The 57,671-nt window shown below is 33.9% G+C and carries 47 protein-coding genes (1 of these 47 running past the window's edge); 28 read left to right on the top strand and 19 right to left on the bottom strand.

What is annotated here, in order from left to right; translation table 11 throughout:
• The 7 genes in view from J3U00_RS07555 to J3U00_RS07525 are tightly spaced (at most 58 nt apart) and all read left to right on the top strand, a layout consistent with a single transcriptional unit that may run on beyond the window.
• Nucleotides 1-156 carry the end of an ABC transporter ATP-binding protein gene (locus tag J3U00_RS07555; protein WP_267332065.1) on the top strand. It extends 558 nt beyond the left edge of the window, so the window shows 156 of its 714 coding nt (coding positions 559-714); its start codon lies beyond the left edge, outside the window; it ends in the stop codon at nt 154-156.
• 10 nt (nt 157-166) lie between these two features.
• Nucleotides 167-1,390, top strand: a complete 1,224-nt coding sequence (locus J3U00_RS07550) for an ABC transporter permease (protein ID WP_267332064.1) — start codon at nt 167-169, stop codon at nt 1,388-1,390.
• Nucleotides 1,347-2,954, top strand: a complete 1,608-nt coding sequence (locus tag J3U00_RS07545) for an SUMF1/EgtB/PvdO family nonheme iron enzyme (protein ID WP_267332063.1) — start codon at nt 1,347-1,349, stop codon at nt 2,952-2,954. Before J3U00_RS07550 ends, J3U00_RS07545 begins: the two co-directional genes overlap by 44 nt.
• Complete coding sequence (locus J3U00_RS07540; RefSeq protein ID WP_065562892.1) at nt 2,954-3,643, top strand: hypothetical protein; 690 nt, start codon at nt 2,954-2,956, stop codon at nt 3,641-3,643. Before J3U00_RS07545 ends, J3U00_RS07540 begins: the two co-directional genes overlap by 1 nt.
• Nucleotide 3,644: 1 nt before the next feature.
• A complete protein-coding gene (locus J3U00_RS07535) occupies nt 3,645-4,130 on the top strand; it encodes a hypothetical protein (RefSeq protein ID WP_267332062.1) in 486 nt (161 codons plus the stop codon).
• A 58-nt stretch (nt 4,131-4,188) separates the two neighbouring features.
• The gene (locus J3U00_RS07530; RefSeq protein ID WP_267332061.1) at nt 4,189-5,625 is read left to right on the top strand and encodes a VWA domain-containing protein; all 1,437 of its coding nucleotides are present in this window, start codon (nt 4,189-4,191) and stop codon (nt 5,623-5,625) included.
• Nucleotides 5,626-5,678: 53 nt separating this feature from the next.
• Complete coding sequence (locus J3U00_RS07525) at nt 5,679-7,256, top strand: VWA domain-containing protein (RefSeq protein WP_267332060.1); 1,578 nt, start codon at nt 5,679-5,681, stop codon at nt 7,254-7,256.
• Between the two features lie 104 nt (nt 7,257-7,360).
• On the opposite strand, the gene gyrB is transcribed toward J3U00_RS07525, so the two are convergent.
• The 7 genes from gyrB to J3U00_RS07490 form a co-directional block, all read right to left on the bottom strand.
• Nucleotides 7,361-9,772, bottom strand: coding sequence for a DNA topoisomerase (ATP-hydrolyzing) subunit B (gyrB, locus tag J3U00_RS07520; RefSeq protein WP_220225268.1), 2,412 nt, complete (start codon nt 9,770-9,772; stop codon nt 7,361-7,363).
• A 42-nt stretch (nt 9,773-9,814) separates the two neighbouring features.
• Nucleotides 9,815-10,885 (bottom strand): DNA replication/repair protein RecF, encoded by a 1,071-nt coding sequence (gene recF / locus J3U00_RS07515; RefSeq protein WP_267332059.1) that lies wholly within the window; start codon nt 10,883-10,885, stop codon nt 9,815-9,817.
• A gap of 46 nt (nt 10,886-10,931) precedes the next feature.
• On the bottom strand, nt 10,932-12,035 hold the full coding sequence (dnaN, locus tag J3U00_RS07510; RefSeq protein WP_065734935.1) for a DNA polymerase III subunit beta: 1,104 nt from the start codon (nt 12,033-12,035) through the stop codon (nt 10,932-10,934).
• A 15-nt stretch (nt 12,036-12,050) separates the two neighbouring features.
• Entirely contained in the window at nt 12,051-13,403 is a 1,353-nt protein-coding gene (gene dnaA, locus J3U00_RS07505; protein WP_267332058.1) for a chromosomal replication initiator protein DnaA, read from the bottom strand.
• A 157-nt stretch (nt 13,404-13,560) separates the two neighbouring features.
• On the bottom strand, nt 13,561-14,661 hold the full coding sequence (gene ompA, locus J3U00_RS07500; protein ID WP_267332057.1) for a porin OmpA: 1,101 nt from the start codon (nt 14,659-14,661) through the stop codon (nt 13,561-13,563).
• A gap of 180 nt (nt 14,662-14,841) precedes the next feature.
• On the bottom strand, nt 14,842-15,750 hold the full coding sequence (locus J3U00_RS07495; RefSeq protein WP_267332056.1) for a recombination-associated protein RdgC: 909 nt from the start codon (nt 15,748-15,750) through the stop codon (nt 14,842-14,844).
• Between the two features lie 97 nt (nt 15,751-15,847).
• Nucleotides 15,848-16,597: a MipA/OmpV family protein gene (locus tag J3U00_RS07490; RefSeq protein WP_081299519.1), complete on the bottom strand. Its 750-nt coding sequence runs from the start codon at nt 16,595-16,597 to the stop codon at nt 15,848-15,850.
• 170 nt (nt 16,598-16,767) lie between these two features.
• On the opposite strand from J3U00_RS07490, the gene J3U00_RS07485 reads away from it, so the two are divergent.
• The 3 genes from J3U00_RS07485 to J3U00_RS07475 all read left to right on the top strand — a co-directional run bounded on the left by J3U00_RS07485 (nt 16,768) and on the right by J3U00_RS07475 (nt 20,161).
• Nucleotides 16,768-18,177, top strand: a complete 1,410-nt coding sequence (locus J3U00_RS07485; RefSeq protein WP_110422514.1) for an aspartate aminotransferase family protein — start codon at nt 16,768-16,770, stop codon at nt 18,175-18,177.
• A gap of 65 nt (nt 18,178-18,242) precedes the next feature.
• On the top strand, nt 18,243-19,292 hold the full coding sequence (locus J3U00_RS07480) for a GNAT family N-acetyltransferase (protein WP_267332055.1): 1,050 nt from the start codon (nt 18,243-18,245) through the stop codon (nt 19,290-19,292).
• Nucleotides 19,289-20,161 carry an arginase family protein gene (locus J3U00_RS07475; RefSeq protein WP_267332054.1) on the top strand — a complete coding sequence of 291 codons (873 nt, stop codon included), beginning with the start codon at nt 19,289-19,291 and terminating at the stop codon, nt 20,159-20,161. Before J3U00_RS07480 ends, J3U00_RS07475 begins: the two co-directional genes overlap by 4 nt.
• Nucleotides 20,162-20,210: 49 nt before the next feature.
• On the opposite strand, the gene J3U00_RS07470 is transcribed toward J3U00_RS07475, so the two are convergent.
• From J3U00_RS07470 to J3U00_RS07455, 4 genes are read right to left on the bottom strand one after another with little or no spacing between them, the layout of a single operon-like run.
• Nucleotides 20,211-20,612, bottom strand: a complete 402-nt coding sequence (locus J3U00_RS07470) for a DMT family transporter (RefSeq protein ID WP_220225264.1) — start codon at nt 20,610-20,612, stop codon at nt 20,211-20,213.
• 1 nt (nt 20,613) lies between these two features.
• Nucleotides 20,614-20,970 carry an EamA family transporter gene (locus tag J3U00_RS07465; protein WP_065562879.1) on the bottom strand — a complete coding sequence of 119 codons (357 nt, stop codon included), beginning with the start codon at nt 20,968-20,970 and terminating at the stop codon, nt 20,614-20,616.
• Nucleotides 20,971-20,975: 5 nt separating this feature from the next.
• Nucleotides 20,976-21,803 carry an alpha/beta hydrolase gene (locus J3U00_RS07460; protein WP_065562878.1) on the bottom strand — a complete coding sequence of 276 codons (828 nt, stop codon included), beginning with the start codon at nt 21,801-21,803 and terminating at the stop codon, nt 20,976-20,978.
• Nucleotides 21,804-21,813: 10 nt separating this feature from the next.
• The gene (locus J3U00_RS07455) at nt 21,814-22,542 is read right to left on the bottom strand and encodes an MtnX-like HAD-IB family phosphatase (protein WP_065562877.1); all 729 of its coding nucleotides are present in this window, start codon (nt 22,540-22,542) and stop codon (nt 21,814-21,816) included.
• 158 nt (nt 22,543-22,700) lie between these two features.
• On the opposite strand from J3U00_RS07455, the gene J3U00_RS07450 reads away from it, so the two are divergent.
• From J3U00_RS07450 to glnS, 3 genes are all read left to right on the top strand, one after another.
• Nucleotides 22,701-23,429 carry a winged helix-turn-helix domain-containing protein gene (locus J3U00_RS07450; protein WP_065734928.1) on the top strand — a complete coding sequence of 243 codons (729 nt, stop codon included), beginning with the start codon at nt 22,701-22,703 and terminating at the stop codon, nt 23,427-23,429.
• Nucleotides 23,426-24,769, top strand: a complete 1,344-nt coding sequence (locus tag J3U00_RS07445; protein ID WP_267332053.1) for an ATP-binding protein — start codon at nt 23,426-23,428, stop codon at nt 24,767-24,769. The genes J3U00_RS07450 and J3U00_RS07445 overlap by 4 nt, the downstream gene beginning before the upstream one ends.
• A 200-nt stretch (nt 24,770-24,969) precedes the next feature.
• A complete protein-coding gene (gene glnS / locus J3U00_RS07440) occupies nt 24,970-26,646 on the top strand; it encodes a glutamine--tRNA ligase (protein WP_267332052.1) in 1,677 nt (558 codons plus the stop codon).
• Between the two features lie 74 nt (nt 26,647-26,720).
• Here glnS and J3U00_RS07435 read toward each other — a convergent pair whose 3' ends face one another.
• Together J3U00_RS07435 and J3U00_RS07430 are read right to left on the bottom strand one after the other, a co-directional pair.
• Nucleotides 26,721-28,127 carry a DUF3999 family protein gene (locus J3U00_RS07435; RefSeq protein WP_267332051.1) on the bottom strand — a complete coding sequence of 469 codons (1,407 nt, stop codon included), beginning with the start codon at nt 28,125-28,127 and terminating at the stop codon, nt 26,721-26,723.
• A 131-nt stretch (nt 28,128-28,258) separates the two neighbouring features.
• On the bottom strand, nt 28,259-31,270 hold the full coding sequence (locus tag J3U00_RS07430) for a DUF2339 domain-containing protein (RefSeq protein ID WP_267332050.1): 3,012 nt from the start codon (nt 31,268-31,270) through the stop codon (nt 28,259-28,261).
• Nucleotides 31,271-31,564: 294 nt separating this feature from the next.
• Between J3U00_RS07430 and purL the strand changes: the two genes are divergently transcribed.
• Nucleotides 31,565-35,467, top strand: coding sequence for a phosphoribosylformylglycinamidine synthase (purL, locus tag J3U00_RS07425; protein WP_267332049.1), 3,903 nt, complete (start codon nt 31,565-31,567; stop codon nt 35,465-35,467).
• A gap of 61 nt (nt 35,468-35,528) precedes the next feature.
• Here the strand turns inward: purL and J3U00_RS07420 are convergent, their stop codons facing one another.
• Nucleotides 35,529-36,599 carry a 3-deoxy-7-phosphoheptulonate synthase gene (locus tag J3U00_RS07420; protein ID WP_267332048.1) on the bottom strand — a complete coding sequence of 357 codons (1,071 nt, stop codon included), beginning with the start codon at nt 36,597-36,599 and terminating at the stop codon, nt 35,529-35,531.
• Nucleotides 36,600-36,847: 248 nt separating this feature from the next.
• Entirely contained in the window at nt 36,848-37,927 is a 1,080-nt protein-coding gene (aroB, locus tag J3U00_RS07415; RefSeq protein WP_267332047.1) for a 3-dehydroquinate synthase, read from the bottom strand.
• Nucleotides 37,928-38,040: 113 nt separating this feature from the next.
• Here aroB and J3U00_RS07410 point away from each other — a divergent pair, with 113 nt between their 5' ends.
• A complete protein-coding gene (locus J3U00_RS07410) occupies nt 38,041-39,648 on the top strand; it encodes an NAD+ synthase (RefSeq protein ID WP_416379904.1) in 1,608 nt (535 codons plus the stop codon).
• 23 nt (nt 39,649-39,671) lie between these two features.
• On the top strand, nt 39,672-40,010 hold the full coding sequence (gene glnB / locus J3U00_RS07405; RefSeq protein ID WP_034883030.1) for a nitrogen regulatory protein P-II: 339 nt from the start codon (nt 39,672-39,674) through the stop codon (nt 40,008-40,010).
• Here the strand turns inward: glnB and J3U00_RS07400 are convergent.
• A complete protein-coding gene (locus J3U00_RS07400; protein ID WP_141673941.1) occupies nt 40,003-40,659 on the bottom strand; it encodes a hypothetical protein in 657 nt (218 codons plus the stop codon). The two genes, glnB and J3U00_RS07400, sit on opposite strands and share 8 nt — an antisense overlap.
• Nucleotides 40,660-40,978: 319 nt before the next feature.
• On the opposite strand from J3U00_RS07400, the gene J3U00_RS07395 reads away from it, so the two are divergent.
• Complete coding sequence (locus tag J3U00_RS07395) at nt 40,979-41,596, top strand: TfoX/Sxy family protein (RefSeq protein ID WP_065562868.1); 618 nt, start codon at nt 40,979-40,981, stop codon at nt 41,594-41,596.
• Between the two features lie 95 nt (nt 41,597-41,691).
• On the opposite strand, the gene rhlB is transcribed toward J3U00_RS07395, so the two are convergent.
• Nucleotides 41,692-42,918 (bottom strand): ATP-dependent RNA helicase RhlB, encoded by a 1,227-nt coding sequence (gene rhlB / locus J3U00_RS07390; RefSeq protein ID WP_267332045.1) that lies wholly within the window; start codon nt 42,916-42,918, stop codon nt 41,692-41,694.
• Between the two features lie 153 nt (nt 42,919-43,071).
• Here rhlB and trxA point away from each other — a divergent pair, with 153 nt between their 5' ends.
• The 5 genes from trxA to nrdG all read left to right on the top strand — a co-directional run bounded on the left by trxA (nt 43,072) and on the right by nrdG (nt 49,560).
• Nucleotides 43,072-43,398: a thioredoxin TrxA gene (gene trxA, locus J3U00_RS07385; protein WP_065734920.1), complete on the top strand. Its 327-nt coding sequence runs from the start codon at nt 43,072-43,074 to the stop codon at nt 43,396-43,398.
• Nucleotides 43,399-43,722: 324 nt separating this feature from the next.
• A complete protein-coding gene (gene rho / locus J3U00_RS07380; RefSeq protein ID WP_034883026.1) occupies nt 43,723-44,985 on the top strand; it encodes a transcription termination factor Rho in 1,263 nt (420 codons plus the stop codon).
• Between the two features lie 164 nt (nt 44,986-45,149).
• Nucleotides 45,150-46,565, top strand: coding sequence for an NADP-dependent phosphogluconate dehydrogenase (gndA, locus tag J3U00_RS07375; protein ID WP_267332044.1), 1,416 nt, complete (start codon nt 45,150-45,152; stop codon nt 46,563-46,565).
• 376 nt (nt 46,566-46,941) lie between these two features.
• Complete coding sequence (nrdD, locus tag J3U00_RS07370) at nt 46,942-49,077, top strand: anaerobic ribonucleoside-triphosphate reductase (protein ID WP_065562864.1); 2,136 nt, start codon at nt 46,942-46,944, stop codon at nt 49,075-49,077.
• 18 nt (nt 49,078-49,095) lie between these two features.
• Entirely contained in the window at nt 49,096-49,560 is a 465-nt protein-coding gene (gene nrdG, locus J3U00_RS07365) for an anaerobic ribonucleoside-triphosphate reductase-activating protein (RefSeq protein WP_065562863.1), read from the top strand.
• Nucleotides 49,561-49,562: 2 nt separating this feature from the next.
• Here nrdG and can read toward each other — a convergent pair whose 3' ends face one another.
• Together can and J3U00_RS07355 are read right to left on the bottom strand one after the other, a co-directional pair.
• Nucleotides 49,563-50,222 (bottom strand): carbonate dehydratase, encoded by a 660-nt coding sequence (can, locus tag J3U00_RS07360; protein WP_065562862.1) that lies wholly within the window; start codon nt 50,220-50,222, stop codon nt 49,563-49,565.
• Between the two features lie 44 nt (nt 50,223-50,266).
• The gene (locus J3U00_RS07355; protein ID WP_267332043.1) at nt 50,267-51,325 is read right to left on the bottom strand and encodes an FAD-binding protein; all 1,059 of its coding nucleotides are present in this window, start codon (nt 51,323-51,325) and stop codon (nt 50,267-50,269) included.
• Between the two features lie 363 nt (nt 51,326-51,688).
• Between J3U00_RS07355 and murA the strand changes: the two genes are divergently transcribed.
• From murA to J3U00_RS07325, 6 genes are all read left to right on the top strand, one after another.
• Entirely contained in the window at nt 51,689-52,942 is a 1,254-nt protein-coding gene (gene murA, locus J3U00_RS07350) for a UDP-N-acetylglucosamine 1-carboxyvinyltransferase (RefSeq protein WP_267332042.1), read from the top strand.
• A 52-nt stretch (nt 52,943-52,994) separates the two neighbouring features.
• Entirely contained in the window at nt 52,995-53,570 is a 576-nt protein-coding gene (locus tag J3U00_RS07345; protein ID WP_267332041.1) for a DJ-1 family glyoxalase III, read from the top strand.
• Nucleotides 53,571-53,581: 11 nt separating this feature from the next.
• Nucleotides 53,582-54,496: a cation diffusion facilitator family transporter gene (locus J3U00_RS07340; protein WP_267332040.1), complete on the top strand. Its 915-nt coding sequence runs from the start codon at nt 53,582-53,584 to the stop codon at nt 54,494-54,496.
• A gap of 76 nt (nt 54,497-54,572) precedes the next feature.
• Nucleotides 54,573-55,535: a 6-phosphofructokinase gene (pfkA, locus tag J3U00_RS07335; protein ID WP_065562788.1), complete on the top strand. Its 963-nt coding sequence runs from the start codon at nt 54,573-54,575 to the stop codon at nt 55,533-55,535.
• A gap of 175 nt (nt 55,536-55,710) precedes the next feature.
• Nucleotides 55,711-55,962 (top strand): GNAT family N-acetyltransferase, encoded by a 252-nt coding sequence (locus J3U00_RS07330; RefSeq protein WP_065734913.1) that lies wholly within the window; start codon nt 55,711-55,713, stop codon nt 55,960-55,962.
• A 147-nt stretch (nt 55,963-56,109) separates the two neighbouring features.
• Nucleotides 56,110-57,180, top strand: a complete 1,071-nt coding sequence (locus J3U00_RS07325; protein ID WP_267332039.1) for an acyltransferase family protein — start codon at nt 56,110-56,112, stop codon at nt 57,178-57,180.
• Nucleotides 57,181-57,671: the final 491 nt, after the last annotated feature.

The following is a 57,671-nucleotide window of genomic DNA, read 5'->3' as shown; positions in this document are numbered from 1 at the left end:
TTTGATTTAATAATAGAACAAGCTCAACAAGATAATATTGCTGCAATGATTGTTACACATGATTGGCAACGTATTGAAAATAAAGGGTTGTTCACTTTATCGGCAAAATTAACATCTATGCAATCGTCAGAATTTTTACCGACCGTTATAAAGTAAGGTGTAAAATATGGATAAAGTAACATCAAAGTGGCGGTTTATTTCTCGATTATCATTGGCCGATTTATGGTATGACAAGAAAGTATCATTTTGTATTATTGCTTCAATAATATCAGTTATTACACCCTTGTTACTTTTGTTTAGTTTAAAATATGGTGTTGTTGCACAGCTACGTCATCAATTACTTAATGATCCACAAAATTTAGAAGTAAAAATTGTTGGTAATTTACAATTTGATCAGTCAATGTTTGATTGGATTAAAAACCAACCTGAAACTGCATTTGTTATTCCTCTTACACGTTCATTGAATACCCAAGCAGATATGTTTAAAGATTCTGGACATTTTGTTAATAATGTTGAAGTTCTTCCAACAGCAAAAGGTGATCCGATAACCCAAAATATGCCATTGATTAGTCAAGAAAATCAAGTTTTATTGAGCGCTCTAGCTGCTGAAAAAATGCAAGCAAAAATAGGAAGCCGAGTAAAAATGGTAATCACAAGGCAACTGGATGGCAAAATTGAAAAAGGTATGACGGAATTGGATGTTATTGGCATTGTGCCTGAAACTTATTATGGACGTGCAGCCGGTTTTGTAAATTTAGACCTTTTAATTGAAATTGAACATTTTTACGACGGTTTTCAAAGTGAAATTTTTTCAACCGGAACCGGTTTAGCTAATTCTACTTATCCTGATTCATTTGCCAGAGCGCGAATTTATGCCAATTCTCTTGATAATGTTGCGCCTTTATCATTGAAATTACGTGAAAAAAATATAGAAACTCGAACACAAGCAAATGCAATTGAAAATATGCAAGCAATTGATAAGGTACTTAGTTTTATTTTTAGCGTGATTGCTATTACCGCAATTTTTGGTTGTATATTATCCTTTAGTGGTTCATTTTTATCTAATATTGAGCGAAAGCGTAAAGATATTGCTTTTATGAGACTTATCGGATTTAAGTCTAAGGAAGTGATGTTTTATTTGCTTACTCAAGCGATGGCATTAAGTTGTTTAGCTTTTATTGTTTCATGTGTACTTTTTTTATTAGGGAATTGTACATTTAATCTGGTCTTAGGTAAAAATTTAGTTTCACAACCAATTGTAAGTCAATTACAATTTTATCATTTTATTATCGCATTTGTATTAACGTTATTTATATCATTTGTTGTTGTTGCGATAGGAGGACAAGGTGCTATTAGTATTCAACCAGCAGAAAGCCTACGCGAAGCGTAATTTTAGACCAGTTTTCTTGGCAATTGGATTAGGTTTAATTTCGAGTATAAGTTATGCTGAACCATGGGATAGTAAATTTTATAATCCCAAACCTTCAAATGATGACGTTATTTTACCTATGCCATGTGAAGGCAGTTTGGTGATGAAAAAAGTTTTTACACCAACACGTAAACTACTAGATGATGTCAAAATTGTTTTAGGTAGTAATAATAAAGAATTAGGTTTTGCTGAGTATGCGACTCCTAATTATATATCTGGTAGTTTTTCCGATGCTGGTAAGGAAAGGTATTTTCTTATTGGTAAATATGAAATTACTGCACTTCAATATCAAGCTGTTATGAATGATACTTGTCCAACCGCTAAACCTAATCTTATTTTCCCAATTACTGAAGTTAGTTGGTTTGATGCCGTTGCTTTTACTGATAAATATAATCAATGGTTACTTAATCAATCTACAGTTAAATCAATTGATGTACCTAAAGGTTATGTTCGATTACCGAGTAATACTGAATGGGAATATGCAGCACGAGGTGGATCTAAAGTTACGGAATCGGAATTTAGAGAATCAAGATTTCCTATGACTAATAACTTAGAAAATTATGCTTGGTTCTCAGGTGCTAAATCAGCAAATGGTAAATTGCAGCTTATTGGGCGATTAGAACCTAACCCTCTTGATATCTATGATATTTTGGGTAATGCAAGTGAAATGATGTTTGATTCATTCCGTATGAATAAGCTTGATCGTTACCATGGACAACAAGGCGGTGTGATTGTTCGAGGAGGCAGTTATTTAACCCCTGAATCCTCAATGACAACAGCTATTAGAACGGAAAAACCTTATTATGATGCTCAAAGTGCATATAAAAGCAAAGATGTTGGTTTTCGTTTAGTTTATACAAGTGAAGTTATTCAGTCGAATGATCTGGTAAAACAGCTCGATCAAGAATGGAATGAATTAGGTAATGGTGCTGGCATTTCGAAGAATGATAATGTTGTCAATGAACTTGAAAAAATCACTAAACAAGTTGATGATGAAAAAACTAAAAAGGAATTGAATCAACTAAATACCCTATTACGAAGCGCTAATCAAGCGCGAGATGAACAAAGAGATCGCTCGATTCAATCAGCACTACAATTAGGTGCTTTCCTCTGTGCTAATGTATCAGATTTGAATGATAAATTTGAATATAATAATAATCTGTATGAAACAATGACTGAAGAAATCTGTGATCCAAACGAAATAGATTCTTTAGATGATGAAAATATGTGCTCGAAAGTGAAATTAAATAATTTAAAAAATGTCTTAGATGAATCTAAAAAGGCGCGTGATTTTATACTAAAATATTATTCTGATACGATTGTAAATACTGCTACAAATTATGAAATAGACACGATTAATAATCAATCTAAACCCACACAATTTATTTTAGAAAATAGTGGTAAGGCTAATATGAGTGATTATTTAAAACTCTATTTCAAACATATTAATCAATATATTGAATCAGGGAAGATCGAGCGTTCCACTTGGCTTCAAACATGTAATGAAATAAAAGGGAAAAAATAATGAATAAACTAATAGTAACGATAACCTTATGTATCTCAATGGTTTTAACTGGTTGTCAGAATTCGGGTGGGGCAAGAACTAAAGGTGTAGATCCTACCTTAACTAAAAGTAATAGTGCTAAGTTCTTTAGTAAATCAGCATGGCAGTCTTGCGCTGTAGGTGCAGGTGTAGCTGGTGTTGGATGTTTTTTATTAGGTGGTAAAGCAGGTACTTGTATTGCGTCAGCTGCAGTGGGTTGTGGTGTAATGATGGGTGCAAATTACTATCTTGATACTAAACGTGCAGAATACGCTGATGCCGAAATGCGACTTGATGTTTATATTCAAGATGTTCAGCAAAATACTTATGAAGTTCAAGCTGTAACAGAAACAGCTAAAACTGTATTAGATAAAAATTTAGCAACACTTAAAACATTAAATAATCAAATTAAGTCACAAACAGTGAATAAAACCGAAGCTAAACGTGATTTAACTCAAATTGATGCTAACATTGCTTATTTAACAGATAAATTATCTCGTATGAAAAAAGTTGAAAGAGATTGGATATCAATTTCTGCTCAAGAACGACGATCAGGCGTAAACGTTTCAAAACTTGATAAACAAATTAACCAATTACATAAACAAATTGCTGTGCTTGAAAAGCAAGTCAACCTTGTTACTCAGCAACGCTCAGCAGTGAAGGTAAGCTAATATGAAAAAGATTTCACTTATTTTATTACTAAGCTCGCTCATTTTTTTGAGTGGTTGTTCAACAACGCCAGAACAGTGCGATCCAACCAATACAAACATTGGTATTTTGGACAAAATTAGCTGTAATTATTCTGGTAATTATCAAGCTCGTATTGATAAGAAAGAACAAATATTAGAAAACGAGAAAAGAGCTAATGCGCAGTTTAGAGAAATTTACGCAACTATTGAGAGACAGAAAAACTCTACATCACTGAGTGTTAAACAAAAACAAGCTCAATTACAAAAATTAAAAACTGAGTTAACTCAGTTAACCAATGAGGTCAAAGCAAAAGCTAAAAATCGTAATGATCTTCAAGCTCAAGTTAAAGACATTGAACAGCAGATGAATAAAGTTAATAATTCAAATGCATCTGACATTGAAAAACAAGTTGAGTTAGATAAGTTAAATAAAAAGCTTCAAAGATTACAAAAAGCGTTAAATATTTAACAATGATTTGATATTGATTAACTAAAAAATTTGTTGAACATAGGGAAATAAAGAAACAATGCAGCGAATAACAAGAATTATATTTGATAATGGTGATCCTAATAAAGCGTCTTTGTTAGAACAATATAATTCTTTGTTAGCATTGTTAAAAAGAAATTTAACAGAGCGGACGTTTTCAATTTTAGGTATTCCTAAGTTAATTGATAATAATCAATATGTTGGTTGGTATAGTAATCTTGAAGGTCAACCTGTTTTACTTAGTAATATTGAAAACGAGGAACATAAAAAGCAGATTGAAAAAACGCTATATACTCGGATTAATGACATTGAATTAGCGATTAAAACGATGTCATTAACAATCGAAGAACAAACTTTAATATCAACCTGGTTGCCGAGAATTAAAAGTTTGGGTAATACAATTTATGTTATCAACGATGATCCGGTTATAGTTAATACTTTTGAAGAACCTATTTTACCTAAATCTCCTATAACACCACCGGTAGTTCCACCAAAATCATTTTGGCGGTGGTGGTATTTCTTGTTGCTTGCCTTATTTTTAATTGGATTGCTTGGTTTACTTTGGTACTTCTTCTGTCCATATGGAAAAGAAAAAATACCTGAGCAAATAATTGCTCAAAATGTAGAAGAACATAAAACGGAACCAACTCCAATAGTTGAACCACCAAAAGAGCCTGAAATAAAATCGGTACCAGAAGATGTTAAACCTGTTGTTAAACCAGAACCTATTCCTGAACCTATTCCTGAACCTGCACCTGCACCAGTAGAAAAAGCAAAAGATTGTGTACCTAAAGAAGAAGTGCTCAATAATAAAGACGCACCTAAAATGGTTTTGATTTTCGATAATTCAGCTTCCATGACAATTACCTTAATGGAGTCACAAGCAAGTATTAATAAGTTTTTAAAAGCTAATTTTTATTCAATGACTCGGAAAGAAGCTGAAGCTTATGAAAAGCGGATGACCCGTTTACCTAATCGTTTATCAAAAAGCAAAGAAGTTGCAGTAACAAGTATTGATAAAATACAACAAAATATCGATATTTCACTTGTGACATTAACAAGCTGTCCGGCAGCACAAACAACACCATTTTATTCTTATCAAAATAGAGAAAAACTAAAAAATAAAATTAAACGATTGCGTCCTTTAGACTATAACAGTGCAACACCATTATACAGTGGTGTTAAACAGGCGAGTAAACTCCTTGATGGCGTTAATCGTGATGATTATATTTTAATTATCAGCGATGGTGAGGATAATTGTACTCGTGCTAATATTTGTACCCTTGCTACTAAAATTGCAGCAGAAAAACCACGTTTAAAAATAAATATTGTTGATATAGCTGGGCAACATAAAATAGATTGTGTTGCAAAAAGAACGGGGGGAAATGTTTATATAGCTAAAAGTCCAACAGAGCTTATTAATCAAATGAATAATGCAGTTTCAAACATGAATATTAGTAAGCCTATTTGCGAATAAAATACCGAGTAATTTTTCAAATTACCGGCTAGTGATGAGGATTAAGTTAAGAAATGCAAAGAATAACTCGCATAGCTTTTGAACAAAGTAATTTAAACAAGATGCAGTTACTGGAACAGTATGGCTCTTTACTTTCAATACTTAAACCACATCTAACCGCTAGAACATATTCAATTTTTGCTACACCAAAATTAATTGAAGACAATCAATATATAGGTTGGTATACAAATCTTGAAGGGCAACCCACCTTACTTAATGACATAATTGACGAATCTCATAAATCTGAAATTAAACAAACTCTAGCTACTAGAATCAATGATATTGAAACAGCAGCAAAATTAATTTCTTTAACTAATGAACAAAAAACTCTAGTTTCTTCATGGTTACTGAGAATTAAAAACCTAAAGAATAATATTTATGTAATCAATAATGAGCCGGTTATTGTCGATACATTTGAACCTATCGAACTACCAATTGCTCCAGTAATAGTACCAAAACCTTTCTGGAAATGGTGGTATACTTTGATTTTAGCCTTACTTTTATTAGCAGCTTTAGGATTATTATGGTACTTTTTTAATCCTTTTAAAGAATCTAAAAACGTCGAGCCTATAACTGTCAAGGAAGAAAAAAAAGTAGAGCCAACTGTTGAACAACCAAAAGAACCAGTTATTAAGCCTCAACCAGAGCCTGAAGTAAAGCAAGAACCTAACGTTCCTGAACCCCAACCTGTTGTTAAACCAAAACCGGTTCCAGATCCGATTACTAATCCTGAGTCTAAGCCTGAAGTAAAACAAGAGCCTAAAGCTCCTGAACCTCAACCTGTTGTTAAACCAAAACCGGTTCCAGATCCGATTACTAATCCTGAGCCTAAGCCTGAACCTAAACCTGAACCAAAGCCAAAAGTAAAAAATCCACCAAATTGTATTACTAAAGAAGAATTAGCCAAAAATAGTAATCCATCTAAAATGGCATTAATATTCGATAATTCATTATCGATGACTGTAACTTTAGCTGAATCACCAATGGAAGTCGGGCAATATTTCAATTATTTAAGCTATGGTTATCCGAGAGGTATGTCTCAGCAAGATAAAATAGATTATGACAAACGAATGACGCGTTTACCCACTCGTTTATCAACCAGTAAAAAAGTTGCATTAACAAGTATTGATAAAATACAGCAAAATATTAATATTTCATTGGTGGCACTTAATGGTTGCCCAGTAGCCGATATTACGCCTTTTTATAATTATTCAAGTAGAGGTGCTTTGAAAAGTAAAATTAATAGATTAACACCAAGTGCTGCTGGTGGTGGAGGAACACCACTTTATAGCGGATTAGAAAAAGCCAGCCAAATGCTTGACGGTGTAAAACGTGATGATTATATTCTTATAATTAGTGATGGTGAGGATAATTGTACGCGTGCAAATATTTGTACTCTTGCTAATCATATAGCTACCCAAAAACCTCGTTTGAAGATAAATATAGTAGATATTGCAGGTGAACATAAAATAGACTGTATCGCAAATGCGACAGGTGGCAAAGTGTATATTGCACAAAGTCCTAAAGATATGATTAGGCAGATGAATAAAGCTGTTTCAGACTTAAAAATCAATAGGTCTGTTTGTCAGTAATTAAAGTTAATAGATGGAATTTATCACATAAAATTACTTTTTAATTTTTAATAAATTTGCAAAAAAAACCAGACACAATGTCTGGTTTTTTATTAGATAATTAATTAGAAATCCAAATTAGCTGCTTTCAAGGCATTTTCTTCAATGAATAATCTACGAGGTTCAACCTCATCACCCATTAATGTAGTAAACAATTGATCTGCTTCAATGGCATCTTTAATGGTTACTTGTAACATTCTTCGGCTTGTTGGATCCATGGTTGTTTCCCATAATTGTTCTGGGTTCATTTCACCTAAACCTTTATAACGTTGGATAGTTAATCCACGACGAGATTCACGAATTAACCAATCAACTGCATCTTCAAATGAGCTAACTGGTTGTTTTCTCTCACCACGTTGTATAAATGCGCTTTCCTCAAGTAAATCTTTCAATTGTGATCCTAAATGGCAGATATTTCGATATTCATTACTATGAATAAACACTTGATCTAACGCATAATTAGTATCCACACCATGTGTTCTTACTTTAATAACAGGTATATACAATTCTGCTTTTTCGTTGTAATCCGCACTATAAAGGTAGGTACTACCGTGTTGTTCTTTATTAGATAGCTTTTCAACAATAGATTTTGCCCAATTTTCAGCTTTGTGTTGATCTTTCAAGATATTTTCATCTAATACTTCTTGATAAACTAATTCTGATAATAAGGCTTTAGGGTAGCGACGTTCCATTTTAGTAATTAATTTTTCGACTTTTTGATATTCGGCAATTAATTTTTCTAAAGCTTCGCCAGCTAAAGCTGGAGCATGGTCATTAACATGTAATGATGCATCTTCTAATGCCAAAGCGATTTGGAATTGAGTCATTGCATCGTCATCTTTAATATATTGCTCTTGTTTCCCTTTTTTGACCTTATATAGTGGTGGTTGAGCAATATAGACATAACCTCGTTCAATGATCTCAGGCATTTGACGGTAGAAGAATGTTAGCAATAATGTTCTAATATGCGATCCATCAACATCGGCATCGGTCATAATAATAATGCTATGGTAACGCATTTTATCTGGATTATATTCATCACGGCCAATGCCACAACCTAAAGCAGTAATTAACGTAGCTACTTCTTGTGAAGAAAGCATTTTGTCAAAACGAGCTTTTTCAACATTTAGAATTTTACCTTTTAACGGTAAAATTGCTTGGTTTCTACGATTTCGTCCTTGTTTTGCAGAGCCACCTGCAGAGTCCCCTTCCACTAGGTATAGTTCAGATAAAGCTGGATCTTTTTCTTGGCAATCAGCAAGTTTTCCAGGCAAACCACCTAAATCTAAAGCGCCTTTACGGCGTGTCATTTCGCGAGCTTTTCTTGCTGCCTCACGAGCTCTCGCTGCATCGATAATTTTACCTACTACAATTTTTGCATCTGAAGGATTTTCAAGTAAATATTCAGCTAGTTTTTCGCCCATTACAGACTCAACTGCTGATTTAACTTCAGATGACACCAATTTATCTTTAGTTTGTGATGAGAATTTAGGATCAGGCACTTTTACTGATACAACAGCAATTAACCCTTCTCTAGCATCATCACCTGTAGCACTAATTTTTGCTTTTTTGCTATAGCCTTCGGTTTCCATGTAGTTATTTAATGTACGTGTCATAGCGCCACGGAAGCCAGCCAAGTGAGTACCACCATCACGTTGAGGAATGTTATTTGTAAAACAATAGATATTTTCTTGGTAACCGTCATTCCATTGTAGTGCAACTTCGACACCAATATTATCTTTCTCTGTACTAAAATAAAAAATCTTTGGATGAATTGGGTTTTTATTTTTATTTAGATATTCTACGAAAGCTTGAATACCACCTTCATAATGGTAATGTTCACTTTTACCTGTACGTTCATCGGTGAGTTTGATTGAAACACCTGAATTTAAGAATGATAGTTCGCGTAATCTTTTTGCCAGATGATCATACACAAATTCAATGTTAGAAAAAGTTTCTGGACTTGGCCAAAAACGAACATATGTACCTGATTCAGTTGTTTCACCAATGATTTTTAGCGGTTCTTCAGGAACGCCTAAATGATAAATTTGTTTATGTATTTTACCTTCACGATAAATCACTAATTCTAACTTATCTGATAAAGCATTGACGACTGAAACACCAACACCATGTAAACCACCAGACACTTTGTATGAATTATCATCAAATTTACCACCGGCATGCAAAACAGTCATAATAACTTCTGCTGCGGAAATACCTTCTTCTTCATGGATGCCAGTAGGTATACCTCGACCATCATCTCGTACAGAAACGGAATTATCAGGATGGATTGTAACTTCAATATGGTGACAATAACCAGCTAATGCTTCATCAATGGCATTATCTACCACTTCAAAAACCATATGGTGAAGCCCTGTTCCATCATCAGTATCACCAATATACATACCTGGGCGTTTTCGGACAGCATCAAGTCCTTTAAGTACTTTAATGCTGGAAGAATCATAAGAGTTAGACATGGATTTCTCGACTTATTTGATTATTTATATCATTTTGTATATTTAAGAAATTATACCAGAATTTATGTGAAAAATCTTATCATTTTCATCGATCATATGGCTAATTTGCTCTTGATTAACCGCTGTAATGAAAACTTGAGATTGTGCTGATTTTAATCGTTTTGCTAATAAGTTACGTTTATTTTTATCAAGCTCTGAAGCAAAGTCATCAATTAAGTAAATACAGGATTGGCCTGTTGTTTCTGAGAAATATTCACCTTGAGACAAACGTAATGCACACATGAGTAATTTTAATTGTCCCCGAGATAATAAATCTTCAACAGGAATATTATCTATTCGTAATTTTAAATCTGCTTTATGAGGACCTAGCGAAGTATAATTAATGAACTTATCTCTTTCAAATTGTCTATATAATATATCTGAATAACTGATTCCATGCTCCCAGCCCTGATAATATTGGCAATTAAGTTGATATTCTGGTAGAAAATCATGACAGGTTTGCATAATTTGAGGAAATATATTTTGGCTATAACTAGCCCTAATCTGGCTGATTTTTTCTGCAATCGGTGCTAACTCTTTATCCCAAGGTAATAATTGATTATAGTTTGATGACTGTTTTAATAAAGCATTACGCTGTTTAAAAAGGCGTTTTAAGTTATTCCAAAGTGATACAAATTCAGGATAGTGATGAAAACACCCCCAGTCTATAAAAGCACGGCGATATTTTGGTCCTCCGGTAAGTAGATCAAATCCTTCAGGCGTAATAAGTTGAATTGGTAATAATTTAGCTAAATCCGTCAACCGAAACCCTTCGTCACCATCAATTTTTATCGTATTATCGTTATGGCGTGTTTTTGATAAACCTATTGTTCGAGTTTTTTGTGCAGATTCAATTTGACTAAATAATACTAACTCTTGTTTTTCATGTTGTATTATTCGATTGGATTGAATATGTCTAAAAGCTCGACCATGTCCGAGCATATAAATCGCCTCGAGTAGGCTGGTTTTTCCGCTACCATTATCACCAACTATATAATTAAAATGTTTGGATAATGATAATTCAGCATAATCAATATTTCGAAAGTGATAAATTTTGATTTGAGAAAGTGTCATGTCGGTAAAGTTTCCGGCCGAGGCCGGAAGTTTAAATGATCGTTAATTATAAGCGCATTGGCATAACAACATAAGTTGCAGACTGGTTGTTGATATCTTCAATTTGCACACTTGATGTTGCATCGGTTAATAATAATTGGACGCTATCGCATTTTAATGTATTTAATATGTCCAATAAATAAGTTACATTAAAACCAATTTCAAGCTCTTGAGATTCGTATTTTACATCAATAACTTCTTCTGCTTCTTCTTGTTCAGGATTGTTTGCAGTAATTTTGATCTGATTGCTATGTACATATAATCTTATGCCGCGAAATTTTTCATTTGAAAGAATCGCAACACGAGATAAAGCATTTCTTAGTTCTTCACATGATACTTCAAGTGGTTTATCAGGATTACGAGGCATTACACGTTTATAATCAGGAAATTTTCCATCAATAAGTTTTGAAGTAAAAGTAAAATCGCCAAGACTAATACGTAAATTATTGTTACCAATTTGCATATTAACTAGCTCATCATTATCACCAACTAGTTTTGCCAGTTCAATTACGCCTTTTCTTGGTAAAATGACTGAACAGGATTCAGAGATCTCATGACCAACAGGTTGAGCACACACAGCTAATCGATGACCATCAGTTGCAACGGTTTTTAATAGACCATCTTCAATTTCAAATAGCATACCATTTAAATAATATCTTACGTCTTGGTTAGCCATTGAGAATTGGACTGCGTCTATAAGTCGTTTGATAGTCTTTTGAGGTATAGAAAGTTCAACATCACTTTGCCAATTTTCTAGATTAGGAAAATCTGATGCAGGTAGTGTAGATAAAGAAAATTTACTTCGACCTGACTGAATAATCAATCGATTATCGTCAACGCTTATCGATATTTGAGCATCACTAGGAAGATTTCGACAGATATCAAGAAACTTTCTAGCTGGAACAGTTGTAGCACCCGCTTCACTAGGCTCTGTTAGGGGAATATGAGATATCATCTCAATTTCTAAATCTGTTCCCGTCATGGATAGCGTGTTTTCACTCACCTGCAATAATAAATTACCTAAAATGGGGAGGGTAGGTCGGCTACCTAATGGTGCACTAACAAGTTGCAATGGTTTGATAAGTTTTTCACGATCTATAATAAATTTCATAGTGTTAATTCTTTTTTAAGTTGATAATGTTCGAATTAAATTGGAATAATCCTCTTTAATGTCATTGCTTTCTTCTTTTAACTCTGCGATCTTCCGACATGCATGTAATACTGTTGTATGATCTCTTCCACCAAAACCATCACCTATTTCTGGAAGGCTTTTGTTGGTTAGCTCTTTCGCTAACGCCATTGCTACTTGTCTTGGTCTTGCAACAGAACGAGAGCGGCGTTTAGATAATAAGTCAGAAACTTTAATTTTATAATATTCAGCAACCGTTTTTTGAATATTTTCAATAGTAATCAATTTTTCTTGTAAGGCAAGTAAATCTTTTAAAGCATCTTTGACAAAATCAATGGTGATAGATTTGCCTGTAAAATTAGCATTGGCAATAACTCGATTAAGTGCACCTTCTAATTCTCGTACGTTTGATCGTAATCGTTTAGCAATGAAAAAAGCGACCTCTTCAGGTAATTTTATTTTGTTTTCGTCTGCTTTTTTCATCAAAATAGCAACTCGAGTCTCAAGTTCCGGTGGTTCAATAGCGATGGTTAATCCCCAACCGAACCTTGACTTCAAACGATCTTCTACACCATCAATTTCTTTAGGATAACGATCTGATGTTAAGATAATTTGTTGGTTGCCTTCTAACAATGAATTAAATGTATGAAAGAACTCCTCTTGTGAACGCTCTTTATTAGCAAAAAATTGAATATCATCAATAAGGAGAGCGTCAACAGATCGATAATAATTTTTAAACTCTTCAATAGCATTATTTTGTAAAGCTTTGACCATGTCTTGAACAAAACGTTCTGAATGCATATAAACAACTTTAGCGCTAGCTTTACCTGCCATAATTTCATTACCAACAGCATGTAACAAGTGAGTTTTACCTAAACCTGTTGAACCATATAAAAAAAGAGGATTGTAAGCTTTTCCTGGATTTTCAGCTACTTGTTTAGCTGCTGCAACAGCAAGTTGATTAGATTTACCTTCAACAAAGCTATTGAAAGTATGCTTATGGTTAATACCTGAATAATAAGTGTGATTATTGTTATTCTCTTTTGTTGTTTTCCAAGAAGGTACAACATCAGATTTATTAATTTTAGATTTTTTTTCTACAGATAAAGTTGAACCAACTTCCAAATATAATTTTAGTGAATCATTACCTAATAGATTATTCAATAATTGCGAAATAGTCGTTAAATATTTATTCTTAACCCAATCTAATACAAATCTGTTTGGAGCATAAATATAGAGTTTATCCTCAACCATTTCCACTTGTAACGGTCGAATCCATAAATTGAATTCTGTTGTAGGAAGCGCTTCTTGTAATTGAGAAAGACAATCTTGCCAAATCGAGGTAGACATGGCTACTCCTTTAATTGGGATACTAACAATACTAGAATAATTATAATCTTTTTTGTGGATAATTTGTAGGGTTTAAGCAAGATATAATTTAATTATTAACATATAAATGAAAAAACCCAGCCGAAGCTGGGTTCAAAGGTGTAATTAATAACAAAAACTATTTTGTTTGATTAATTACTTGGACCTCTTGCACGTTACGTGCTTTAACTTCAATTTCAACACGGCGATCTGGTGCTAAACATGCTTTTAAGTCAGCGCCACGAAGTGCATTACATTTATTACCAGTAACTGGTTGTGCTTTACCCATACCGCGTGAAGTGATGATTTCAGCTGGAACACCTTTTTGAACTAAATAGTTCAATACACTGTGTGCGCGACGTTCTGATAGTTTTTGGTTATAGCTATCTGAACCAATACGGTCAGTATGACCAATTACTACGATAGCACTTTGAGTTGGGTTAATTTTAACAAGAGTTGTTAATAAATTATCAAGTGCTTGACGACCTTCTGCTTTTAAGTCAGATTTTGCATAAGCAAATAACACATCTTCATTTAAAACATAACGGTTTACTTCAGTTTTGATTTCAACTGGAGCTGCAACAGATGGAGAACCTAAACGGTAAGTAATACCTAAGCTTACAGTTCCTGCATCTGGAGATGCATGAGTTTTAGTATGAATATGTTGAACATACTGGTATTCTAAACGAGTAGAGAAATCTTCGTTAAGACGATAATCAAGACCTAAAGCATAAACTGGTGACAAATCAGTTTTTGATCCTCCACGGCCGTAAGCTTCTTTGATATCACCACTGTTTTTCCACTTAGCAATAGTTACCATTCCACCTGCACGACCATAAATATCTAAATCGTCAGAAATGAATGATAGAGGGTAACTTAATTTACCAGTTAAAGAAACACCTTGTGCTGAAACTTTACTATTACCAGCGTTAGAATGATCTCCTAGGTAAGTTCTTTTATATTTTGCAGAACCTAACCAATCATAACCTAATTCAAAAGCTAAGTAAGGGTTAGCTTGGAAACCTAGAAAAGCTCCGCCAGCAACATTACTTCTGTTAGAAGTTTTAATACCAGCTTCATCTTTATCATAACCACGAACTTTATTTGCGTCTAAATTATAAAGTTCTGACCAACCTAATTTAGCACCTACATAAAAAGTATTGTCTTCATATGCAGCATTAGCGGCAGTAGCGGTTAAACTTGCAACAGCCATTGCTAGAGCTAGAGTTGTTTTTTTCATTTTTTTGCCTCAACTTATTTGTTGTAATAGACGTTGTTTAATTTGCTTTTATTGTTTAATTTTACTTAATTTTTACGGTATTTTATACTAATTGACCAATTATGTTACACATAATTTATTACATATTATAGCACAATTATTATTCTGATCTAGAATAATTGATAATATATTGTAAAAAAATTAAACAATCTTATTTATAATAATATATAAATCGTTAATTGAGCTTGATAATGTGTTAGCCATAATATAAAAATCAGCTTCTAAACGTTTATTAAATTCATCAGATCCAATATCTTCATTTTCATCTAAAATAACAGAATCAAATTTAATTCTTTTCAATGTTAAATCAGGATTAATAATAAAATTGATTCCACGTTCATCGATGATTTTAAGTTTGGTGACCCATTTACCAGAATCTAAATGAACTAACATTTCATCACTTGTAATATCTTGATTTTTACAACTGATAATCCCATTACCCTCAAGTGGATCTTTTAATTCTGCTTCATCACCCAATATAAAAGGAGGAAAACTAAGTTTTTCTCTAACCCAAGTTGTCATAATCTTTTCAAGCGGTTTTTCGATGGAAAGAGGCGTTAATGCTAATGCTCCAAGTTCTTTCCGCAAAATCGCTAGAATATCTTCAGCAAGTTTAAAACTACTGCAATCGATAATAATCCTTTTATTTTCAATGTCGATCCATAACCAATAATAGTTATATTTGCTAAATGCTCTAGGCATTAAATCGATCATCACTTCATCTTTTAATGTCGCTTTTTCATTTTTACTAAGTTTACGGCTTAATGCCTTCTCTTGCTTGTCAATCTTCTCATTTAAGGCTTGTTTGATGACAGGTGCAGGTAAAATTTTAGTTTCTTTCTTTATTCTTAATAATAAATGCCCTGGCATATCAATAATAAAATCATCCAAATTGTTATCATCGTAAGGGGATACCCAACCCATTTTGGTGGTATCTAAATTACCACAAGGAGAAAATAAAGCAGATTTGAGTGCATTTTCAATAGTCTGTTTATCCAGTAAATTATCATTATTAAGTTGATAGATAATTGCGTTTTTAAACCAAAGCATAGTGTAATTTTTCCAAAAATTAATTCATGAAAATTATTTAATTAAAATAAGATTTTCACAGAAAATAAAGTATTATTAATAAGATTTAATAAAAGTATTAAAATTTATAAGATAAGCCCATATAAATGGATGTTATCGTACTATCATCAACCATAGGGCTGTCAGCTGCATCACCAGTCAGTTTATCAATATGAATTCCGCCAAAAGTAGCGATATTATCTGTTAAAGAATATTGCGCACCGATTTCAAAGTAAGGTGTAAAAGAACTATCTGCATTGAAATAGCGTAATCCTGAACGTGAAGATTCTTTATGAGATACACCATAATAATAGTCATTATGTTTACCATCAGCCCAGTTAATACCAATAGTAGGTGCGATAATTAAATTACCTTGTATATAAGGAACAGTATAGTCGGCATTAACTAAGATTCCATTACTATTATTGAGCATATCAGCGCCAATACTACTTGAAAAAATACCCCAATTAGTGGTGATATCATAATCAATTTCAGCTAACACAGTGGAATGACGACTATTAAGTTGTCTTAATTTATGATTGTCAGAATCATGAGGTTTAAATTCATTAGCAAGATAACGAACGCCAAATGATAAACTTTGATTATCGTTGTTAAAAGCGTAAATACCAGCTGATAGATCATCAATAAAAAAATAGCCGTTATCATAATCAATATGAGGAACCGGATAGTAACTTGAACTATAATTTTTATATGGTGAGTTAGACCAACCCAAACCGACGCCTAATGAAGTAGGATCTGCTGACGCAATATGAGTATACCCTAAAGGAAACATTGATAATAGTGAGATTATGCAGCTTAATTTTTTCATTTTGATAACCACTCATACTGATATGATTTAAGACAATTATTGTAGTTATTTTGTCACTCAAAGCTTGTTGTCACAAAATCTATACATTAAATGTACATTGTTACAATCCATTTTCTCTGATAATAATGCCACATTTTGTCATATTTGAATATGGATTAGTGAGATAAATTATGAGTAAACCAACTTTAGAAATGATTAATAGTCGTCCCGACGATGCAACGTTATTAGCGGATGAAGCAAAATACTGTTCATTTGGTGATACCGTGCATTATGTTGAACCACCAAAGATTTTTGATGGTTGTGAAGGTAGTTACATGTATGATAAAGAAGGTAAAGCCTTCCTTGATTTACAAATGTGGTACTCTGCTTGTAACTTTGGTTATGCTAATGAGCGTTTAAATAACGTACTTAAAAAGCAAATCGATACTTTACCGCAATGTGCTAGCCAGTATTTACATCCAACTAAAATCGAATTAGCAAAAACAATTGCTCAAGGTATGGAACAGCGATTTGGTTACCAAGGACGAGTTCATTTTAATGTTGGTGGTTCACAATGTATTGAAGATTCATTAAAAGTCGTTCGTAATGCTACTGGTGGTAAATCTCTGATGTTTGCATTTCAAGGTGGTTACCATGGTCGTACTTTGGGTGCATCTTCAATTACTTCGAGCTACCGTTACCGTCGTCGTTATGGTCATTTTGGTGATCGTGCAATGTTTGTACCATTCCCATATCCGTTCCGTCGTCCAAAAGGAATGACAGCAGAAGAATATGGTGAACACTTAGTTGCTGAGTTTGCACGTTTATTTGAAACTGAATATCACGGTGTATGGGATCCAAAAGTCGGACAAGCAGAATATGCTGCATTTTATGCCGAACCATTACAAGCAACGGGTGGTTATATTGTTCCTCCTCGTAATTACTTTAAAGGTCTGAAAAAAGTTTTAGATCAATATGGTATTTTATTAGTTGTTGATGAAATTCAAATGGGCTTTTATCGTACTGGTAAATTATGGTCAATTGAACATTTTGATGTTAAACCTGATGTGGTGGTATTTGCGAAAGCATTAACTAATGGTTTAAATCCATTAGGTGGTTTATGGGCTCGTGAAGAGTTAATCAATCCAGAAGTATTCCCAGTTGGCTCAACCCACTCTACGTTTGCTTCAAATCCTTTAGGTACCGCAGTTGGCCTAGAAGTATTAAAAATGACTTCTGAAACAGATTACGAAAAAATGGTAATGGATAGCGGTGCATATTTCCTTGAAGGATTAAAAACACTTGAGAAGAAACATAAAGAAATAGGCGAAGTTGATGGCCTAGGTCTTGCACTTCGTGCTGAAATTTGTACCGAAGATGGATTTACAGCTAACAAAGCATTAGTTGATAAAATGGTAGATATTGGTATGTCAGGTGATCTTGATTGGAAAGGTAACAAAATGGGCTTAGTGCTTGATATTGGGGGTTATTACAAAAATGTTATCACTTTTGCACCTTCATTACATATTACTCGTCAAGAGATTGATCAAGGTATTGAACTACTTGATCAATTAATTACTCGAGCTAAAAAAGAACTTTAAGTCTTAAATCAAAATAATCCCGCTAATATCAATTAGCGGGAATTTCAGATCATTTATAGAAAGTTATGCGATATATCAATCAATTAGAACCTAATGAATTAATCAACAATTTTCTTTCTCATCCTCCGCGAGAGTTTACTAGCTGGATGAGTGAAGACGGTATACCTGCTTTTTCCGCTAAGTTTGATTTGCTCATAACTGCTGATGATGATTTTAAACATAAAGTTCATAAATTGCCTTTTTATAAAAAATGGAGGCATTGGTTACAACCAAAAACATGCTTTGTGGGTACAACCGTTTCAGAATATAGTTTATTGACTAATAAAATCGATGCGCATCAATTAGCTGACAATGTTAAGGCAGCTTATACAAAGAAATATCCATTTGTTATTGTTAAAGATTTGCCATCCGATTCACCTCTGCTTAGTAAGCAGGATAATCAATATTCTAAACAGATTATTGGTTCCTTAAAAGAACGGGGTTTTATTGAAGTTGATGGACAAGCTTTAGCTTGGGTTCCAATTGATTTTGAGTCGATCGATGATTTTTTTGCAAAATTATCATATAGTCGTCGTAAAAATTTAAGAAGAAAACTAAAATCCCGTGAAAAATTGGAGATTAACATCTTACAAACTGGTGATGATTGTTTTTTTGATGAGGCGACTCTTGATCTATATTATCAACTTTATCTGAATGTATATGAGCAGAGTGAAGTACATTTTGATTTATTAACTAAGCCATTTTTCACCCAATTACTGCAAAGCAAATCCTCAAATGGACGTATTTTTACTTATCATCATAATGGACAATTAATTGGTTATAACATCTGTTTTGTAGTGAACAATGTTTTAATCGATAAATACATAGGAATGGTTTATCCTCAAGCAAGAGAATTAAACCTCTATTTTGTTAGTTGGTTTGTTAATCTTGAATATGCATTACAACAAAAACTTAGTAATTATGTTGCAGGTTGGACTGATCCAGAAGTTAAAGCTTCTTTAGGTGCTAGTTTTACCTTAACTAAACACTTAGTTTACATACGAAATCCTTTATTAAGGGCAGTTTTGCGTAGATTAATTGGCCATTTCGAAACTGATAAGGAGAAAGTAGCATGACATCGCTAGTTATCCTTAACTTTGATCAAAGTGTAGGTGAAATTGATAATGCTAAAACGATTGATTTTACTCAGTGGCAAGATGTCATTCGCTTTGGTTGTAGTACAAAAAAATTCCAAAACTTTAAAAAGGTATTACAACAATCATTACCAGAAAGCTATGGTACGGTATTAATGGGTAGCGGTGATTACCACCATATTTCGTTATTACTTATTGAGCAGCTAGCTAAGCAATATACAGAAGAAAATCCCATTGAAGTAGTTATTTTCGACAACCATCCAGATAACATGCGTTATCTGTTTGGCATTCACTGTGGATCATGGGTTAGCTATGTGGCTAGTTTACCTTTTGTTAGCCATGTACATGTATTAGGAATTACATCACATGATATTGGCTTATGGCATTGTTGGGAAAATAGATGGTCACCATTGTTTCATAAAAAACTGACTTATTGGAGCATGGATGTTAATGTCTCTTGGGCTAAGAAAATTGGTTTAAGTCATGCTTTTCGCTATTTTGATACGCCGGATGATCTTATTACTCAGTTTCTATCTGAACAATACCGTAACTCTAAACCAATATATCTATCGATAGATAAAGATGCCTTAAGTGAAGAAGTTATTCATACCAATTGGGACCAAGGAAAACTACAAACCTATCATTTATTAGATACTATTACATCTATTAAGCCCAGGATTATCGGTAGTGATATCACGGGCGAATTATCGATATGGCAGCCTAAAAATTGGTTTAAGAGATTACTAAGTTCACTGGACAAACAGCCCGAAATATCATTAGAAAAGTTAAATGATTGGCAACAAGAACAACATCAACTTAATTTAATATTATTAAAAGCTTTAAAAACCTAGCATTCAAGAACTGATATAGTTTGCCAGGTTTTTAATCCTTATCTTGAAGTTATTTAGAACGATGATGAGTATCTTTCTTCGCAAGTTTACTTTCTGCTAGTGCTAAAAACAAAATCCCTGAAACAATCAATATAGTTCCAATTAACTTAAATAAAGTGATAGGTTCATTAAATAGCCAAACTGAAGCAATCATTACGGTAACAACTTCAAAATGTGAAGCTGCAAAAGCAGGTCCTACAGGCGCTTTTTTTAATAAAGTCATCCAAGTAAAGAAAGTAAAAATGTAGCCAGCTATTGATACATAGATCCAATGACCGGAAAATACCCTAACTATCCATTCAACGCTCATCGAAAGTGGCTGGGCATGTTCGGCAGCCAATTTAAAGCTACATTGTGCAATCGTATCAAACATTAATAATACGGTAAAACCAATTAAATAGAACTTAGCCATATTAAGATAACCCCACAAAGATCACACCAGCAGTAATTAAAGACATGCCAATAACACGATATACCGTCAGTAATTCTTTAAATAGAATCCGACCTACTAACATGATAGTAATGATATTAAATGAGGCGAGCAATACACCTTGGGAAAGTGGAACTAAAGTTAAAAAAGCTAACCACAGTAAAAATTCGGCAATGTAAGATGATATTCCTATCCAAATCCAATGATTTTTGGCGAGATCTAACCAATAGTACCATCCATCTCTATTGGTAGGTGATATTGCAGCATATTTAAAAGCAACTTGTCCTAAGGTATCAAAACAAATATTACTAACCCAAAGAAAAATAACTAAGGATGACATTATGCTTAAGTTCCTTCTGCCAGATTATTAAAAAACGAAGCGCACTCTTTAATTACTTCACGGCGTTGGCTATCAATAGTAATTAAATGATAACTATCATTTAATACAACTAATCGTTTTGGACCAGAAACATGCTTCTCAACTAATTTTGCATTAGTTTCAATATTGGCAATATCGTCATTACCTGAATGCATAATTAAACAAGGTGACGTAACTTTTGGTAATTCTTGGCGAACATGTTTTGCCAATAATTGCATTTCTGCTAATGCAGGAAATGGATTTCCAGCAAGTCCAGCGGATGCAGCATCGCCACTTAACATGCTTTCTGATACCACCGCTCGGATACGCTCATCTTTAAGACCATAAGGCGGTTTTTCAATAAAAGAGACTTTTTGAAAAATACCAAGTTTTTTAAAATAGACCAATAAAAAGAAAAACTTTTTAGCCCAAAATGGCATACTCCAACCATCATAATAAAATGTAGGTGCTAGAACACCAACACCTTTAACTTGATTTGGACGATCTGCAGCAAGTTTCAACGCCAAAAGGGCGCCCATTGATAAACCTGCGACAAAAAGGTTGTCTACATGTTTAGCTAAATAATCAGCACCATCTTGAACGCTTTTATACCAATCTTGCCAAGTTGTTTTACATAGATCTGCTTCAGTACCACAGTGACCTGCCAATTGTATTGCATAAACAGTAAATCCTGCTTTATGTAAACCATTGGCTAAAATACGCATTTCATTTGGTGTGCCAGTTAAACCATGAATTAATAGCACTCCATTTTTATTTCCTGGTAAAAAATAAGATAAATCTTCAATTGTACTCATTATTGTTCCTTTATTTCACCATCATGACTGGAATTAGTGATTGCTCTGCTTGTTTTAAAGCCTCTGTTACATCAGCAAAATTAACAATAGCAGTGTGCTTAATGTTATTTTTTTCACAGTAATTGATCAGCTTATCTTTAGCAAAAACCAGATCGACATGATGTGAAACGCAAAAATCAGAAGTACCATCACCAACATACAATATTTGAGGAAAATGTTGCTGTTGTTTTACATGATTGCATTTGCAATTACCACTTTGTTTTATACAATCCTTATTAGCGTAAGGAAACTCAAGGCGCCAACTTCTGTGATTATCATGCAATAGTTTATTAGCATAAATAGGTAAATGTTCAATACCATGACGCTTTAATACAAATTGGATAGCATAATCTAAACCATCACTAACTACATGAACTGGTATATGTTTTTTTTCGGTATACTTAATGAATGATTTAAAGCTAGAATCAATTTCAATTTTTGCCAATGCTTGATTAAGCTCCTCTAAGCTTGCGTCCATTAAGGCAATCTGTTTACTCATACACTCTTGAGAACCAATTTTACCACTAACCCACAACTCTTCGAGCTCATCACAGCCATCTTGGCCGAACTGACTAAGTAAAGTATCAGTTACATCTTTAACACTAATTGTGCCATCAAAATCACACAAAATAATAGGGTTGTGATAGCGAGTGTAAGATGGTTGAAAAAGATGATTAGTAATTGATGAAAAAGTATTCATATTCCAAGTAAAAATTGCTAGTTATAGATATTGGCGACAATTTTCTCACAAAGTGGTAGCTAACTTTGTTGGCTCTTTGTATATATTTTGTAACGAGGCTCTATTTGCCTGTATAATGAAGCATCTCGAAGTCCACTTTACGGTAAAGAGAATCAGAAATGAGTGAACGCATATTAATTATCGAAGATGATGAAAGATTAGCCAATTTAATACAAGTCTACCTAATCCGTCAAGGATATAGGGTCGATTGGCATAATAGTGGTGAAGGAGCAGAAGAAAAAATACAACAAATCAACCCTGATTTGGTTATTTTAGATGTAATGTTACCTGAAAAAACTGGATTTGATATCTGTCGAGATATACGTTCATGGTTCAGTAACTATATTCTTATAATGACGGCTAGCGAAGATAATATTGATGAAATCGTGGGATTAGAGTTAGGCGCTGATGATTATTTAGCTAAACCGGTTGAACCACGATTATTACTAGCTCGGATTCGAGCATTGCTACGCCGAAAACAAAATGAAACAGAAAAAGAAGGCCTAAAAGAGCAAATTGCTTTATTTAACAATAATACTTTAGCCTTTGAAAATTTAGTGATTGATGGTGAAAATCGTAAAGTGTTATTAGACGGGCATGAAATAGATTTAACGACTGCCGAATTTGACTTACTCTGGTTGTTAGCTAATAACGCAGGTAAGATTCTATCTCGAGACGATATATTTTCCCAAGTTAGAGGGATTGATTTTGACGGTAGCGATCGCTCAATTGATGCCCGAATTTCTCGGTTAAGACGTAAACTCCTTGATGATCCTGATAATCCTTCAAGAATTAAAACGGTTCGAGGAAAGGGGTATTTATTCATGCGCGAAGGGGAAAACCATTGAGACAGTTATTAGCTAAACCGCTATTTTTTAACCGCCGCATCGTCTTTTATCTAGTTATTTTACTTTCATTGCAATGTATTATCGCCTATGGTGCATTATTAGTGTTTGATTCACTACCTTCATCATTAACTGATATGCCAGATGATCATATCGTTTTTCGTGAATCACAACGAGGAACAGTCAACTTAATTCGCAAACATATTGATGAAAACAAACAGCGTCCACTGCAAACAGTAGTTGACGAGTTACAACCATATTTTGGTTATCCAATCAAAGTATTACCTGCAAATACAGAATTATCTCATTCTGTAAAAAAAGAACTTGAAAAACTTGATTTTGCTTATGATGGTGATGACGAAGTTGTCTATATCAATCTCAATGATGGTCATTTATTACAATTGGGGCCGATTCTAATGCGAGATATATTAGAATCAAATACCATGTCGTTGAGCGTTTTCCTTATTATTTGGGCATTATTTAGTGCCATAATCTTTTTTATATTAATCTATTTCGCGTTTAGTGCTGTATGGAAAGATCTGGTTAACATACGTCAAACCGCAGAACAACTTGGACAGGGCAATTTGAAAGCTCGAACGGAAAATGTGAAAGGCTGGTTATTCAAACCATTAGCCAATGTTTTAAATAATATGGGAACTCACATTGAACATCTTGTCAGTACTAACCAAACGATTTCGCATGCGATGGCACATGAACTACGAACCCCTCTTGCACGAATGCGATTTGAGTTAAGTATGCTTGAAGAATCAACAGACGAAGTAGAAAGATCTGATTTACAAAAAGGAATGAGTGATGATATAGATGAACTTGAAACTCTCATTAATGCTAGTTTGAATTATTTTAAAATGCAGCAAAGTAATATTGAATTAAACTTTACTACTGTATCGTTAAAACAATGGGGTGAAAAAGTTTGTCAGTCATTAGCACTATTTAAACCTAAGGGCTTTGAGCTCATTTGCCATAGCCAAGATGCTAAAGCTAAAATTGATATCAATTTGGCAGAAACTATTGTCAAAAATCTGCTACTTAATGCGTTTAAATATGCAGCCCATAAAGCAGTATTAAATATAACCAAACAAGATAACCGAGTTATTTTGGAAATTGATGATGATGGTGCAGGCATTCCTTTCGATTCTCGTGAAAAAATTTTTATGCCTTTTGCTCGCCTTGATACCAGTCGTACACGATCAACTGGTGGATATGGGTTAGGCTTAGCTTATGTAAAATTAATGGCAGAATTTCATGACGGTAAAGCATTCGTGGTTACTAGCCCACTAGGTGGTGCACGATTTGTTGTTTCGATAAAATCGGGTGAGGAATAAATTAAAGTTAAAATATCTGTTAAAATTATTTAGGAGTGTTATCCGTTTCAGGGTAATTATTTTTTTGGTAACTGAAATCTCATGTTTTAACGTTTCGAAAAAACAAAAAATTTGCTATATTCGTCGGTCAAAATGATAAAAGTGATAAATCTCATTTCTAAATTGGTCATGAGTAAACATATATAATCAGAGGTTTTTTTATGAGCGGTGATTTACCGACAGAGAACGAAACTCGTCCAAATAACTTTATTCGTCAAATTATTGATGCGGATCTTGCTGCGGGAAAATATAAAACAACGCATACTCGTTTTCCGCCTGAACCTAATGGCTACTTACATATTGGTCATGCAAAATCTATCTGTTTGAACTTCGGTATTGCCCAAGATTATCACGGTAAATGTAATTTACGGTTTGATGATACCAATCCAGCCAAAGAAGATATTGAATATGTTGAATCAATTAAAGAAGATGTCCGCTGGTTAGGATTCGAATGGGATGGTGAGATTTGCTATTCATCTGACTATTTTGACCGTTTGTATGAATATGCCATAGAGCTTATCAATAAAGGGTTAGCTTATGTAGACGAATTATCTCCTGAAGAAATTCGAGAGTATCGAGGCACCTTAACACAACCAGGTAAAAATAGCCCTTATCGTGATCGAAGCATAGAGGAAAATTTAGCATTATTCATCCAAATGAAAGAAGGTAAATTTGCTGAAGGTAAAGCTTGCTTAAGAGCGAAAATTGACATGGCTTCCCCTTTTATTGTTATGCGTGATCCAGTTTTATACCGTATTAAATTTGCCGAGCATCACCAAACTGGTAATAAATGGTGCATCTATCCGATGTATGATTTTACTCACTGTATTTCGGATGCTATTGAAAATATAACTCATTCACTTTGTACGCTTGAGTTCCAAGATAACCGTCGTTTATATGACTGGGTTTTAGATAATATTACTATTGAAGCTCGTCCTCATCAGTATGAGTTTTCTAGATTAAATCTAGAGTATGCTATTACCTCAAAACGTAAATTAACACAGCTGGTTGTTGAAAAAATTGTTGATGGTTGGAATGATCCTCGTATGCCAACTGTTTCAGGTTTACGCCGTCGAGGTTATACCCCAGCTTCAATTCGTGAATTTTGTCGTCGAATCGGGGTAACTAAACAAGAAAATACCGTTGAAATGAGTACACTTGAATTCTGTATTCGAGAAGATCTCAACGAAAATGCATCTCGAGCAATGGCGGTACTTGATCCGGTTAAAGTGGTAATTGAAAACTTTTCAGAAACACTTGATGAAGTCTTAAGTATGCCAAATCATCCTAACAGGCCAGAACTCGGGCATCGCGAAGTAACATTTACGCGTGAAATTTATATTGATCGAGCTGATTTTAGAGAAGAAGCTAATAAAAATTATAAGCGTTTAGTATTAGGTAAAGAAGTCCGTCTGCGTAATGCTTATGTGATACGCGCTGATCGTGTTGAAAAGGACACAGAAGGTAATATACAAACTATTTATTGTAGTTACGATCCGGCAACATTAAATAAAAATCCTGAAGATGGACGTAAAGTTAAAGGCGTTATTCATTGGGTATCAGCTAAGTATGGTAAACCTGCTGAAATTCGTCTTTATGATCGTTTATTTAGTACTCCAAATCCTGGTAGTGCGGAGGATTTCTTATCAACTATCAATCCAAATTCTTTAATTATTAAACAAGGATTTGTTGAGCCTAGTTTGCAAAAAGCCAAAGCCGAACAAGCTTATCAATTTGAACGTGAAGGTTATTTCTGTCTTGATAGTAAGTATGCGACAGAAGATAAATTAGTCTTTAATCGAACCGTAGGTTTAAGAGATAGCTGGAACGAAGCTTAATCATAGAGAAGCTTAATCATAGAATAAAAACGCCAACTTTAGTTGGCGTTTTTATTGTCATCTCTGGTGCGATATTATTCTACTTTTTTTACTTCTTTTAGTAATTTTATAGCTAAAAGCATTAAAAATAGTGCACCTGCTATTAAAGCCATCCAAATTAGCCATTTAGATAAATAAGATGATTTGTCTGAATTATCATCGGTTTGAGATAATACATTTTTGTTGCCTAGTTTTATTTTATCGCCTAAATGGGCCATAGGCACATCTTGTGCAGATATTGTATCAGACAGTAAAGCTTTTTCACTTAAAGATGCCGGTTTAGCATTTGCCGCCCCCCAAGCGAGAATAAAAGGTCCATTATTAGCACTGTTAAAGATAATACTCATCCGGTATAAATGAGCAGTAACATAGGGTGCTTGATCTAAAGACGCATTAATTGCTTTAATTTTTAATTGTTTAATATTTAAAGTTGAATTATTAATATTGATTGTTTGGCTTTGATTAGAGTCACTTATGCTTCGAAAAATAAAATCATCAAGTTTGTGCCATGTTTTATCATTATCATGGGTTTTATAAAAGATACTTGCAGGTAAGATTGTACGCTCATTTGGAAGTTTAACAGTAAGCTCTTTAATCGGTAGTGATGTAGGTAATTCATAAATTGCCTCTTGTTCATCAGCTGAAATTAAATTTAATTTGATCGGATAAAGTGCTCTTATTGGTGTTGCTTTTCTCGATGTGAATTCTACGCCTCTAATATTCGGCACTATTTGCTTGTCTGATTTTAATTGTAAAATCCAATAGGTAGATTTGAAATTCATACCCGAAGGTAAATCAATAGTATTAACATTTAATGATTGATTATTGTTATTATCCGTCAAAGACATTATTGGAACATTATCAATCGCAGTTTGCCATCTTTTTAAATCGCTACTATAAAGAAGGTTTGCAGTTGCCCTCCAATTTTGTGTTTTATCGAAATCGATAGATAAACGACTAAATGGTTGGCCAAGTTTAATCTCATTAGGAATTTCCAACAAGTATGTTGCCTGATACCCATCTGATTTATTGGTGCTATCAAAATTAATTTTTACATTCTTATTATTAATATTGATATTGTATTGACCAACTAGAGATTGATTTTTTTCATCTTGCCCATCTTCATTATCATTTTCATCCGTTTGAAGATTGTTATTTAACGTATAAACGGTAACTGGAAAAGTTTTATTTTCCTCATTTTCCTGATATACATTGACTAATGCAAATGGGACTGGTTGGCCTTTTTGATTGAAAACTCGAACATCATCTAATGTGCTAGATAATGCTTGAATATATACATCACGGGTTAGCTCAATTCGGTTATACATACTGCCACTGTCATTAAGTTCTATCATAGCGCCATAGGCATATTGATTTGTTTGATCAGCCGCATGACTTAATCCACTTATTAGCAAAAGCGAGCTTAATAAGATTTTTTTCATAACTTTTTATCCATTAGTTGAAATACTATTCAGCAATTCGTGGTTATTTCTGTTGTAAATAATTTAATTCTGTTCTTCCTGAATTTGCGAAATATTCGCTTAATATTTTAAATTGTTTTTTATCTTGATTGTTATTCATTTTCGACCAAGCTTTCATCATTCTGTTTTGGTGGTAAAGGTGCTAAATAACCAATTAATAACATTAACAACGCTACACCAATAAACGCAAAAGCTCTCAATAAACCGTCTATTTCTCGAATATCGACAAAAATCAGCTTAATAACAACAATGATTTGAATTAATTGGCCAGTAAACCATATTTTTCGGAGTGAAGCTCTGTGTCCAATCATAATCAAAATGACGGCGGTTAACATCCAAAGGAGTGATGCGGTCATTTGAACAATATTATTGTGCCATAAGATATATGAACTCCAGGTGATATCAAATGCTTGACTCAGGCAACGTAAAACAATACTGTTAAACCAAAGGAATGTTAATGTCATTAACAAGACTACAATCAAATTAGGTAGTGGTATTTTAAAGTTAGTAAAATTGGTTGTTTTATTTTCAATTTGCAAATAACCCATAGACAGTTTTAACCATACGCAGAGCATGATTAAACTAAAAATTGCACTTTCTTCAAGCGGGTTAATAATTGGGATATAAGGCCAATAGATAATTTGTCCATTCATACCAATACCCATAATCAAATAGTATACCATGTAACCAACAAGTGGTAGCAAACCGACTAACCAATAACTTTTTATTAATAAAAATGAAGTAATATATTGGCGTTTAATAAGAATATAGAATAGCAAAGTGATTCCACTTGCAATAGTAGCCCAAAGACTCCATTTTATTACCTCATACCCCCAAGGCAATTCATTAAATATATGTAGTATTTCGCGGGCCAGCCAAAGCAATATTAGCCAAAATAAACAAATATGTAATAAAATAAATAGATGCTTTATGTCAGTGTTACAATTTATTTGGTTTGTCTGTAATTTATATAGATAAGCATAACCACTGATGAAGGCTATAATCCAAGCTAAACTGAAATAGACATAGTTAGATAAATAATAACATGAGAGAGCTTCACTTCTTAGCAAACATGTTGCTAACACCACCCAAAGTAATATCATTCCATGACAAATAATATTCCAATTAATCTTTTTACCAATGAAGTACCATAACCAAAACGAAACAGTAAAACATAATACAATTAATGATGTTTCTAAACTGATTTGATTTAAGAATAACGGAATACTTAATAAAATCCAAAACATCCATATAACAACAGACATAGATACGCAAGATAATTTGATTAATCTTGTGATGTCATTTTTTTGCCCATAGTGGTGCCATAAACAAGCATTAACAAATAAAGTAATACTAGTAGTTCCTAAAAGTGAAGAGTACAGGATTGGCGTTAATTGATTGTGCTCCAAAGATATTAGTGAAGAAATAATACCTAACAACATGATTAATGTACCAAATAAAGCAGTACGGTAGTGTTTTTGTGAGAACATAATCCATGTAATAGCCGTTCCTTCAAACATCCACAATGAAGCTGTCCAATTGGCGCTAAGAGCAAGCGGAATTGATAATGTAATAAATGAAACACCAATAGCCAGCCAATATAACGATATTGTTTTAGCTAATGATTTCCATAAATGGAGAATAATATAGGCACCGACAAGATAGAATAATCCAAAACCAAGCGATGAAAATGCTGGGCCAAATTCCCATTGTTGGGTAATAGCATATTGCAATCCGAATCCGCATAAGGGAGCACCAAACAGTAATAGCAAATCAATAGTATTCTGGTTTTTTTCTTGATTATTGATGCTTCGGATTGATAACAATACCGCTAAAACACCGTAAATTACTAAATTGATAAGAATGAAGATTTGGCATTCAGTATAGAATTCTGGCGTAAAACTTTTTATTCCCCAAACTAGCGATACAACAAAAGTAAATATAAATCCCAATAGATTAAGAATTCTCCAAGATTGCGTAATACTGATTACCAAAATTGCTGTTGAAATCATTAAATAATAACTAAATAACGCAATATGATTACCGGAACCGTCGGATAGTAAAATTGGTGTTAGGTAACCACCAACACAGGCAATGATTGCCAAGCTCATTGCTCTTTGCAAGATGGCAAATATGATGCTGGTAGAACAAATCACAACTAAAACGGCAAAGGTGATTAAAGCAGGGACTAAGTCATATAACTTGAAGGCAGCAAAAATAGTCAGATATAAAATTGCAATAGCCCCACCTTGTAAAATAAGCGCGTAAATCTGGCGTTTAAGGCGCAATTTCCAGCCAATAGCCAATAAACCAATACCTAAAATCAGTGAACCTAAAACTCTAATTTCAGGTTTAAGATAATGATGATGATGTTCAATGCCGTATTTGAATAGATAAGACAGTCCCAAAAATAGAATTATAATCGCAATTTTAGTGATAATGTTGACTCTAATTAACCAATTAAACAATGCATAAGCAATACTTGGTTCATTATTACGAGAACGTTTATGGTATGATTCAAACGGATCGTATTTAGGTTGTGAAATCTCTAGTTGGTTATCAATTTGTTGATATTGTTCTGTGATTGGTTGTGTTTTGACTTCTGGCTGATCATGTTCAACACTCAAGGTATTTTCATCGGTTGTTGTTGAATCTGATTGCAGAGTAGTATCAACTAAAACGAGTTCATTTTTCTCATTAAGCACCAAACTTGAGAATGTTTCTTTTTGGTGAAGAAAAGGCTTTAATGGCTGTATTATTTCTGAAGTTAATGATTCTACATTGTTTTCTGTTATTTCTTCATTAGGTATGTTTTGTGTTGATTGAACCATGTCAGTTTTTTGTTCAATCTCTGTTTGGATAGCTTCGTCCTTAATTTCATGAGGATTATCTGTTACTAATTCTTCAGTTACTTTTGTTGTATTGCTTTCTTCTTCTACATATGTTTTATCTGATTGATAAAGTTGCTGTGTAAGAGATAAAAGATTTTTATGTAATTCTGTTATCTGGGTCTGTAAGACCGTAATTTGTTCCTTCAAATTAGCAAAATTGACAAATACCGCAATAAACAGCGCAATAATGAGGAAATAAAAAATGAATTCCACTCCACTTTCCTTATACTAAAAAATACTTACTACTTCAATATTTTTAAAAGTTGATAATACATATATATTTTTGTGAGTTGCAGTAAATCAATAATTATTCAATAAATCAACTATTTTTTTATTTAGCATATCATTGTTGATGACATTAAAGATTAGTCAATAAGCTTTCAAAAACCCCGTTCCTCAACTTTTTTATTAAATCATATAATGATTTTTAAGATAGCCTTTTTAGCTACTTACTTTTATAATGTTGTTCTATTTTTTCCCTTTTTTTGCTTAACAAGAGTACTTAGCATGAAAATTTTAGCTGGTTCTTCTGCTCTATCGACATTTCGTATTAATAAAATTCTATCCTCATGTCGTGAACGATCTATCCCCATTGTCAATATCGAAGCTCAATATATTCACTTTATCGATCTGATTGATGAACTGACTTCCGAACAGAGTTTAACCTTGGATAAGCTGTTACAATATGGTCCTAAAAGTGCGCAGATAAAGATAGAAAATCCAGCAAATAAAATACTCTTTTTAGTTACCCCACGCGAAGGCACTATCTCACCATGGTCATCTAAAGCCACCGATATAGCACATAATTGTGGACTATCACAAATCCATCGAATAGAGCGTGGAATTGCTTATTATGTACAAGTTAGTTCATCCTTAACGGCAATACAACAAAATACTTTTCTTTCATTAATTCATGACCGAATGATGGAAACGGTATTAAGTAGCTTTGAGCAAGCTCAGCAATTATTTAAGACTGAACAGCCCAAACCAGTAACCATTGTTGATTTATTAGGAAAAGGGCGCAATGCTTTAGAAGAGGCTAATGTAAAATTAGGTTTAGCTTTAGCGCCGGATGAAATTGACTATTTAGTTGAAAGTTTCCAAAAATTAAACCGTAATCCTACAGATATTGAACTTTATATGTTCGGTCAAGCGAATTCTGAACATTGTCGCCATAAGATATTCAATGCTGATTGGGTGATTGATGGTATAAAACAACCCAAATCATTGTTTAAAATGATAAAAAACACCTTTGAAAATACGCCAGATTATGTGTCATCCGCTTATAAAGATAATGCAGCGGTAATGGATGGCTCAAAAGTGGGGCGTTTTTTTGCTGATTATGAAAATCGAACTTACGATTTTCATCAGGAATATGCAGATATTCTCATGAAGGTTGAAACGCATAATCATCCAACTGCGATATCTCCTTGGCCAGGAGCAGCAACTGGTAGTGGTGGTGAGATTCGGGATGAAGGTGCGACTGGAAAAGGCGCTAAACCCAAAGCTGGTTTAGTTGGTTTTTCCGTTTCAAATTTACGAATTCCTAATTTTGAGCAACCGTGGGAACAAGATTTTGGTAAACCGGATCGAATAGTGAGCGCCTTCGATATTATGATGGATGGACCTTTAGGTGGTGCTGCATTTAATAATGAATTTGGTCGTCCAGCATTGTTAGGTTATTTTCGTACTTATGAAGAAAAAGTAAACAGCTTTAATGGCGAAGAGGTCAGAGGTTATCATAAACCAATTATGTTAGCTGGTGGTATGGGAAATATCCGTCGAGAACATATCCAGAAAGGTGAATTTCCTATTGGTTCCAAACTAATTGTTTTAGGCGGACCAGCTATGAATATTGGTTTAGGTGGTGGTGCTGCGTCCTCAATGACTTCTGGGCAATCGGATGCGGATCTCGATTTTGCTTCGGTTCAACGTGATAATCCTGAAATGGAACGTCGTTGCCAAGAGGTCATCGACCGTTGCTGGCAGCTTGGTGGTAGAAATCCTATTTTATTTATCCATGATGTGGGTGCGGGAGGCTTGTCTAATGCTATGCCTGAACTGGTTAGTGATGGTGGCTGTGGTGGCCAATTTGAATTGCGCAAAATATTAAGTGATGAGCCGGGGATGTCGCCGTTAGAAATTTGGTGTAATGAATCACAAGAGCGTTATGTACTGGCTATTCATCCGGAAAGCCTTGAGTTATTTGATGAACTTTGTAAACGTGAACGCGCACCCTATGCGGTTATCGGGGAAGCTACAATAAATAAAGCAGTAGTTTTACATGATGAGCATTTTAATAATAATCCGATAGATTTACCTTTAGATGTTTTACTTGGTAAAACCCCTAAAATGTTACGTGATGTAAAGTCAAGCCAAGCCGAAGGTGACCATTTTTCTACATCTGATATCAATTTATATGATGCAGTGAAACGGGTACTGCATTTACCAGTTGTGGCCGAAAAAACCTTTTTAATTACGATTGGTGACCGTTCGGTAACCGGAATGGTCGCTCGTGATCAAATGGTTGGACCTTGGCAAGTGCCTGTTGCCGATTGTGCAGTGACAACAGCAAGTTTAGATAGTTATTATGGTGAAGCTATGTCAATGGGGGAACGTGCCCCTGTTGCTTTGCTTAACTATGCTGCATCAGCACGATTAGCTGTTGGTGAAGCAATTACCAATATTGCGGCGACAAACATTGGCGACATTAAGCGAATTAAGCTTTCGGCTAACTGGATGGCAGCCGCAGGTCATCCGGGTGAGGATGCTGGTCTTTATCAAGCAGTTAAAGCTATTGGTGAAGAACTATGCCCAACGTTGGGTCTGGCTATTCCGGTTGGTAAAGATTCCATGTCAATGAAAACAACATGGCAACAAAATGGTGAACAAAAAACGGTAACTTCACCTTTATCATTAGTGATTTCGGCATTTGCTCGAGTTGAAGATGTACGTAAAACGGTTACGCCACAACTTTGCACCAATCAGGATAATCTATTGTTGTTTGTTGATCTCTCTAAAGGTCACCATGCATTAGGTGCAACGGCATTGGCGCAGGTTTATCGCCATCTTGGACAAAGAACTGCTGATGTTCATGACGCTAAAGAATTAGCTGATTTTTATCAAGCGATACAAATGCTAGTCGCTCAAAATTATCTACTGGCTTATCATGATCGCTCAGATGGTGGGTTATTGGTTACTTTGGCTGAAATGGCATTTGCAGGGCATTGCGGTATTGATGTTGATATTCATTCTCTCGGTAGTGATGTGATTGCCTCGTTATTTAATGAGGAGCTAGGGGCAGTTATTCAAATTCGTGGTAGTGATTTAGACGAAGTCATGACATGCTTTAAGCATTTTGGACTGTCCCATGCGATTTATAAATTAGGTTCAGCTAAGGCCGGACAGCAATTTATTGTGCGTAATAACAGTGCTGTGGTATATAGCGAATCTCGATTAACCATGAGAACTTGGTGGGCAGAAACCACTTGGCAAATGCAGCGTTTGCGAGATAATCCAGCATGTGCTGATCAGGAGCATCAAGCCAAACAAAATGATGACGATCCGGGATTAAATGTTCACCTTACTTTTGATTCAGAACAAGATATTGCTGCACCTTATATAGCCAAAGGTGTGAAGCCTAAAGTTGCAATTTTACGCGAACAGGGAGTCAACTCGCATGTTGAAATGGCTGCTGCATTTGCTCGAGCTGGATTTGAATCAATTGATGTCCATATGACGGATTTATTATCTGGGCAAGTGACATTGAATCAATTTAATACCATCGTTGCTTGTGGTGGTTTCTCTTACGGAGATGTATTAGGCGCAGGCGAAGGATGGGCTAAGTCTATTTTATTTAATGAACAAGTTCGCCATGAGTTTGAGCAATTCTTCCATCGTAATGATACTTTGTCATTAGGTGTATGTAATGGCTGCCAAATGATGTCAAATCTCAAAGATCTAATACCAGGTGCTGAGTTATGGCCTCGTTTTGTGCGAAACGTATCGGAACGCTTTGAGGCACGCTTTAGTTTGGTCAAAATCCAATCAAGTCCTTCATTACTCTTTACTGATATGGCTGGTTCGCATATGCCTATTGCGGTTTCTCATGGTGAAGGTCAAGTTGAAACTAGAGATTTAGATCATTTAACTCGTTTAGAGGCTTCAGGTTTAGTGGCAGTCAGGTATATTGACCATTTTGGAAAAGCGACAGAGCAGTACCCAGCAAATCCGAATGGATCACCAAATGGTATTACAGCTGTAACGTCAAGTGATGGTCGATCTACTATAATGATGCCACATCCAGAGCGAGTTTTTAGGACTGTAACCAATTCATGGCATCCTGATAATTGGGGCGAAGATAGTCCTTGGATGCGAATTTTCCGCAATGCACGCAAGCAACTTGGATAAAAAAAATCGCCGACTTCTGTCGGCGATTTAGTTCCATGAAAATAATATAAACTTTAATCGGTTACTTTTGCCTATTATTTAGAGGCTTTGCTAAATCATTGTTCATTTTTCGCAATAATTGCTCAGTTGTTTCAAAATTGATGCAAGCATCAGTAACTGATACACCATACTTAAAGTTTTCTTTTGGTTGTTCAGATGATTGATTTCCTTCAAATAAATTACTTTCGATCATTACACCAATAATTGAATTGTTGCCTTGCTTAATTTGCTCAATAATTGAGTCTACAACGATTGGTTGATTACGGTAATCTTTATTTGAGTTGGCGTGACTACAATCTATCATTAAATTAGGCACTAATTTAGCCTTGTTCATTTGAACTTCACATAATGCAACATTTTCGGCATTAAAGTTAGGTGTTTTTCCTCCTCTTAGGATCACGTGACCATGTGGATTACCTAAAGTTTGTAATACCGTAACTTGCCCTTGTTGATTAATACCTACAAATCGATGTGCCATTGAGGCTGATTTCATTGCATTAATCGCCACATCTAAACTACCATCTGTACCATTTTTAAAGCCAACTGGCATGGATAATCCTGACGCCATTTCTCGGTGAGTTTGTGATTCAGTGGTTCTTGCACCAATAGCTGACCAGCTAATTAAATCACCGATGTATTGAGGTGTATTTGGATCTAATGCTTCAGTTGCAATTGGTAACCCGATTTTAGTGATATCAAGAAGTAATTTACGTGCTTTTTTTAAACCATGTTCGATATCGAACGAACTATCCATATGAGGGTCATTGATCATACCTTTCCAACCAACAGTAGTTCTTGGTTTTTCAAAATAAACACGCATAACGATAAATAAGTTATCTTTAACCTCATCAGATAGTTTTTTTAGTTTATGTGCATATTCAATTGCGGCTTCAGTATCGTGAATAGAACAAGGACCACAAACAATAAGTAATCGATGGTCACGACGTTCTAAAATATTAACAATAGTTTGACGAGATGAAGCAATTTGATTTTCAAATTCTGATGATAATGGATAAAGATTCTTAATTTCTTCAGGTGTAATTAACATGTGCTCATCTCTAATTCGAACATTATTTAGTGTGTCTTTTAACATTTTATTTTCCTTGTTAAAATCATGCATATTTTTTATATGTAAAATATTGATTACATAAACACTTAATATGTAAACACAAAATTACAAAATAGTAAATTAAAATTTTACTTATTGTTAGATAAAATATAATATCAAAGTGTAAATACTTGTTTACACTTTAAAGATTTAATTCACATAAGTGGAAACAAATGTGTACGAATACTTGAATTAATTACAAGTACTCGTATATCAATGAGGTTAACTAAGATTTAAATAGAAGATATTGCTTTTAATATTAATTGTTTATCAATAACATCAATGACTTCAACAGAACCTATTTTAGCCGGTAAAACTAATCTAATTTGCCCAGATTGAACTTTCTTATCTCGTAACATGTGAGGAATATAAGATTCATTTGGCATCTGTGTAGGTCTTTTTACTGGCAATTTGGCCTTAATTAATAACTTTTTAATCCGATCAAAATCTTCATCAGTAAATTTGCCAAGTAACTTAGCTGTTTGAGCTGCCATTAGCATTCCAACACTAACTGCTTCACCATGTAACCAATTCCCATAGCCAAGCTCAGCTTCAATTGCATGGCCGTAGGTGTGGCCAAGATTTAATATAGCGCGCATATCTTGTTCTGTTTCATCAGCAGCGACAACCTGAGCTTTTAATTCACAACAACGATAAATACAGTAACTTAATGCATCGACATCTAAATTAAGTAAATCCTCTATATGCAATTCCAGCCAATTAAAAAACTCACAATCCATTATAATGCCATATTTAATCACTTCAGCTAGACCTGCTGAAAGTTCTCTTTGTGGTAAAGTTTTTAAACAATTAATATCAATTACGACTGATTGTGGCTGATAAAATGCACCAATCATATTTTTACCTAGAGGGTGATTAATTGCAGTTTTACCACCAACGGAAGAATCTACTTGAGATAATAAAGTAGTAGGAACCTGTATAAATTTTATGCCACGTTGATATGCGGAAGCTGCAAAACCTGCCACATCTCCAATAACGCCACCACCCAGTGCAATAAGTATGCTGCTGCGAGTATGATTGTTGGCAAGTAAAGCGGTCAAGATTTTATTCCAAGTTTCCATAGTTTTGTATTGCTCGCCATCAGGAACAATAATGAAATCAGTTTTGACCCCATGATCTTCAAGCATTTTAATTAATTGCTGTAAATAAATTGGAGCAATAGTGTCATTTGTAGCAATAAGGACTCTCTGGCCACTATGTAGTTTGAAATATTCAAATTGACTAAGTAAGTTTTCACCAATAGTGATGGGATAACTGCGATTATCTAACGCTACATTTAGGGTTTTTTGCATAATTATTTCCAGATAAGTTCATGCCAATTTAATCTTTAATGTTAACGATAAAAAAGTGGCAGCGCAACTTAGAATCATTTAAACTTATTGGCAATTTTTTTCTGTAATGTTGAATTTATATGACTTTATCTTTCGTGTTAGCACAAAAAAATTGGCGTGTAGGTGATATTGAAGGTAATACTCAGCAAATCATTGAACTGATACAAAACTATTCCTCTAATGATCTAATTATTTTATCTGAGCTTGCAATTTGTGGTTATCCTCCAGAAGATTTAATTTATCGCGATGATTTTAAAATTCGTTGTCAACAAGCTTTATTAACTATCAAGCAAGCTAGTCAACAATGTAGCATTATTGTTGGTCATCCTCATTGGCAAGATGGCGTGATTCATAATGCGTTATCGTTGTTTTCTGAAGGGCAACAATTGGCATGTTATCATAAACAGCAGTTACCTAATTATGATGTATTTGATGAAAAACGTTATTTTAGTGCTGGTGAGCAGACTTGTGTTATCGATTTCAAAGGTAAAAAAATTGGTTTATTGATCTGTGAAGATCTTTGGCAATGTGAGCCTATTGATCAAATTAGTGCTCAGGGGGCGGATCTGGTTATTTCTATTAATGCTTCACCTTATGCTTATGAAAAACAAAAGCATCGCGAAGAGCTTATAAAACAACATGCTTTAAGAACTGGCTTACCAATTATTTATGTGAATCAAATTGGTGGTCAAGATGAACTTATTTTTGATGGTGGCTCATTTGTATGTGATGATAAAGGCCATATCGTTCATCAGCTCAACTTTTTTGAAGAACAAATTTTTATTTTTTATCTTGGATATGATTATAAACCAGTTGTTGATTCTAAAAGAGATCCATTAGCAAATGTTTACGATGCATTAGTTTTAGCGACTCGCGATTATATTACTAAAAATGGTTTTCAAGGTGCTGTATTGGGATTATCTGGTGGAATTGATTCCGCTTTAACATTGGCAATTGCAGTTGATGCTTTGGGTAAAGATAAAGTACAAGCGGTTATGATGCCGTTCCGATATACGGCAGATATTAGTATTGCTGATGCAAAAGAAGAGGCTGAAATATTGGGTGTTGAATTTGATATTATTTCAATTGAACCGATGTTTGATGCTTTTATGTCTTCTTTAACGCCGATGTTTATGGGGACACAAAAAGATACAACTGAAGAAAATCTACAAGCGCGTTGCCGCGGTGTAATTTTAATGGCGCTTTCAAATAAACGTCGTAGATTAGTCTTAACGACAGGCAATAAAAGTGAAATGTCGGTTGGTTATGCAACACTTTATGGTGATATGGCTGGTGGTTTTGATGTACTTAAAGATGTACCTAAAACCATGGTATTTGCGTTATCTAAATATCGAAATAGTAGATCGCCTGTCATTCCTGAACGAGTCATTACACGCCCACCTTCAGCTGAACTTGCACCAGATCAAAAAGATGAAGATAGTTTGCCTCCATATGATATTTTAGATGGGATATTAAAAGGCTATGTTGAACACGATTTTTCCGTTGAACAACTGGTTGCGCAAGGTTATGATGAAACAACTGTAAGGCGAGTGATTAAATTAGTTGATATTAACGAATATAAAAGACGTCAATCAGCAGTAGGTCCTAAAATTACGACTCGTAATTTTGGTAAAGGTAGACGATATCCAATTACTTCTGCTTTTGGATTTAAGAATTGGTAATCTCGAATTAAGGGCAAAAAAATATGAAAAAAATTGAAGCAATTATTAAACCTTTTAAACTAGATGATATTCGAGAAGCTCTTGCTGATCAAGGAATTACGGGGATGACCGTTACTGAAGTGAAAGGTTTTGGTCGCCAAAAAGGGCATACTGAGCTTTATCGTGGTGCTGAATATATGGTTGATTTTTTACCAAAAGTAAAAATAGAACTTGTTGTCGCTGACGATATTTTAGAAACATGTATTGAGACTATCATGAAAACTGCTCAAACAGGTAAAATTGGTGATGGAAAGATATTTGTTTATAACGTTGAGCAAGTAATTCGTATACGTACTGGTGAAATGGATGAGTCAGCTATTTAACTTTATTGATTTGAATATCGGGACGTTCTTGCCTAAGTAGATTATTGGTGACAACGCCTTGAATCGAACAAATAAGGAGTTGCATATTATCACCTTTTTCAAGCAGTAATAACTTTTCGGTAGTATTTGGAGCTGGTATTGTTTTTACTCCAACTACTGTCCCTGTGTTTTTATGCCAAACCTGGATATCGTCAGTAATATTTCGAATTCTTGGATTGGCAATATACAGAAGATTATCTTCCATATTTTTCCACTCTAAAAAATCCAAACTTTCACGTATCTCATTCATATCATTATCAATGATGAATCCCCAGAAATAATATTTCCCCATCTTTTTCAAATCCATCGCACTATCATAATAACCGATAAGTTTTAAGTTTTTATATTGAATTGGCGTTTTGAAATAAATGAAGTTGTTGTTCGTGTCTGTGCGGTTTTCAACTGGAATATAAGCTTGATTATGATTAAAAATTTCAACATTAGTATGATTTTTTAACTCTTCTCTATGCTGATAGACATGATTAAAAAAGTCAGGGTTACAGGATGTCAATTCTTCAATCAGCGGTATTTTATCTGCTGATACGGCAAATGAACAAAACATAAAAAGTGGGACTATAACGTTTTTGAGCATGTTGATTGAAATTGACAAAAATAGATACCATTTAGTTAATTGTCTTTGATTGTATAATTATTACAACAGAATAACAATGTTAAACCGTTTTTTCTTTTTTTAAGAAATATTAAGATTTGACAAATATTTAACCACCAAAAAGGCCTTCAAATATTTTTAGAGCAAAAAAAATTTAATTAATCAAGTACAAATCAAACAAATATTCATTTATGGAAGACAGATCCCATATTTATTAATTAATGTTAATTAGTTGTTTTAATATTAATCAAATTAATATAGTTTAGCATAAACATATTAGTTAAAGTTATTTGAAAAGGTAAGTGAAAAGGGAATTTATATGCTTAAAACATTAGCAGTGAATATTAAACAGGAGTTTTCTTGCATTGAAGACATTTCATTAAGGTCATTTTTTGGAGGATTTAGTCTTAATAGTGAATCAGTTATGTTTGCTTGGGTCGATCAAAATGATGTTTATTTGAGAGCTCATGATAAATATCGTTCAATGTTTGTTGAACTCGGTATGCAACCACTTGATCTGGTATTTGATGGATCACATAAATTGCTTGATTACTATAAAGCAAGTGATGCGTTACGCCAAGATCGAAAAAAATTGCATGATATAGTGAAAATGGTCATTGAATATGCAAAACAAGATCTAGACGAAAAAGTAGCTAAATACCAAAGTCGTTTAAAATCTTTACCCAACATGACGGTTTCTTTGGAAAAATTGATGGTAAGCTCTGATATTACCGATATAGGAACATTTAAAGAAGTCGGTTATTTGGAAACTTTTTATCGAATAAAAAGTAAAAATCCAAAACTGTCAATTAATGTTCTGTTTGGTTTATATGGAGCTCAACATGATCGGCATGTAGGAACATTATCATCCGAATCTAAAGAAGAAATTGAATTAGCTTATCAGAATTTCTTGAATACAAAACAAGATTTGATTTAATCAATTCCTTTTTATAAGGAAAATACCATCATTAAACTTAGTTTTAATGATGGTATTAAATTCGATGCTATTTAGGGTTTAACCAACGATCTCTATTATGATGGTTTTCTACGAGTTGGTCTTTTGAATGGTTTAGGTGTTGGTAAATTAGTTAATAACGCCTGAGGATCATATTGACTAACAGGAATAGTATGATCAATGGCTTTTTCAATAGCAGGTAAGTTTTGTGAATAACGTTCACAAGCTAATGAAATTGAATAACCTTCGGCACCGGCTCGTCCTGTACGACCTATTCGATGTCTATAATCATCACAATCATCAGGAAGATCATAGTTAAAAACATGGGTTACATTTGGGATATGTAAACCACGGGCAGCAACATCTGTTGCTACTAAAATATCAAGATCTCCTTGGGTAAATTTATCAAGAATGGATAAACGTTTTTTTTGTGCAATATCACCAGTAAGTAGTCCTACTCTATGGCCGTCTGCAACTAAATGACGCCAGATTTTTTCGCAGGCAACTTTAGTATTAGCAAATACAATGCTACGGTCAGGCCACTCTTCTTCAATAAGAGTTTGTAAGAGAGCTAATTTATCTTCGTTTGATGGAAAAAACAGCTCTTCTTTTATTCTGTGACCAATTTTTTGTTCAGGCTCAACTTCAACATATTGTGGTTCGTTCATATATTCAAAAGCTAATTCACGAACATTGTGAGTTAACGTCGCTGAAAATAACATGGTTAGACGATTTTGTGGCGATGTCATATGTCTAAATATCCATCGGATATCACGGATGAAACCTAAATCAAACATACGATCCGCTTCATCTAGAACTGCAACTTGGATTGCACCTAAATTAATATAATCTTGTTTTGCATAATCGATGAGTCTTCCTGTGGTTGCAATTAATACATCAACACCAGCAGAAAGCATCTTGAGTTGCTTATCATAACCATCACCGCCATAAGCTAGCCCTAATTTAATACCTGTTTCTTCTGAAAGAGGTTGAGCATCATTGTATATTTGTACAACTAACTCACGTGTTGGAGCAATAATGACTGCTCTTGGTTGATTAGATTTATGATCGGGTAATGGAGCATTATTCAATAAATGATTAAATGTTGATGCCAAAAACGCAATCGTTTTACCCGTTCCAGTTTGTCCTTGCCCTGCAATGTCAATTCCTTTTGTTGTAAATGGCAATGTTTGTTCTTGAATTGGGGTACAGTAAACGAAACCTTTTTTCTCCAACGCTTTTATGACTAATGGGTGTAAGGGAAATTGATTGAAAGTTGTTTTTGTAAGATATGATTGAATCATTATTGTTTAGAATATAATTATCAGAATTCGGTAATTGTAGCATACTAAATACAACAACTTCACTAATAATTATGTCCTATTAAAATAATTACTAGCGGTAGGTATGAAAATATCCTAATATATTTTTAGACAAATTTTCTAGGAGATAATTAAATGAGTGATAACATTGTTGCACTTTCTGAAGCTACATTTGATAAAGTAATAAGCGAATCAACTAAACCAGTATTGGTTGACTTTTGGGCTGAGTGGTGTGGACCTTGTAAAATGGTTGCCCCGATTTTGGAAGAAATAGCTCCAGAATATGCTGATAAAATTATTATCGCCAAATTAAATGTTGAACAAAATCCGAATATTGCCCCAAAATTTGGGATTAGAGGTATTCCAACCCTATTAATTTTTAAAAATGGTCAAGTTGTTGCCACTCAAGTAGGTGCGTTATCAAAAGCACAACTTAAAGCATTTATTGATCCACAGCTTTAATTAATTGAAAAAATATAAATAATAAGCGTTTTATAACGCTTATTATTTTTTATTCCCAAAAATCGTAATTAAGTATAGACATACCTATAATTTTAGTGTAAATTGCTAATTTCTTACATAAACCCCTTTCAGCAATCCATTGTTTTTCTTGATAAAGTGGTTAAAATTCAATGCCCAAATACATAATTATCATCGAAAAAGCTGATTAATAAATTAATTTTATATATTGCTAGAAAGAAAATTTTTTATAAGTAAATGAAAGAAATATACAAAAATAGCAGTAATTGTAAACATATCAATTTTATCCTCAAGAATTTATAAACTATGAATTTAACTGAATTAAAAAACACTTCCGTTTCCGAGCTTGTAGCGCTTGGTGAGAAAAAAATGGGGCTTGAGAATCTTGCCCGTCTTAGAAAACAAGATATTATTTTTGCAATATTAAAACAACACGCTAAAAGTGGTGAAGATATTTTTGGCGATGGTGTACTTGAAATTTTGCAAGACGGCTTTGGATTTTTGCGTTCTGCAGATAGTTCTTATTTGGCTGGACCTGACGATATATATGTCTCACCTAGTCAAATTAGACGATTCAATTTAAGAACTGGTGATACCATTGCCGGCAAAATTAGACCGCCGAAAGAAGGTGAGAGATATTTTGCTTTATTAAAAGTAAATGAAGTTAATCACGATAAACCTGAAGACGCTCGCAATAAAATCCTTTTTGAAAATTTAACGCCTTTACATCCTAATTCTCGCTTACGTATGGAGCGAGGTAATGGTTCTACAGAAGATATTACCGCAAGAGTACTTGATTTAGCTTCACCAATTGGTAAAGGTCAACGTGGTTTAATTGTTGCTCCGCCAAAAGCGGGTAAAACAATGTTATTACAAAACATTGCACAAAGCTTAGCGGTAAATCATCCAGAATGTGAATTAGTCGTATTGATGATTGATGAACGACCAGAAGAAGTTACTGAAATGCAACGTTTAGTTAAAGGTGAAGTTGTAGCTTCTACGTTTGACGAACCAGCAGCAAGACATGTTCAAGTCGCTGAAATGGTAATTGAGCGCGCAAAACGTTTAGTTGAACATAAAAAAGATGTCATTATTTTATTAGACTCAATCACTCGTTTAGCTCGTGCGTACAATACCGTTATTCCATCATCAGGGAAAGTATTGACTGGTGGTGTTGATGCTAACGCGTTACATCGCCCTAAACGTTTTTTTGGTGCTGCACGTAATGTAGAAGAGGGCGGTAGTTTAACAATTATTGCTACTGCTTTAATTGATACTGGTTCTAAAATGGATGAAGTCATTTACGAAGAGTTCAAAGGTACGGGTAATATGGAAGTTCACTTATCACGTAAAATTGCTGAGCGACGTGTATTCCCTGCTATTGACTTTAATCGTTCAGGTACGCGTAAAGAAGATCTAATGACTTCACCTGATGAACTACAAAAAATGTGGATTTTGCGTAAAATCCTCAACCCAATGGGTGAAATTGATGCAATGGAATTCTTAATTGATAAACTTGCCATGACAAAAACTAATGATGAGTTTTTTGAAATGATGAAGCGTTCATAATTCGCTTAATTCCAAAGCATTTTAATTAAAATAATGAAAAAAAGCCGTATTATGTATTGATACGGTTTTTTTATGGCAATATATAACTTATATTGTTAATAAGCGTTAAGGTAACAGTACCAAACCTTGTTAAGGTTATAGAGATTAAATAAAGGAGCCAAATTATGTCTAAACAGCAAATCGGTGTTATTGGAATGGCCGTTATGGGGCGAAACCTTGCACTTAATATCGAAAGTCGAGGATTTTCAGTATCAATTTATAATCGTTCTAAAGATAAGACAGAACAAGTAATGGCTGAACATTCTGATAAACGATTGGTTCCTTATTATAGTATTGAAGATTTTGTTAACTCATTAGAAAAACCACGGCGTATATTAATTATGGTGCAAGCAGGTAAAGGAACAGATGCCGTAATTGATGAGCTGAGACCTTTATTAGATAAAGGGGATATCATTATTGATGGTGGTAATGCTTTCTTTGAAGATACTATTCGTCGTAATAAAATGTTATCCGATGAAGGCTTTAATTTTATAGGAGCCGGTGTTTCTGGAGGTGAAGAAGGTGCATTAAAAGGACCTTCAATTATGCCTGGTGGTCAAAAAGAGGCATATGAGTTAGTTGCTCCGATTTTAGAAAAAATAGCGGCTAAAGCGAATGGTGAACCATGTGTGGCTTATATCGGCCCTGATGGAGCAGGACATTACGTTAAAATGGCGCACAATGGAATTGAATATGGTGACATGCAATTAATTGCAGAGAGCTATAGTGTACTAAAACATGTTGTTGGTTTAACAAATGATGAGCTTGCCGATGTGTTTGCTGATTGGAATAAAGGCGAATTAGACAGCTATTTAACTGAGATAACAGCGGACATTTTTAAATATAAAGATGAAAATGGCGATTATTTGGTTGATATGATTCTTGATGCTGCTGGTAATAAGGGAACGGGTAAATGGACAAGCCAAAGCGCATTAGATTTAGGTGAACCTTTATCTTTGATTACTGAATCTGTATTCGCTCGTTATATTTCAGCGATTAAAGATCAGCGATTAGCTGCATCAAAAGTGCTTAAAGGGCCGGAAAAAGTAGCTTTTACAGGAGATAAACAAACTTTAATTGAAAAAGTACGTAAAGCACTTTATATGGGTAAAATTATCTCTTATGCGCAAGGATTTGCACAGTTAAAAGCTGCATCAGAACATTATAATTGGCAATTAAATTATGGTGAAATTGCAAAGATTTTTAGAGCAGGATGTATTATTAGAGCGCAATTTTTACAAAAAATTACTGATGCTTATACTGAAAATAACAATATTGATAACTTACTGTTAGCACCATATTTTCGTAAAACGGTTGAGGCTTATCAACAATCATTACGTGATGTTATTTGTCTAGCGGTTTCGCAAGGTATTCCTGTTCCTACTTTGTCGGCAGCAATAGCATATTATGATAGCTATCGTTCAGCTGTGCTACCTGCTAATTTAATTCAGGCTCAGAGAGACTATTTTGGTGCTCATACCTATAAACGTATCGATAAAGAAGGTGTGTTCCATACTGATTGGTTAAATATTGAATCTTAATTCTGATTAAGATCTGTTGTTGTATTCGATGTATGAGTGCAAAATCAGTTGCACTCATACAAAATTTATCCATCTTTTATATCCAATCTACCCAAATTTTTCTCAAATTAATCATCGAAAGACTTGCAATTATTAGCGTTGGCCTTGTCAAGCAAATTTATTTTTTAAATAAACTAGAAAAACACAATATATGGTGTATAATTTACTAATATTTACTACATATAGTGTTTTCTAAAGCGATGTGAAAATCCGAGTTTATATCAAAAGGCCTATATTTTAATAAAAAATCAATAGTTTTGAATAGCCACAACAACTATTAAGGTTGATATAAAACTCATGCCAAGCACTAACTATTAATGAATATTGAGGAGTATATATGCCCGTAGTAATCAAACGTGATGGCTGTCAAACTGCATTTAATGAGGTTCGTATTAAAGACGCTATTATAAGAGCAGCTGTTGCGGCCAATGTTAATGACCCAGACTATTGTGCCTCCGTTGCTCGCGTTGTGACCAATCAAATGATGGATCGTGAAAGTGTTGATATCAATGAAATTCAAAATGTCGTTGAAAATCAACTTATGTCAGGGCCTTATAAAAAATTGGCAAGAACTTATATTGAATACCGACATGATCGTGATCGCGCGCGTGAAGAACGTAGCCGTTTGAATCAAGATATTCGTGGCTTAATAGAACAAAGTAACGTTGCTATTTTGAACGAAAATGCGAATAAAGATAGTAAAGTTATTCCAACTCAACGAGATCTATTAGCGGGTATTGTTGCAAGACATTATGCTAAACAATATTTGTTACCTAAAGATATTTCTCGTGCACATGATTGTGGTGAAATTCATTATCATGATCTCGATTATGCGCCATTTTTCCCAATGTTCAACTGTATGTTAATTGATTTAGACGGGATGTTAACAAACGGTTTTAAGATGGGTAATGCTGAAATTGAGCCACCTAAATCTATTGCAACTGCAACTGCGGTAACCGCTCAAATCATCGCACAAGTCGCTAGTCATATTTATGGTGGTACAACCATTAATCGAATTGATGAAATTCTAGCAAAATTTGTGACTATCAGTTATCAAAAGCATAAAAAAGTTGCAGAAGAGTGGGATATTCCAAATCCTGAAGCGTATGCAGAAAGCCGTACGCAAAAAGAGTGTTATGATGCATTTCAATCTTTAGAGTATGAAGTTAATACACTTCATACTGCAAATGGACAAACGCCTTTTGTTACTTTTGGTTTTGGTTTAGGAACCAGTTGGGAATCACGACTTATCCAAGAATCAATTTTAAAAGTGCGTATAAAAGGGTTAGGAAAAAATCATAAAACAGCAGTATTTCCAAAACTTGTTTTTGCTATTAAAGATGGTATTAACCATAAACAAGGTGATGCTAATTATGATATTAAACAATTGGCGTTAGAGTGTGCTAGTAAACGTATGTATCCAGATATTTTAAATTACGATAAAGTTGTTGAGGTAACTGGATCATTCAAAACACCAATGGGATGCCGAAGCTTTTTAGGTGTTTATGAAGAAGACGGACAACAAATTCATGACGGCCGTAACAATTTAGGTGTAATTAGCCTTAATTTACCTCGTATTGCAATTGAAGCAAAAGGTGATGAAGCACGTTTTTGGGAAATTTTAGATAAACGTTTAAATCTTTGTAAAAAAGCATTGATGACGCGTATTGCTCGCCTTGATGGAGTAAAAGCACGTGTTGCTCCGATTTTATATATGGAAGGGGCGTGTGGCGTTCGATTGAAAGAAGATGATAGTGTTTCTGAAATCTTTAAAAATGGCCGTGCGTCAATTTCATTAGGTTATATTGGTCTACATGAAACACTAAATGCACTATACGGAAACCAAACCCATCCATTTGACAGTGAAACTTTACGCAAAAAAGGTATAGCAATAGTTGAACACTTAGCTAAAGCTGTTGACCAATGGAAGAAAGAAACAGGCTATGGATTTAGCTTATATAGTACACCAAGTGAAAATTTATGTGACCGATTCTGCCGTTTAGATACAGCTGAATTTGGTATTATTCCTGGAGTAACAGATAAAGGTTATTATACGAATAGTTTCCACCTCGATGTTGAGAAAAAGGTTAACCCATATGAAAAAATTGAGTTTGAAAAACCTTATCCAGCAGTAGCAAGTGGCGGATTTATTTGTTATGGCGAGTATCCTAACATGATTAATAATGTTAAAGCATTAGAGGATGTCTGGGATTACAGCTACACTCGTGTACCTTATTATGGCACTAATACCCCGATTGACGAATGTTATGAATGCGGTTATACCGGTGAGTTTTCATGTACTAGCAAAGGATTTGTTTGCCCTAGTTGTGGTAACCATGATTCGTCAAAAGTTTCTGTGACTCGCCGTGTTTGTGGTTATTTAGGAAGTCCTGATGCTCGTCCATTTAATGCCGGTAAGCAAGAAGAAGTAAAACGTCGAGTTAAACATTTGGATAATGGCCAAATAGGCTAAAAAATTAATTTTGTTATTATGAATTATCATCGTTATTATCCTGTTGATGTTGTTAATGGCGAAGGGACTCGTTGTACACTTTTTGTAGCAGGTTGTGTACATCAATGTCCTGGCTGCTATAACAAAAGCACATGGGGAATAAACTCTGGTAAGCCATTTACACAATCACTTGAAGATCAAATCATTAAAGATTTACAAGATACCGAAATAAAACGCCAAGGATTATCACTTTCTGGTGGTGATCCTTTACACCCTAAAAATGTGCCAACCATTTTGAAATTAGTTAAACGAGTAAAAGCCGAATGTGATAATAAGGATATTTGGTTATGGACAGGTTATAAACTTAATGAATTAACCGATGAACAGCAATCTGTAGTGCCTTATATTGATGTCTTGATTGATGGAAAATTTGTACAAGATCTCGCTGATCCTAAACTATTATGGCGAGGTAGCAGTAATCAAATTATCCATCGATTCAAATAAATTTATTGTAATTTATGCAGATTTAACAGATAAGAAATCGCTTCACGATAGTTGATTTCGAGATTTTCACTACTTGATGATGTAATATGCAAATCTGTAATTTTTCCATTATCGATTCCATAAACCCAACCATGTAAATTAACCTTTTGACCACGTTGCCATGCTGCTTGAATAATGGTCGAATGCCCTAAATTATAGATTTGTTCAATTACATTGAGTTCACATAAAATATCCATTCTAATATCAGCAGGAAACTTACCAAGTAAAGAACTGTTGCGAAACCATAAATCACGGATATGAAGTAGCCAATTATTAACTAGGCCCAAATCGGGATTTTCAACTGCGGCACGGATACCACCACAATCTAAATGACCACAAACAATAATATCTTCGATTTTAAGTACATCAACTGCGTATTGGACAACTGAAAGGCAATTTAGATCCGTATGAATCACTTGGTTGCCAACGTTTCGATGAACAAACATTTCACCCGGTTTTAGTTTGATAAGCTTTTCTGCTGGAACGCGACTATCGGAACAACCGATCCACAAAAATTTAGGATTTTGCGCAACCGCGAGCTGTTTAAAGAATTCAGGATCTTCCTGTGCTATCTTTTCTGACCATTCATGATTAAAGCGAATTAGATCGTTGACATCAAACATAATGTCTTTTCCTTGTTATATTTCATTATTTCATTTTTTATAAATTAAATTGTTTTGATATGTTGAATTTTACTTTTCATAATTAATTTACGCCACAATGGTGTAGTCAGTATTTTAGCCTTGATAATTTTGCTATAAAGCTTTAAGCGTAATAGAATTGTTTTTTGATAATAACGCTTATTTGGTTTTGCTATACCACTATTTAATATCTTGCTTAAAATCTCTGCGCTATCAAGCGCATAACTAATACCTTCTAATGAGCTTGCGCTTATGAAACCTGCTGCTTCACCGATTAAAAAGATATTTTCATTGCCTGTATAAAAATCTTGGAAGCGATTTGGATAAACCACAAGACATTTTTCAGTTTTTAACGGTTCTCCAAAAATAAACCCTTGCTTTGTTAGCTTTTCTTTCAACGATTCAAAGTGTTGATTCGCTGTTTTTTTCGGGAAAGCACCGCCAAAAATGAAATATCCATCTTTAGAAATACTCCACGCATAACAATTTGTTGATTGATTATCAAAAATACATGTATTAAAAGGACGTTGATGTTTTTCAGTAAACCATTGTTGAATAGCAACATATTGTCTGATGGAATGATGAGGATAACGCATTCGTCTAACAATCGAGTTAGCGCCATCTGCACCAACTACATATTTAGCCGTAATTTTGTGTTCGATTTTATTTTCATCGATGTAAGTAACTTGATATCCATCGATTACTCTTCTGATTTCTTTACATAGTGTGTTATGTAAAACATTGACAGTGTTGGGAATTAATGATTTTAACCATAGGTCAAATTTATGTCGGTCAAAACTAACATAACTACGTTGATAATTACGAATAAGTTTGGATTGAAGATCGATCGTTTTAACGCTAAAAATTTGTGGATCAGTCAATATATCAGTAGGTAAATTTAACTTTTGTCGCACAAATGCTTTTTGAGCGTCATCTGCTAATAATCCACCACAAGGTTTATGAAAACCCTCATTACCAGCTTGATGCTTTTTATCTAATGCAATAATTTTAAAAGATGGGTTAAGTAGACGTGCGAGGGTACTACCTGCAGGTCCAAGTCCAATGATAGCAATATCGTAATCCATATTATTGTATTGTTTGATTTATAAGATTGAATATTATCTATTTTACCATACTTCGATAAAATTGTAGTGAATAGGAAAATAAGGAAATTAATCAATTTTAGTAAAAAAAGTTGAGGAACGGGGTTTTTGAAACCTATTTATACTTCTTACTAGTTGATTTAAAAACAAAATTAAGAATTTTTTATTTAATATTTATCTGATTTTGTATGGGATAACAAATTATTTATTGATAATAAATAATTGAAATTATTTTGTTATGGATTGGTGATGACAAATATAGTCACCATATTTTGATAAAATTCATTTATCTATTAGTGAATAACTTTTATAATAATCGCCATTTAAAATGAATAAGAGTTAACAATGGAAAAGTTTCAAGTTACAGGCCCAACTTCTTTAAATGGAGAAGTTGTCATTTCTGGCGCTAAAAATGCGGCGCTACCTATTTTATTTGCTGCAATTTTGGCTGAAAAACCAGTTGAATTACAAAATGTTCCCAAGTTAAAAGATATTGATACTACACTGGAACTTCTTGAGCAATTAGGCGTGAAATATCAACGGAATGGTTCTATTCATCTTGATGCAGGTCAGATTGATAACTATTGTGCGCCTTATGAACTTGTAAAAACGATGCGAGCTTCAATTTGGGCTCTAGGTCCTCTTGTTGCTCGATTTGGTCAAGGGCAAGTTTCATTACCAGGTGGATGTGCAATAGGTGCAAGGCCAGTAGACCTACATATTACTGGACTACAACAATTAGGTGCGACAATTACTTTAGATGAGGGGTATGTTAAAGCTACAGTTGATGGTCGTTTAAAAGGCGCTCATATTGTAATGGATAAGGTTAGTGTTGGTGCTACAGTTACTATTATGTGTGCAGCAACTCTAGCTGAAGGTAAAACGATAATTGAAAATGCAGCGTGTGAGCCAGAAATAGTTGATACCGCAAAATTTTTAAATATGTTAGGCGCTAAAATCACTGGTGCCGGTACTATGCGCATTGAAATTGAAGGTGTTGCTAGTCTTGGTGGTGGTGTACACTCAGTCGTTTCTGATCGTATTGAAACTGGAACATTTTTAGTTGCTGCAGCTATTTCACGCGGCAAAATAACTTGTCGTAAAACTGATCCAAGCTTACTTGATGCTGTATTATCAAAATTGAAGGAAGCGGGAGCTAATATTGAAACTGGCGAAGATTGGATTTGTTTAGATATGCAAGGTAAACGAGCAAAAGCCGTTAATATTCATACTGCACCTCACCCAGGTTTTCCAACTGATATGCAAGCCCAATTTTCATTATTAAACATGGTGGCAGAAGGCACTGGAATTATCAAAGAAACAATTTTTGAAAATCGTTTTATGCATGTACCAGAACTTATTCGTATGGGAGCTCATGGCGAAATCGAAGGTAATACTCTGATTACTCATGGCGTTGAGAAACTTAGTGGAACTCAAGTAATGGCAACTGATTTACGTGCTTCTGCGAGTCTAGTTTTGGCTGGATGTATAGCTGAAGGTTCAACAATTGTTGATCGTATTTACCATATCGATCGTGGTTATGATAATATTGAAAATAAGCTGAGAAAATTAGGCGCTAACATTGAACGTGTTAAATAGTTCAATTTTTAACATTTTGTAAAGACAGTTAGTTGATAGGAAGGGGTGTAATATGACAAAGCAAGCATTAGTTTTTTTATCAAATGGCTGTGAGGAAACTGAAGCAGTGACAACAATTGATTTGTTGACACGTGCTGGAATTAAAGTTACCTATGCAAGTATTACTGAAGATAAAATAGTTCAATGTTCTCGCGGTGTCACTATCCTAACTCAAAAAACGTTTTCTGAAGTTAGCGATATTCATTTTGATGCGATTATTTTACCTGGTGGATTAGTTGGAGCTGAAAACTTTCGAGACTCTCAACAATTAATTGAAAAATTAAAGCAAGCTCATCAAGCCGGGGTTGTTATTGCAGCTATTTGTGCAACTCCAGCGATGGTTTTTCAACATCATAATTTATTCCCTAATGCATATATGACGGGTTATCCATCAACCAAAGATGCTATAAAAAATTGGAAATCGGGTAGAGTTTATTTTGATGTTCAAAATAGAGTTATTACTAGTCAAGGCCCTGCAACTTCAATTGATTTTGCTTTAAAAATTATTGAAGTTTTATTAGACAAAAAGATTGCAGCCGAAGTAGCTGCGCAATTGGTGCTTCCACAAGGGATAGAATCCTACCAATAAATAGGTAACAAATGTCAAAATCACATTTGTATGAAAAATTAATTAAAAAGGCGACATTGAGTGCAGTTTTAATTTCTATTTTCCTTATCATTATTAAGTTAATTACGTGCTGGTTCACTGGCTCAATGAGTTTATTTGCATCACTGTTGGATTCAAGTATTGATTTGCTTGCATCTGGGCTTAACTTTTTCTTAGTCCGTTATGCATTAAAACCTGCTGATGATGATCATACTTTCGGTCATGGAAAAGCTGAATCATTAGCCGCATTAGCACAAAGTGCTTTTATTATTGGTTCGGCGACCATTTTATTATTATCAAGTATTAAATCTATTATTCATCCAACTGCAATAGAGTTCCCTTTATTCGGTATTATCGTATCTATGATTTCGGTTGTTGTGACTGCCACATTAGTTTTATATCAAAAGCATGTGATAAAACAGACAAATAGTAAAGCGATTCAAGCAGATATGTTGCATTACTCATCAGATTTGTTTATGAATATTGCAGTTATTATTGCACTATTTTTAAGCTGGTATGGTATTACGTATGCTGATGCCTGTTTTGCATTCTTTATTGCGTTATATATTTTTTATAATGCTTGTAAAATAGCCTATAGTGCAATTCAAGACTTATTAGATAAGGCTTTACCTGAAAGTGATAACCAAAGAATTAGTGAAATTGTCTCTTCTTATTCAAATGTGCGTGGTTTTCATGATTTGAAAACTAGACAAGCAGGCCCGGTGAAGTTTATACAACTACATCTTGAATTAGATGATGATATGCCATTAATAAAAGCTCATGCAGTTGCTGATGCAATCGAAAAACATATCTCTAGAGAATTTGCTCCAGCAACAGTGATTATCCATCAAGATCCGATTTCTGTTGTTCCTCTTGAAACAAATCAGCTGAAAAACTATTCAAAATAGCTTCTAAACTTTATATTGTTAGTTAATTATTATGACCTTATAATAGCCAAAGGTTTATAAATTGGAGTTATTTTTTATGATAAAAAAAATAGGTATTTTAACCAGTGGTGGTGATGCGCCAGGGATGAATGCAGCTATTCGTGGAGTTGTGAGAACTGCGTTAACTGAAGGCTTAGAGGTTTTCGGTATCTATGATGGTTACTTGGGGCTTTGTGAAGATCGCATTGTCAAGTTAGATCGTTCTAGTGTTTCAGATATCATTACCCGAGGTGGAACATTTTTAGGATCAGCTCGATTTCCTGAATTTAAAGATCAAGAAATTAGAAAAAAAGGGATTGCTAATTTAAAGAAACATCAAATTGATGCTTTAGTGGTTATCGGTGGTGATGGTTCATATATGGGTGCGATGCGATTAACTGAAGAAGGTTTTCCATGTATTGGTTTACCTGGCACCATTGATAATGATATCCGAGGAACTGATTACACGATTGGTTATTTTACTGCATTAAGTACAGTTGTTGAATCTATAGATAGATTGAGAGACACTTGTTCTTCACATCACCGAATTTCTGTAATTGAGGTTATGGGGCGAGATTGTGGTGATTTGACATTAAGTGCTTCAGTAGCTGGCGGTTGTGAATTTATGATCATTCCTGAAGTTTCTTATACTAAAGAAGACTTAATTGAAGAGATAAAATTAGGTTTTGCTAAAGGTAAAAAACATGCAATTGTCACTGTTACTGAACATATGTGTGATGTAAACCAATTAGCAAAAGATATTGAAGCAGCAGTACATCATGAAACGCGAGCAACTATCCTAGGCCATGTACAACGCGGTGGTTCACCTGTACCTTATGATCGAATTTTAGGTTCACGTATGGGGGCTTATGCGGTTGAATTACTCATTGATGGTCATGCTGGACGTTGTGTCGGAATTCAAAATGGTAAATTGGTTCATCATGATATCATTGATGCTATCAATAATATGAAAAGACCATTTGATATGGATCTTTACAATACAGCGAAACGTTTATTCTAAATATTGCTCCATTGATAATCTAATAAGATGTGGATAATTGATATACTATGGTTTGATTTTGGTTTATCAATTATTCACTTTATAAGTTTAAAACTATTTTTTTAATAAATTCCAACAAATTTTTCTTTTCTTATTTAATTAATTTCGATGAAAATCATACTAATTGAGGAATTTTATGACATTACAATATAAGCAAGATAACGATCGTTTCTATGTGTGTAATGACAATAATCAAGAAATAGCAGAAATGACATTTACTCGAATTGGGCAAGATAAAGCAACCATCAATCATACTTATACAGATCCTAATTATCGTGGACAAGGAATAGCAGATAAGTTACTTGAGCTTGTGATAAAAACATTAAAGCAAGAAAAACGTGAAATCATACCTTTATGTTCTTTTGCTGCGAGTAAGCTAGACAACTAATTGTGTTTATATTTGATAAATATTTGTAATTTTTTCAGAAATTTGTCAAGAAATATTTTGTGCATTTTCTAAAATAATACTAGTTTTTATCTTGAAATTTTGTGCTAATGTATAGCAAATTTTCTTTGTTATGTTTTGATAACTGAAATGGCAATAGTCAAACCCCAAAAAATTCATTCTATTCATGTATTGCGTGGCGTAGCCATCATTATGATTGTTTTTAGCCATTGTTTAGGTGTATTTAAAAATAGCCATTTAATTGCTAATAGTTATTTATTTTCTTTTTTAAATTTATTTGCTTTTAATTTCACAACATTTTTTGTATTAATTGCGGGGTTTTTATTTCAACATTTAACTTATAAATATAATGTAAAAGCGTATTATTTATCTAAGTTTAAAACAGTAGTTTGCCCATATATTTCTGTATCGATATTTTGTTTCCTATATTTTCATTACCAATATCTATCCAGTTTACCTATATTTTCGCTAACGGAACCAAGTTCGAGTACTTCAATCATTAAAATGATGTTGACCGGAACCCAGCTTTTGCCATTATGGTTTATGCCGATGATTATCATCATTTTCGCAATTAGCCCTTTATTATATAAATGGTCAAAAAAAAGTTTGATTATCGTAGGGTTAGTTTCGATGTTCTGGGTAGTCATGTTCACGAAGCCTGATTATACTCAGCCATTGCTAAATTTATTGCATTATGGACCTGTTTATTTGACGGGAATGATGATAAAGCAAAATTATGAAAAAATTATGAAACTAGTTAAAGATAATTTAGTTTTGGTGATTTTCTTTTTTTGTTTATGCTTTTTTATTCCATTTGCTTATCGCTATGTTGATCATCTTTGTGTTGAAAAACTTTATTACGATACATTACAAAAGATTATTTTATTTATTTTAGCACTTTATTTTTTGGATAGCTTGAACCATAAAAATAATGAAAGTAAAACATTTAAGTTTTTTTCTTTTATGGCAAATGTTAGTTTTCCCATCTATTTTGTTCATGAAATTATCGTAATCCTTTTAGAAGCACAGTTACTGAACTCACCTTTTGGATACATTATCAAAACAGATAATGGTGAATTAGCATCACTTGGTGCTATTAGCTTTTTAATATGTACATTAACTATAAGTGTTCTTGTTGCGTATACCATTAAATTAGTATTCAAAGATAAAGCAAAATATTTGATTGGTGGTAATCGTTAATATTTATGATAGTTAAACGAATACTTGATAGAAATTATGTGTTTTTATGGTTCAAAACATATAACAATATGTATCTTGAAGCAACATTTTGATTTTTCGAATTTTTATAGTAACAATTTTTGCTTTATCTAGAGTATATCAATATTGCTGCTGAACAAATAAAAAACAAACGGAATTCTAAGTGTGATTTTTCACTTGCCAAAAAAAAAGAAGTGCCTATAATGCGCATCCACTGACACGGCGTCAGCGAAAGCAGGCGATAATGAAGTTGGTGAACACGATCAAAAATTTTGAAAAAAGATCTTGACGAATAAAAAGGTGTAGCGTAGTATACGCAGCCCTTGAGACAGCAAACTGAAGCAAGAAATTGTGAAGTTAACTTAAAGCTGTCAGCTCTTTAAAAAGTAGAAACAGACAATCTGTGTGGGCACTTGCGAGACGAAAAATTAAAAGTCTACGGACTCAAAAAATTAAGTCTTGATAAGTGACAC

Origin of the sequence: Gilliamella sp. B3127 (genome assembly GCF_026536935.1) — a bacterium.
In the GTDB taxonomy this organism is placed as follows: Bacteria; Pseudomonadota; Gammaproteobacteria; order Enterobacterales; family Orbaceae; genus Gilliamella; species Gilliamella apicola_E.
The sequence above is the reverse complement of the archived record's forward strand: the minus strand, read 5'-3'. Positions and strand labels throughout refer to the sequence as shown.

Bases quoted from the DNA above. Each gene is read 5' to 3' on its own strand.
- J3U00_RS07550 (WP_267332064.1), top strand. From the start codon at position 167: ATGGATAAAGTAACATCAAAGTGGCGGTTTATTTCTCGATTATCATTG.
- J3U00_RS07540 (WP_065562892.1), top strand. From the start codon at position 2,954: ATGAATAAACTAATAGTAACGATAACCTTATGTATCTCAATGGTTTTA.
- J3U00_RS07535 (WP_267332062.1), top strand. From the start codon at position 3,645: ATGAAAAAGATTTCACTTATTTTATTACTAAGCTCGCTCATTTTTTTG.
- J3U00_RS07530 (WP_267332061.1), top strand. From the start codon at position 4,189: ATGCAGCGAATAACAAGAATTATATTTGATAATGGTGATCCTAATAAA.
- J3U00_RS07525 (WP_267332060.1), top strand. From the start codon at position 5,679: ATGCAAAGAATAACTCGCATAGCTTTTGAACAAAGTAATTTAAACAAG.
- gyrB (WP_220225268.1), bottom strand. From the start codon at position 9,772: ATGTCTAACTCTTATGATTCTTCCAGCATTAAAGTACTTAAAGGACTT.
- recF (WP_267332059.1), bottom strand. From the start codon at position 10,885: ATGACACTTTCTCAAATCAAAATTTATCACTTTCGAAATATTGATTAT.
- dnaN (WP_065734935.1), bottom strand. From the start codon at position 12,035: ATGAAATTTATTATAGATCGTGAAAAACTTATCAAACCATTGCAACTT.
- dnaA (WP_267332058.1), bottom strand. From the start codon at position 13,403: ATGTCTACCTCGATTTGGCAAGATTGTCTTTCTCAATTACAAGAAGCG.
- ompA (WP_267332057.1), bottom strand. From the start codon at position 14,661: ATGAAAAAAACAACTCTAGCTCTAGCAATGGCTGTTGCAAGTTTAACC.
- J3U00_RS07495 (WP_267332056.1), bottom strand. From the start codon at position 15,750: ATGCTTTGGTTTAAAAACGCAATTATCTATCAACTTAATAATGATAAT.
- J3U00_RS07490 (WP_081299519.1), bottom strand. From the start codon at position 16,597: ATGAAAAAATTAAGCTGCATAATCTCACTATTATCAATGTTTCCTTTA.
- J3U00_RS07485 (WP_110422514.1), top strand. From the start codon at position 16,768: ATGAGTAAACCAACTTTAGAAATGATTAATAGTCGTCCCGACGATGCA.
- J3U00_RS07480 (WP_267332055.1), top strand. From the start codon at position 18,243: ATGCGATATATCAATCAATTAGAACCTAATGAATTAATCAACAATTTT.
- J3U00_RS07475 (WP_267332054.1), top strand. From the start codon at position 19,289: ATGACATCGCTAGTTATCCTTAACTTTGATCAAAGTGTAGGTGAAATT.
- J3U00_RS07470 (WP_220225264.1), bottom strand. From the start codon at position 20,612: ATGGCTAAGTTCTATTTAATTGGTTTTACCGTATTATTAATGTTTGAT.
- J3U00_RS07465 (WP_065562879.1), bottom strand. From the start codon at position 20,970: ATGTCATCCTTAGTTATTTTTCTTTGGGTTAGTAATATTTGTTTTGAT.
- J3U00_RS07460 (WP_065562878.1), bottom strand. From the start codon at position 21,803: ATGAGTACAATTGAAGATTTATCTTATTTTTTACCAGGAAATAAAAAT.
- J3U00_RS07455 (WP_065562877.1), bottom strand. From the start codon at position 22,542: ATGAATACTTTTTCATCAATTACTAATCATCTTTTTCAACCATCTTAC.
- J3U00_RS07450 (WP_065734928.1), top strand. From the start codon at position 22,701: ATGAGTGAACGCATATTAATTATCGAAGATGATGAAAGATTAGCCAAT.
- glnS (WP_267332052.1), top strand. From the start codon at position 24,970: ATGAGCGGTGATTTACCGACAGAGAACGAAACTCGTCCAAATAACTTT.
- J3U00_RS07435 (WP_267332051.1), bottom strand. From the start codon at position 28,127: ATGAAAAAAATCTTATTAAGCTCGCTTTTGCTAATAAGTGGATTAAGT.
- purL (WP_267332049.1), top strand. From the start codon at position 31,565: ATGAAAATTTTAGCTGGTTCTTCTGCTCTATCGACATTTCGTATTAAT.
- J3U00_RS07420 (WP_267332048.1), bottom strand. From the start codon at position 36,599: ATGTTAAAAGACACACTAAATAATGTTCGAATTAGAGATGAGCACATG.
- aroB (WP_267332047.1), bottom strand. From the start codon at position 37,927: ATGCAAAAAACCCTAAATGTAGCGTTAGATAATCGCAGTTATCCCATC.
- glnB (WP_034883030.1), top strand. From the start codon at position 39,672: ATGAAAAAAATTGAAGCAATTATTAAACCTTTTAAACTAGATGATATT.
- J3U00_RS07395 (WP_065562868.1), top strand. From the start codon at position 40,979: ATGCTTAAAACATTAGCAGTGAATATTAAACAGGAGTTTTCTTGCATT.
- rhlB (WP_267332045.1), bottom strand. From the start codon at position 42,918: ATGATTCAATCATATCTTACAAAAACAACTTTCAATCAATTTCCCTTA.
- trxA (WP_065734920.1), top strand. From the start codon at position 43,072: ATGAGTGATAACATTGTTGCACTTTCTGAAGCTACATTTGATAAAGTA.
- rho (WP_034883026.1), top strand. From the start codon at position 43,723: ATGAATTTAACTGAATTAAAAAACACTTCCGTTTCCGAGCTTGTAGCG.
- gndA (WP_267332044.1), top strand. From the start codon at position 45,150: ATGTCTAAACAGCAAATCGGTGTTATTGGAATGGCCGTTATGGGGCGA.
- nrdD (WP_065562864.1), top strand. From the start codon at position 46,942: ATGCCCGTAGTAATCAAACGTGATGGCTGTCAAACTGCATTTAATGAG.
- nrdG (WP_065562863.1), top strand. From the start codon at position 49,096: ATGAATTATCATCGTTATTATCCTGTTGATGTTGTTAATGGCGAAGGG.
- can (WP_065562862.1), bottom strand. From the start codon at position 50,222: ATGTTTGATGTCAACGATCTAATTCGCTTTAATCATGAATGGTCAGAA.
- J3U00_RS07355 (WP_267332043.1), bottom strand. From the start codon at position 51,325: ATGGATTACGATATTGCTATCATTGGACTTGGACCTGCAGGTAGTACC.
- murA (WP_267332042.1), top strand. From the start codon at position 51,689: ATGGAAAAGTTTCAAGTTACAGGCCCAACTTCTTTAAATGGAGAAGTT.
- J3U00_RS07345 (WP_267332041.1), top strand. From the start codon at position 52,995: ATGACAAAGCAAGCATTAGTTTTTTTATCAAATGGCTGTGAGGAAACT.
- J3U00_RS07340 (WP_267332040.1), top strand. From the start codon at position 53,582: ATGTCAAAATCACATTTGTATGAAAAATTAATTAAAAAGGCGACATTG.
- pfkA (WP_065562788.1), top strand. From the start codon at position 54,573: ATGATAAAAAAAATAGGTATTTTAACCAGTGGTGGTGATGCGCCAGGG.
- J3U00_RS07330 (WP_065734913.1), top strand. From the start codon at position 55,711: ATGACATTACAATATAAGCAAGATAACGATCGTTTCTATGTGTGTAAT.
- J3U00_RS07325 (WP_267332039.1), top strand. From the start codon at position 56,110: ATGGCAATAGTCAAACCCCAAAAAATTCATTCTATTCATGTATTGCGT.